The following is a 57,671-nucleotide window of genomic DNA, read 5'->3' as shown; positions in this document are numbered from 1 at the left end:
TAGCTAACGTACAAAATACCCAACGGGGCATAACTGCTTACCTCACCCAAAATTGCTGCGGTATTTAATCACAAACCAAGTAACTGCCATACGTACAAATGGTCGTATTTTGCCGAATACTCCAGCCTGCAAGGTTTTGATTCCACAAAAAAAGCTCCCAAGGGGAGCTTCGACACGCATATAGCAGAACCTATCCCATTTGCGACTGCAAATAATTCGGCAAACCTATCTTAGCGATCAAGCCAAGCTGCTGTTCAAGCCAGTAAGCGTGGTCATTTTCAGTATCATCAAGCAAGCCCTGCAGCATATCGCGGGTTTGATAATCTTGCACTTGCTCGCACAGTGCCATAACGTCTCGCAAATCAATAATGACCTTATATTCAAGATCCAAATCGCTTTGCAACATAGATGGCACATCGCTACCTACATTCAGCGGCACGCGAGTGACCATGTCGGGTTTACCACCCAAAAATAAAATACGTTCAATCAACTTTGAAGCATGTGCTTTTTCATCTTCAAACTCGTGATCTATGCGCTCATAGAGCTTTTTCAAACCCCAATCGTCGTACATACGGGAATGAATAAAATACTGGTCCATTGCACTCAATTCGCCAGCGAGTAACTCATTCAATTTTTCGATAACTTGCAGATTACCTTGCATACAAATAACTCCTTACATCATTGACTGCTGGTAATTTTCAATGCCGATCTGCGCGATCAAGCTTTGCTGGGTTTCCAGCCAGTCGAGGTATTCTTCTTCATACTCTTGAATATCTTCCAATAGCTCTCGAGTAACGAAATCTTTCACCGATTCGCAATACGCAATCGCATCTTTAACAACGTCTAATTGCTCGACTATTTGATCTAAATCGCACTGCAACATTTCCGCAGTGTGCTCACCAATACGTAAACGATTTAAACGCTGTAAATTTGGTAAACCTTCAAGAAATAGAATTCGTTCAATCAAAGCATCCGCTTGCTTCATATCCTTGATTGATTTCTTGTAGGCTTTTTCATTGAGCTCTGACAAGCCCCAATTTTTAAACATACGAGCATGCAGAAAATACTGGTTGATCGACGTTAATTCGATACTCAATACTTGATTGAGCCATTCGAGTACTTTGCTATCGCCTTTCATAAGGGGCCTCATTAACTGTCGCGTCGTGGCAGCGGCCAAACTTGGCCCTGCAGGAATGATAGATCAGTGTAAAAGTCACATCTTGATCTTGCAAGTTAAGCACCCAGCAGTATGACTAACGAATACCGGTTTCGTAAGTACCATTTGAATGAAAACGCGCCACTTGCATACGACGTTTAGCGAGCATGATTGGCTCATCATCGTAAAATAAGAAGTTCTTCCAGCTTTGCTTAAAGGTTCGCCATGTAGTCTGAACAACATTATTAATGTCATAGCAAAAGTACACGACCGTATTATCGTTCCAGTCAGAGAAGGCCTGCAGCAGCTCAGGCAGCGCCATATCGTCACTTTCCCAAGCAGCTTGCCACTCCCCTTTTTCTAGCCAGATCCCGTTATGCGAAGGCCAATCATCACCAAGAAAATGAGAGGCATGTGTCGCCTCCGCACTGATATTTTGACGCCAATATTGATTAGCGAATCGCGTTGATAGTGGCTTGATATCGGCTAAGCATTCTTCCGATAACACCAACTCACGATGACGAAATATCCAACCCTGTGAATATTCCTGCAAGGTCTGATAATCCATGAAAATTCCTAAAATCTGTATAATAAGCCAACGAATAAGCATCAGGATGCCACAAAAAAACCACCCGAGGGTGGCTTTTTTAGGCTGATGTGGCGATCAGTCTTTAAAAGTGTTGGTTGCGATAAATTTTTGCACCGTTGCCAAATCAGCCGGCAACACTTCTAAGCGCTCTTCACGCGTCATTAAATCCGACAAGTGATGCGGTAACTTCGGCATATCGAAACCGGCACGCAACACAGCATCTTCAAACTTCACTGGATGCGCGGTCCCCAAAGTGATCATAGGGATACGTGGGTTACGACGGCATTCGCGCGCCGCTTTCACACCAATAGCCGTGTGAGGATCAAGCAAGTAGCCTGTTTCTTTGTAAACTTCTTGCATGGTTTGTACAGTCATATCTTCACTTACGGCAAAGCTATCGAACAAGGCACGCGCCTTACCTAGCTTGTCTTCAGAGACTTCAACTGATTCAGTACGCTTGTTCATCTTGGCCATCAAATCAGCCAAAGCTGCGCCATCGCGATCGTATAGATCAAACAACAAACGCTCGAAGTTACTAGACACCGCGATATCCATAGACGGCGTAATCGTGTGCTGCAGCGGATGAACTTCGTACAAGTTTTGGCTCATCAAACGATGCAATACGTCGTTGCTGTTGGTCGCAATGATCAACTGCTCAATCGGCAAACCCATCTTCTTAGCCATATAGCCTGCGAAGATATCGCCAAAGTTACCGGTAGGGACTGAATACGCCATCGGACGTAAAGGACCACCCAAGTTCAGACTTGAATAGAAGTAGTAAACGATCTGGGCCATGATGCGCGCCCAGTTGATGCTATTTACTGCAACCAGTTTACGCTCACCGCGCAAGAACGACTGATCGCCAAAGCTGGCTTTAACCATGTCTTGGGCTTGATCGAAGTTACCTTTGATCGCGATATTGAAAATGTTATCGCCAACAACTGTAGTCATCTGACGGCGCTGTACTTCCGACACTTTGCCGTATGGATGCAAAATAAAGATATCCACATTACGGCAAGCTTTAGTGCCTTCAATCGCAGCTGAGCCGGTATCACCAGACGTGGCGCCCATGATTACAACTTTCTCGTTGCGACGCTCAAGCACGTAATCCAACAAGCGACCTAACAGCTGTAAGGCAAAGTCTTTAAACGCTAAGGTTGGGCCGTGAAACAACTCAAGTACGTATTCGTTGTTATCCAACTGCTGTAAAGGTGCTACCGCTTTATGACCAAATGCACCGTACACTTCGTTGATCATGGTTTGCAACGCGTCAGAATCAACACAACCTTCGACAAACGGATAAATCACTTTATGCGCTAAATCAGTGTATGGCAGGTCGCGCCATGATTCGATTTCAGCCAAAGAAAACTGTGGTACTTCTTTCGGCACATACAAACCACCATCGGTTGCAAGGCCAGTCAGCAGTACGTCTTCAAAGGTCAACTCAGGTGCGTTACCGCGGGTAGAAATGTATTTCATCATGGTCAGGAAGCCCTGCGAACATCAGTTAGCGTAAAAATGCGCGTAGTTTACAGGTTTTGAATTTATTGCGCACCCGCGATTAGTGAGCGACGACCCCTAACGCTTCTGCCGTTTCATCGAGTAAGGAACGGTCTGCACTGATGCATTGGTAGTAAACCTCTGACGATACCTTGCCGTCGTATTCAACTTCTAAGTAGAGATACTCTTCGTCGAACGGTGGTAGGTTTAACAAGGTCAGCATGGTATCAATGAGCGCAACGCGATTTTCATCACCGTCTTCGTAACCGCCTTGATAAAACACATCATCGACACAGGAAGCGATGGTTTGGATTTTTAAAATCTCCAAGTCCGATGGCTGGGCATGAGTAATCGCACCAGCAGATAGAAGCATTAAGAAAAATAAAGGCCGAATACGCATAGATACCAGTCATAAAAGTAAGGTTATGCGCAGATTAACAGCACTATTTCCTATCAGGCCAGTATTGGTGTGTTACAAGGTGTAAACACTTTGCTCAACTCCTTGCAGCTAAAGCTGGCTCAATAACTCCGGCGAATAATCTTCGATGCTTACGTTTAAGCCTAGACGCTCAATTCGCTGGTCTAATTCGGCAATCTGCTCATTCAGCTCTGGCATGGTCAAGGTATTATCCTCCAGCTGATATAAGTGCGCAGACGCATGCAAACTGAAATAGCGAATACGCACAGCAATAGGATTATCTAGCGCCAACGCCGCATCCACTTTTTTAGACGAGCGATAAATCTTATTTAAAGCCTGCTTTAAGCGCCAGGCATAAACAACTTCCGCCATATATGGATGATTGCGGTAGTGATACAGGGCAAAGGTCACGATAGCCGCAGCCGTCGCCACCCCCGCCGCATTAAGCATAAAGCTTGATTCGCCGCCGACCAGAAGATAACGGTATAACTCAGCTAGGGCTAACGATAGCCCGAATAATGCGACTACTAAGCTTGCCTGCACACGATTAAGGCGTTGCTTATATTGCTGCTTATCTATCTTTTGTAATTTCATAGTTCCACTCTTTAATGTTCCGCAGTGTCGCGGCTAAACTCTGCGCAGCATAACCAGCCCTAAGCCCTATGCCTACTACTGATAGGCGAAGCCGGTATTAACCTACGCTTTTGCTAGTTTTTAGAACAGTGTCTGCAAGAAACCCTATCAAAATGGCACATATCACTCCTAAAATGCATTAAACGCCGCGCTATGCTAACGGCCTACCTAACCAACCTAATTTCGCTACGTAATGGAGCTAACATGACGCAAGCCCTTTCCAACGCTGCTTTGTTTCAGCCTATCGAACTAGGCCCACTTTCTTTGCGCAATCGCATTGTAATGGCTCCGATGACTCGCACCTTTTCACCGGGCAACGTACCTAACGATCTCAACGTTGCTTACTATGAACGCCGCGCAGAAAATGAAGTGGGTTTAATCATTACCGAAGGCACCTGCATTGGTCATAAAGCGGCTAACGGATATGCACGAGTGCCCTTTATTTATGGCGAAGAAGCCCTCGCCGGCTGGAAAAAAGTCGTTGATGCCGTGCACGCCAAAGGCGGAAAAATAGCACCGCAACTCTGGCACGTAGGTTCCGTTCGCAAAGAAGGCGTAGAGCCTGATGTGTCGGTTCCTGGTTACAGCCCTTCTGGTTTAGTTCGCCCGGGCAAAGAAGGCGGCATCGCCATGACTAAGCAAGACATCGACGAAGTCGTCGAAGCCTTTGCACAAGCGGCAGCAGACTCGCAACGCATTGGCTTTGATGCAATTGAAGTTCACGGCGCACACGGTTATTTAGTCGATCAATTCTTCTGGGAAGGCACTAATCAGCGCGAAGATGAATACGGCGGCGATTTAGTTGCACGTACACGTTTCGCTTGCGAAATCGTATCAGCCATTCGCGAACGCGTAGGTCCAGACTTCCCCATCATCTTCCGTTTTTCACAATGGAAGCAGCAAGATTACTCTGCGCGCCTAGCGAATACGCCAGAAGAATTGGATGCCTTCTTAAAGCCATTGGTCAATGCCGGTGTTGATATCTTCCATTGCTCAACCCGTCGTTTTTGGGAACCTGAATTCGAAGGCTCAGATTTAAACCTCGCAGGCTGGACCAAAAAATTAACCGGTAAGCCAGTGATTACCGTTGGTAGCGTTGGCTTAACCGCCAGCTTTATCGATGAAGAAAAACACGACATGGTCGATGCATCAGGCGTTGCGACGGCATCATTTACTGAATTAGAACAACGCATGAATAACGATGAATTTGAACTCGTCGGAATTGGCCGTGCCTTGCTGCAAGACCCTGAGTGGGTTATTAAAATTCGCGAAGGTCGCTACGACGAGTTAGAAGATTACAGCAAGCAGTCGTTGATGCAGTTAGTGTAATTTTTAAATTACCCTAATTAAATTAAAACAGCTTTGTAAAATTCCATCTGCTATAGCGACACTCTGAAACAAGACGGTATTAAGACACAAAACAAAGGTAATCAAATCGTGATTACCCTGCCGAAAGTTTAACTCAACCCATTAGGCGACCGAGCTACGGTCGCCTAATACAAGACACGCCTAATACTTATAAGCTATTGCAGATCAACCACCCATTTTACCAATGCAGTAATTGAGATAATCCGATTCCTCTTTGTACCGAAACTTAATCATCCTTAAACATCTGCTCACCATTCGGCACCGCAAACATATCCTCATACCGTAACCCCGCTCGCGCGAACCTATCTCTGATAATGCAAACCATCGGTGCAACCAGTGCCGCATCTTTGCTGACCAGTTGATACTCGACAATTTCATATAACGAATCAAAAGACCGATAGATCAGATGCAATTCCTCATGCAAGGATAAAACGTCATCCAACGCTACCGGACGCTGTGGTAAATCGACATCTGTCATTTCCATGCTCCAGTAGTGGAAAGTAATAGCGAGCCACAAGGGCAACCATCACCGTATATTGATAAATACATCACTAGCCAAACACTCGCTTCAGTGCAAATTCTAGATTGCTTTTTTTGCATCAAAGACGATGAACCAACCATAACTTGACATCCAACCATAATCAAACGATTATTTCTGCATCATTAACTATGAACTGGAATAGGTTTGAAACTAAAACAGATCGCAACCATCAACGCAGGCTATCCGTTTCGGGGGAAAATCCCTGAAGTTAGCGATTCGTCCGTGGTTGTGGTGCAAATGAAAGATGTTTCGCTGGCAGAAGGCATTCGCTGGTCTGATTGCCAAAAAACCGAGTTAACCGGCAAACGAACCCCCGACTACCTCACCACCGGTGATATTTTAGTGGCCGCACGCGGTAACCATAACTACGCCATACCGATAGACTCAGCACTGGCCGCCACCAACAAACAAGCCGTCGCCGCCCCGCATTTCTTCGTCGTGCGCTTAAAAAGCCAAAATGAGAAGAAACAGGGCATACTGCCTGAATTCATTGCTTGGTTGCTGAATCAAATACCCGCTCAGCGCTATTTCGAACAAAATGCTGAGGGTACACTAACCAAAAGTATTCGCCGTAGCGTGCTAGAAGAGGCTCCCATCGTTGTTCCGCCACTAGCCAAACAACGCACCATTGTTGCGATGGCGAACACCCTCCGCGAAGAACAACGATTAATGCAGCAGCTGATCAACAACAACGAGCTGATGATGAGAACAATAGCCAGAGACCTACACCTGAATCGCCGCCACTAAGTCACCGATACAGGTAAACAAAACTTGGCCAACCAACGACTTGGCCCTAATAAAAGAACACACGGATAAACGACACCACCATGAGCGCTAACAGCAAAATCAACCAAGACGCCATCAACAAAGCCCTATGGAATGCCTGCGACACCTTCCGGGGCACCATCAGCGCCGACACCTACAAAGACTTCATCCTGACCATGCTATTCCTTAAATACATCTCCGATGTTTGGCAGGATCACTACGATGGCTACAAGGCAGAATACGGCGACGAGCCAGAACTCATCACCGAAATGCTTAAAAACGAACGCTTTGTACTGCCACCCCAAGCCAGCTTTTATGCCCTGCACGAGCACCGTCACGAGCCCGGCAACGGCGAACGTATCGACCAAGCCCTACACGCCATTGAAGAAGCCAACGGCACTAAACTCAAAGACGCCGGAAAAAGCGTGTTCCAAGACATCTCCTTCAACACCGACAAACTCGGCGAAGAAAAACAAAAAAACACCATTCTTCGTCATCTGATAGAAGACTTCGCTAAACCCGAACTTAACCTCAAGCCTAGCCGCGTAGGCACGTTGGATGTGATTGGCAACGCCTACGAATACCTGATTAAAAACTTTGCCGCTAGCGGCGGGCAAAAAGCCGGCGAGTTTTATACCCCGCCAGAAGTCTCGGATTTAATCGCCGAATTACTAGACCCGCGCCCCGGCGACAGCATTTGCGATCCGGCCTGTGGCTCCGCCTCGTTATTAATGAAATGCGGCAGCAAAGTTCGCAAAAATCACGACAGTAAAAACTATGCCCTCTACGGCCAAGAAGCCATTGGCTCTACATGGTCGCTGGCCAAAATGAACATGTTTTTGCACGGCGAAGACAACCATAAAATCGAATGGGGCGACACCATTCGTAACCCTAAATTGCTGGATAAAAACGGCGACTTAATGCTGTTCGACATCGTGACCGCCAACCCACCCTTTAGCCTAGATAAATGGGGTCATGACGACGCCGATAACGATAAATTCAGCCGCTTTCGCCGCGGTGTACCGCCTAAAACCAAAGGCGACTACGCCTTTATTTTGCACATGATCGAAACGTTAAAACCAAAAACAGGCAGGATGGGCGTAGTAGTGCCGCACGGCGTATTATTTCGTGGTTCCAGCGAAGGTAAAATTCGCCAACAACTCATCGACGAAAACCTGCTCGATGCCGTGATCGGCCTGCCCGAAAAACTGTTTTACGGCACCGGCATACCCGCCGCCATTTTAATTTTTAGCAAAGACAAATCGGACGATTCAGTGATATTTATTGATGCATCGCGTGATTTCAAAGCCGGTAAAAACCAAAACCTACTCAGCGAAGACAACATCAATAAAATTGTTGCCACCTATCGCAACGGTGCCGACGTCGATAAATACGCCTACGTCGCCAGCCTGAATGAAATAAAAGAAAACGACTACAACCTCAATATCCCGCGCTACGTTGATACCTTTGAAGAAGAGAAAGAAATCGACCTAATGGCCGTGCGCGCCGAGCGCGAGAAATTAAAAGCTCAATTGGCCAGCTTAGAAGATGAAATGGCAGGCTATCTGGCCGAACTCGGCTACCTAGATACCCCACAATAAGGAGCGCAGGTAATGGAGCAGCAAAGAATTCAATTACTGACCGCCTCCGGAGTCAGTCAACATGCCACCTCGGACCATATTCCCGACGTCGGGAATATGGTCGAACTGAGCTCAATCAGTGATCAGTGGTCTCGACTCAGTATCAGCGATAAGGAGCAAGTCTATGCTTAATATCCCTCTTACCAAGCTGGATGCGCTCAAAGCCAAGCTGGATGAATACCGCCCGCTCGATTTGCAGGTGGTTAACAACCTGCACGAAAACCTAGTGCTGCAATGGACGTATCATAGCAATGCCATTGAAGGTAATACCCTGACCCTAAAAGAAACCAAAGTGGCACTGGAAGGCATTACCATTGGCGGTAAAACCCTGCGCGAACACTTTGAAGCCATTAATCACCGCGACGCCATCCTGTTTGTTGACGAATTAGTGAGCCAACAGCAACCGCTTGACGAGAGGGCCATTAAATCCCTGCATCAATTAGTATTAAAAAATATCGATGCCGACAATGCTGGCCGCTACCGCGACATTAACGTACTGATTTCTGGCGCCACCCATAAACCACCGCAAGCGATCCAAGTGCCTGAACAAATGCAGGCCTTTATTGATTGGTACAACACCGAGGCCCACACCCTGCATCCGGTTGAACGCGCAGCACGAATACACGGTGAATTTGTCAAAATACACCCGTTTGTTGATGGCAACGGACGCACTTCAAGGTTGCTAATGAACCTTGAACTCATGAAGGCAGGCTTCCCCGCCACCGTAATAGAAGTTGAACAGCGTTTAGATTACTACCAAGCACTGGATAAAGCCCATTGCAGCGACGATTACACCGACTTTATTGCCTTGGTCGCACAATGCGTGGAAAAAAGCTTTGCGCCCTACTGGTGGGCATTGGGAGTAGAGGCAGAAGTGACTGAGTATTTGGAGGAACTGGGATATGTTGCCTGAGGGTTGGGAGTTAAAAGAACTTCAGTTTCTATGCAAAAAAATTGCAGTTGGCTTAGCGATTTCAGTTACACCATTTATGAGGGCTAGTGGTGCAAAACTGATCAGAAACCAAAATATTAAACGAAATTATTTCAATAGTAACTCCGTTGTCTATATTGACGAGGTTTTTGCCGATTCAAACAAGTCAAAGAGAGTAAGGCATGGAGACGTCGTTGCAGTAAGAACTGGATCAAACATTGGAGAAGCATGTGTAGTACCTGAAGAGTTTGATGGTGCTTTAACATTCACAACCCTCATCGCAAGGCCCAATCCTGATTTTTTGGATTCGTTCTACCTTTCAACACACATAAATTCAGATCGTGGGGTAGCTGAAGTAAATCGTTTGTGTGCAGGCGGCGGAAAGCCAAATTTAAACTCTGGAGAGTTAAAGCGATACCGGTTATTGACTCCACCACTCCCCGAACAAAAAAAAATCGCCCAAATCCTCTCCACTTGGGATAAGGCCATCACCACCACCGAACAACTGCTCGTCAACAGCCAGCAGCAGAAAAAAGCCCTGATGCAACAACTGCTCACCGGCAAGAAGCGCTTGCTGGATGAAAATGGGGTTAGGTTTAGTGGGGAGTGGAAAGAAATAAATCTTGGAAAATCAGTAAAAGTTATTGGAGGTAATGCCTTTAAAAGCGAGGAATTTAAAGAATGCGGCATTCCCGTCGTCCGAATATCTAATATCAAACCTGACTACTCCATCAATATGGACTCTTCAATATTTGTATCCGAAGACTCAAGATTTAATCGTTTCAAAATAATCAATGGAGACATACTGATAGCCATGTCTGGCGCCACGACTGGAAAAATTGGTATGTATAACCTCAACACCTTCTCTTATTTAAATCAACGCGTTGGTAAGTTCGAACCGATTAAAGGAAGGGCTTCAAAAAATTATCTATTTCAACTATTTAAACAGCCAAAAATACAATACAACGTACTTATTGATGCCGTTGGTGGAGCACAACCAAATATTAGCAATAAAGACATAGAAAGAATCAAAGTACTTATTCCTGCACTCTCAGAACAACAAAAAATCGCCGCAGTGCTTTCCACCGCCGATCAGGAAATCACCGTCCTGCAACAAAAACTCCATATCTTAAAACTAGAAAAAAAAGCCCTAATGCAGCAGTTGTTAACAGGCAAGCGCCGGGTAATAGTCGATAAGGAGGCAGTGGCCTGATGACTGAGCAAGAAGCACTGACGTTTGAGTCCAGAGATGAGTTTAACAGGGTTGGTATTGCGGAAAGCTTGATCAAGCTACTGACCGCCCCAGTTGATATCTCGCCTATGGTCGTCGATGGCGATTGGGGCACGGGAAAGACCGAGTTCTGCCAAAAGCTGATTCACAAGTTCGAAACCGAGCACCAAAACTACCAGTTGCTGCATGTCGATGCGTTTCAGGCAGATCACGCGGATGATCCGCTGATGACCATTCTGGCCGCTGTAGCCGGTTTGCTTCCCGAAGGCGACAAGAAGCAAGGCTTTTTGAAAACAGCCATTCCGGTTGTTCGTTATGGCCTGCAAACGGCTTTCAAGGCCGGTGTGAGCCATGTACTGAAAGAAAACGCCGATGACATCGCCGATGGTTTGGAACAGCATCTTCAGGACTCGGCAAACAAGGCCATCGACGCTTCTGTCGCTGCGGTTCTAAAAGACCATGAGAAAGCCAAACAAAATCTGAAAGCGCTGCAATCCACACTGGCGGAGTTGGCTAAAGACTCACCTATCGTGATCTTTATTGATGAGTTGGATCGCTGCCGCCCTGACTTTGCTGTTCAGATGCTCGAGGTGATTAAACATACCTTTGACGTAGAGAATGTGAAGTTTGTATTGGTTACCAACACCAAACAACTTCGTGCCGCTATCAACCACAGTTATGGCCCTATGGTGGACGCCCAACGTTACCTCGATAAGTTTTTAAAATTTCGATTCGAATTGCCTTCAGAAGTCAGCGGTCGTGCCGGTTACGGTGAAGATCGACTGTTGGCGTCAGTAGAGCACTTTGCCAACCTTCTGGCTTCCAGCGGGGTACTATCTAAGACTGATTTGAGTAATACCGATTGGTCAACCTTTGGCTTTGTCTGTCAGTTGATTCGAGTAAATCAGCTTTCGCTGAGAGAAGTTGAGACCTTCACTCGGCACCTTGAAATCTACCATTCACTATCTCAAGGGCTTGAGGCGGACATCCCTTGGGGATATATGTTGTTGAGGCTCTTTAGTGTGTTTTTGTTCTGCTTCAAACACGATGTGTACGATGATATTCAATCAGGATGTACTGACGCTAAAGTTATCACTCCATTGCTTGGAGTAACAAAACTGCCTGACTATGAAGAGCCCTATTACTCCCCAGAGCATGCTGTAACTTTAGGGGTACTGCTCGCTCAAAGATCGACTTCAAACGCAGAACTTTTTATACCGAATGAAGAAAATATTCGGGAATGTTGGAAAGCTGATTTTGATCGTTACTTTGTTCATGGAACGCCAGCTGATGTGTGGAAGCCTGTCAAAGAAGTTTTCTCTGTGCTCAGTCTTTCATCTGGATCGCGGTAAATAGAATGCTTGAACGAACGAGAGAAAACCGCTTATGACAGATCAGCTACCTTCACCACCGGTGGGTGAATTTGTGATGTTCACATCCGATGATGGCTGCGCTCGCGTTGAATGCCGGTTTGAATCAGACACTCTCTGGCTATCGCAGGCAGCGATGGCGGATTTGTATCAGGTTACCCCTCAGGCTATTACCCAGCATATTCGAGCGATTTACGAAGATAGAGAGCTTGATCAAAATTCAACCTGTAAGGATTACTTACAAGTTCAAACAGAAGGTGGTCGCAAGGTTAGCCGTAAACGTTTGCATTACAGTTTGCCCATGATCATCGCCGTTGGCTACCGGGTGCGCTCCACCCGTGGCACTCAGTTTCGCCAATGGGTGACCCGGACGTTAACTGAATATCTGAGCAAGGGCGATATTGCTACAGCAAAAAACTATATAACGGAACCTGAAATCAAAGAGCTTAAGCGCATTGTGACTATGTGGTTAGATTTTGCCGAAGATCAGGCTGAGCGACGCCAACAAGTGTTTTTACAATACTGGCAAATCAAGCTGGATCAGTTTCTACAATTTAATGACAGAGACGTGCTGACGGGATCAGGCAAAATCAGTAAAAAAGACGCGGATGAAAAAGCTTCCGCCGAGTATGAGCGCTTTGCTGAACAGCGTCGCCAGCTAAAAGAGCAAGCAGGAGAACAAGACATCGACGAACTGTTAAATTGGATACCGCCGAAGAAGGAAAGATAACGAATGGAACATTGCGTCCCAAAATTTCAGGAAGAATACAGTGCCAAGCTTCCTGCGCTGGCGTTATTGACTAATCTCGGTTGGTCGTTTCTTTCTCCTGAAGAGGCTCTGCGTAAGCGCGGCAATCAATACGATCAGGTTGTGTTGCGTGAAATTCTGCGCGATGAGCTCAAGAAGCGTACCTTCACCTATGCCGGTAATGTGCATTCGCTGTCTGATAAAGCCATTGATAATCTCATTGCCGAGGTGTGTAGCCCGGCCTTGAATGAGGGGCTATTAAATGCCAATGAGCGCCTTTATAACCACCTTTTATACGGTATTTCGGTCACTGAGTTTGTCGATGGCCGTAAAGCCAACCCGACCGTTGCATTAATTGATTGGCAAAACCCCAAAAATAATAGTTTCACCTTTACTGAGGAGTTCAGTATTACTCGCTCTGGTGGGGCCGGTTCATCATCGGCGGATCGTCGTCGCCCCGATATTGTGTGTTTTGTGAATGGTATTCCTTTGGTTGTTATTGAAGCCAAGCGCCCCGATGGCAATAGCAAAAAAGGCCCAACGATAGATGAGGGTATTTCGCAAAGCTTACGCAACCAACGCCATGATGAAATTCCACAGCTATTTGTTTATAGCCAATTATTATTATCGGTTAACGGTATTGATGGCCGCTATGGTACGTGCGAAACCAGTAAGAAATTTTGGGCCGCTTGGCGCGAAGAAGATACTTCTGATGCAGAAATGGTTGCGATAAAAAATAAAAAGCTCTTACCAGAACAGGTAACTGGCTTATTTTCTCACCGTTCCACGTCAGACTTAACTTGGTATGAAAATCTGATTGCCGGTGGTGAATTGGCTGTAACTGGGCAGGATAAATTATTAATTAGTTTATTAAGCCCCGCGCGCCTGTTAGAAATGACCCGTTACTTTATCTTGTTTGATAAAAAAGCTGGCAAGATTGCCGCCCGTTATCAGCAAGTGTTTGGCATTAAACGGCTGATTGAACGCATCAATACGCGTAATTCTGCCGGAGGGCGTGAAGGCGGTGTTATCTGGCACACCACGGGGTCTGGTAAGTCGTTCACTATGGTATTTTTGAGCAAGGCGTTGATTCTGCATGATACTTTGAAGCAATGCAGAATATTGGTGGTGACGGATCGGGTTGATTTAGAAACTCAGCTGAGTAGAACCTTTGCTAATGGTGGCGAACTGGCTACCTCGAAAGACAAAACCGCTGCTATGGCGACCTCAGGCACTCGGCTGGCCGAGCAAATAGGTTCAGGGACCGAGCGAATTATTTTTTCTCTTATTCAAAAATTTAATTCGGCCACCAAGCGTCCTGAATGCCATAACAACAGTGCCGATATGATTGTGTTAATTGACGAGGGTCACCGCAGCCAAGGTGGCGAGAATCATATTCGCATGAAGCTGGCATTGCCCAATGCGGCGTTTGTCGCGTTTACCGGTACGCCACTATTAAAAGATGATAAAACCACAAATAAATTCGGCCCTATTGTGCATGCCTACACTATGCAGCGCGCCGTAGAAGATCAAACCGTTACGCCTTTGCTATACGAGGAGCGAATCCCCGATTTAGATGTTAATGAGCGCGCGATTGATAGCTGGTTTGAGCGTATTACAGAAGGTTTAACGGCCAATCAAAAAGCCGACTTAAAGCGAAAATTTGCTAAAAAAGGTCAGGTATATGAAGCCGACGATCGTATCCGTTTGATCGCATTGGATATTGCCAATCACTTTGTTAAAAACATTAACGAAGGCCTAAAAGGTCAGTTGGCCTGCGAGAACAAGGCCTCTGCCATTAAGTACAAGAAGTTCCTAGATGAAGCAGGCCTGTTTGAATCGGCCGTGGTGATGAGTGCTCCCGATACGCGAGAAGGCAATACCGCAGTTGATGAAGCGACAACGCCGGAAGTCACCCAATGGTGGAAAGACAATGTCGGTAAAGAGGATGAAAAAGCTTACACCAAACATTTGATTGAGCGGTTTGAGAACGATGATGCGTTAAAAATTCTTATTGTAGTCGATAAACTGCTAACGGGATTCGACGAGCCAAAAAACACCGTGCTTTATATCGATAAACCTCTAAAAGAACACAACTTAATTCAGGCCATCGCACGAGTAAACCGCCTACATCCAGTGAAGAAGTTTGGCTACCTGATTGATTATCGCGGCATTTTATCTGAGCTGGATACAACAATTCAAAAGTATCAAGATTTGGCTTCTCGTACTCAAGGTGGTTACGACATTAATGATATCGCGGGTTTGTACAACCAAATGAGTACAGAGTACAAACGCTTACCGCAGCTTTATAAACAGCTATGGGCGATTTTTGATGGCGTAAAAAATAAGAACGACATTGAGCAGTTACGTCAGGTTTTAGTGCCCCGAATTGAAGAGATTGGCGGGGAGCCTCTGGCCGGTATTTCTAGCGAACTGGTTGATGTAAACCTGAAGAAACGAGAAGATTTTTATGAGGCGCTAACAGCCTTTGCAAGCTGTTTAAAGATTGCTCTGCAATCCGCTACATTTTATGAAGATAAGAGTTTTAGCGATGATGATCGCCATCGCTATAAACAGACGGTCAAAGAGCTTTCTAACTTACGCCAAACGATTCAGCAAGATACTGGCGAGCGAGTTGATTACGACGAATATGCTGAGCAAGTGAAAAAGCTGCTGGATAAACATGTGGTTGGTGTCGAAGTAAAAGAACCTGGCGGTGTTTATGAAGTGGGAAAAATGGGCCAGAAACAAGAGCCGAAAGATTGGGGCGAGGAAAAAACTCGCAACGAAACCGACATCATTAAAACCCGTGTCGCTAAAATGATCGAGCAAGGCTTGCAAGACGATCCTTATGCTCAAGAGGCTTTTTCCAAACTGCTGCGTCAGGCCATTGAAGAAGCCGAAAAACTGTTCGATCACCCGTTAAAACAGTACATGCTGTTCCGTGAGTTTGAAGAGCAAGTACAAGACAGACGCTTAAACGATATTCCGAATGTGTTTGCTGGAAATCGTCATGCACAGGCCTACTTTGGTGTATTCAAAAAAGTATTACCAGACGCTTTAGCCTCTCCCGAAATGACCACGGATCAGCAAGTGCAGGATAAATGGATAAAGCTGGCGTTTGAAATTGACCAAGCGGTAGAAACTTCGGTGACGGAAAACTCTATTAATCCACAAAATATCGAAGCGGATATCCGTAAGCAATTACTGCCACGACTGTTTAAGGAGTGCAAATCCATTGGCGGTGGTATGGATCAAGCCAAGAAACTGGTGGAGATGATTGTGCAAATTACTCGTGTTGGCTTAAGTGATCTCTAACGACCTATGAACGTACCGATTAAACCCAACCGCCAGCTTATGAGCTTTCATTACGCTGACCAGCAGATTGCGTTTGAGCGTGTTAAACGCCCCCAAGCCACGAGCAAAGTGCTGATTAAAGTTCACCCAGATTGCCGTGTTATTGTCTCTGCTCCTGAAGATGCCGACAACGACATGGTACTCAGTGCAGTAAAAAAACGTAGCCGCTGGATCTATGAAAAACTACGTGATTTTCGCAAACAACTTGAGCACATTACGCCGCGCCAATACATCAGTGGCGAAAGCCATTATTACTTAGGCAAACAGTACCTACTAAAAGTAATAGAAGCGCCGGAGCAAGCTCAGGGCGTCAAACTGCTTCGAGGAAAGCTGGAAGTATCAGTAAGAATTAAAAACGCCGAAAAAGTAAAAGCGCTACTGGCAGATTGGTATAAAGCACGCGCAAAAGAAATCTTCGCTAAACGCTTAGATGCAATGCTAGAACAAGCACTTTGGGTAACTGATTGCCCTCCCCTACGCATTTTAACGATGCAAACTCAGTGGGGCAGTTGTTCCCCTAATGGCCGAATTACATTAAACCCACATCTGGTTAAATCACCTCGTGAGTGTATTGATTACGTGATTTTGCATGAGCTTTGCCATATAGCTGAACATAACCACAGCGAACGGTTTTATCGGCTGATGAATCAGGTCATGCCAAAGTGGGAAAAGACAAAAGAAAGGCTCGATGGGATGGCATCAAGTATCACAGGTTGAATCATTGATCAGCTGTATAAATCCATATTAAAGATAGCCATCACTCACCATTCAACGTCAGCACCAATCTCCTACTGCCGCCACAATCGCGGTGTTCGCACAAATAAACACCCTGCCATGTGCCCATATTTAATTGCCCATTGGTAATCGGAATGGTGACCGATGGTCCTAATAAGCTGGTTTTAATATGCGCAGGCAAATCATCCGAGCCTTCATCATTGTGTTGATAGTAAGGCTGATTCTCGGGTACTAAGCGATTAAATACCCGCTCGAAATCACCGCGCACTGTTGGGTCGGCGTTTTCATTAATGGTAAGCGAAGCGGAGGTGTGTTGAATAAATACGTGCAGCAGACCGACTTGAATTTGGCTTAATTCAGGAAGTTGCTGTTCTATTGCGGAGGTAATTAAATGAAAACCGCGAGCATACGGCTCTAATGTTATCGTGCGTTGAATCCACATAATCTACCCCTCTGAGCCCTACACTGAACTTAGGAGGTAGATTACCAGAAAACGACGTCTTAGAAGCGGTAGCCTACAGAGCCAATATACTCATCGAAGTAAAAGGTTTGGTCGGCCTTGTCGCCTTTGTTACTGGTGAGTACGTCGCTCATATCGGCATAGCCGAATTTACCTAAAAAGCGCACAAATACGTGTTTCCAAATGGTGGCTTCGATACCCAATTTCACCACCGAGGCGTAACCGGCTACGTGCCATTCGTCGTTACGCTCACCACTTAATAGCTTTACGTTACTTTTTGGAAATAGCACACCGCCGCCGCCACCAGCGAATAGCGCGACATCGAACTTGTCTTGCCACTGCCATACTGGCAAATACCCTTCGGTCTCTAACGAAATCATGTTAAAGCCATCGGTATGTTCGTAGGTTAGGAAATCGCCGGTGAGTTGCTGTTGGCCCAGCGCTGGGTCGGTACGTTCAAATCCGGGCTTAGAAATGGTGCCGCTAATATCGACGGTTTGATCTTGCACCATGACGTATTTCATATGATCGAAGCCCAAAGACACAGACCAGTTATTAGTAACAAAATAACCAAAGCGCCAATTGTATTGGGGGATCGTCATACGAAATGGATTAAGGTACGAGTGAAATAACTCATTATCGCTCACTTCGGTCTGATGATCATGTGCGCTAACGTTATAAAGAGTGAAGTCGTGATCATCGCCTTTAAAATGGATATCACTATCGGAGTAAGTAGCGTTATTCCAACCCCAGTAGCCATACCATTGGCCTTGCTGGCGCATCGCGGCGGCTTGGGTAATCGACGAAAGACATAGAATGATAAGTAATGACAAGTAAGCGATAGTTCGCTTCATTCTAGTTGCTCCTCCAGTAGGTGATTGAGTTCGCGCCATCATAGCATTCCATCCAAACAAACAATGGGGGATATAATGAGATTATTAGATTCATATACGAAACAATATCGCTATTTGGCAAAAAAAACGGCTAACCCGATGGGCTAGCCGTTTTTTGGATCATGAATACAGTTATCGCATCATAGGCGGCATGCCGCCGGGAGGCATTCCACCACCACCGCCCATAGCGCGCATCATTTTTGCCATACCGCCCTTGGCCGATACTTTCTTCATCATCTTTTGCATTTGCTTATGTTGCTTGAGCAAACGGTTAAGATCCTGAATTTCGGTACCCGAACCTAAGGTAATACGCTTTTTGCGTGAACCATTAATTTTATCGGGGAAGCGACGTTCATCAGGGGTCATCGAGAAAATAATCGACTCCATTTGCTTGAACTGTTTTTCAGCGGCGTCAGTTTGTTTGGACATCGCGCCCATATTACCCATACCCGGTAACTTATCGAGCATGCCTGTTAAACCGCCCATATTTTTCATTTGCTGAATTTGATCAAGGAAGTCTTCAAGATCAAAGCCCTTACCCGACTTCATCTTCTTAGCGAGTTTATCCGCCTTCGACTTGTCGATCTTGCGTTCAGCCTCTTCGATCAGGGTAAGAATATCGCCCAAATCCAAAATACGAGAAGCAACACGATCAGGGTGGAATGGCTCTAAAGCATCAACCTTTTCGCCCATACCCATAAACTTAATTGGCTTACCAGTAATATGGCGCACCGACAAAGCAGCACCGCCACGGGCATCACCATCCGCCTTCGTCAAAATCACGCCGGTTAGCGGTAAAGCATCATTAAACGCTTTCGCTGTGTTCGCGGCGTCTTGACCTGTCATGGCATCGACCACGAACAAGGTTTCAATCGGTTTGATACCTGCGTGCAGCGCTTGAATCTCTGCCATCATGGCTTCGTCAACCGCTAGACGACCGGCGGTATCCACCAATAATACATCGACATGCGCGCGTTTAGCGGCATCAATAGCGTTACGGGCAATATCTAATGGCTTTTGATCAGCCGAAGATGGGAAGAATTGAGCACCCACTTCTTTAGCTAAGGTTTCTAACTGCTTAATCGCCGCAGGGCGATACACATCAGCAGAAACTACCATGACCTTTTTCTTCTCGCGCTCAGCAAGATACTTAGCCAGTTTGGCAACAGTGGTCGTTTTACCCGCCCCCTGCAAACCGGCCATTTCGATAACGGCAGGCGGTTGCGTGGCGAGGTTTAATTTTTCGTTGGCTTCCCCCATCACCGCTTGAAGTTCGTCATGGACGATTTTCAAAAACGCTTGGCCTGGGTTTAGGCTCTTCATTACATCAGTGCCGATAGCGCGCTCTTTCACCTGATCGGTGAAGGCTTTTACTACCGGTAATGCAACGTCGGCTTCCAATAAGGCCATACGCACTTCGCGTACGGTGCCTTTAATGTTGTCTTCAGTTAACTTCGCTTGGCCAGTAATCCCTTTAAGGGCACTGCCAAGGCGGTCCGTGAGGCTCTCAAACATCTCGATGACTCTGCCAAATACAAAACAGCCGGCAGTATAGCGCGTTGCGGTTCTACTCCCAAACTCCGCTAATGCATCTTTTACCGAGTGTCGCCATGTGCGACACTGCGGCTATCTTTTTGAGGAATCACAATGTCTGGATTCGCATTGGCAGCCCCTGCTGCTGGTTTCTATATTGTTGCAGCCTTTGTGCAATGGTTAGTGGCTACTGGCCGCCGCCAAAATTCTCGTGGATTAGTGCGCAGCAGCACTGCAATCGCTGCACTTCTGCACATCGGCTACGTAGCGACCACTATGTTCAAAGGCGATGAAATCAACTTGGCCTTTTTACAAGTGGGCTCTTTGATTTCCTTGGTCATTACCTTACTGCTACTATTTTCTAGCTGGCGCAAACCAGTCGACAACTTATTGATTGGCTTGTTACCGATGGCTGCCCTGGTTTTATTAACAGCCTCTATTTTTCATAAAGTTGTTATTTTCACCGACCTTAATTACGGCCTAACGTGGCATATTTTGCTGTCGATTCTGGCATACAGCACCTTCACCATAGCTTCCATGCAAGCCGTACTGGTGATGTTGCAAGATCAACACTTACGCAAACATCAAACCCGCGGTCTAGTGCAGGCGCTACCGTCGCTGCAAACTATGGATGTATTGTTATTCGAAATGATCTGGTTAGGCATGATTTTATTAACCGCAGCCTTTGCTATTGGTTGGCCACACGTGATCGACATTAAAGGCCAGCACCTTATTCACAAGGTAGCCTTTGGTTGCATCGGCTGGCTAGTCTTCGCGGGATTATTGTTTGGCCGTTATCGCTTTGGCTGGCGCGGCGTGATCGCTAGCCGTTGGACGCTTGTTGGCACAGGATTCTTGGTCATGTCGTATTTCGGTTCGCGCTTTGTTCTCGAAGTTATTTTGCATGTATCGCCGCTATAGACAGAGCTGAAGCGATTTAGCACTGACTAACCTCTCTGTCTGTTGACAGTTGAGACCTACACCCTATGATGGCGGGATCGAAATTATGAAAGGATACCGTCTTGAATGACGTCCCCTTAAGTATGCTATTCGGCATACTTGCTCTCCTGATCGTTATGTCAGGATTCTTCTCCAGTTCTGAAACCGGAATGATGTCGCTCAACCGCTATCGCTTGCGCCATATGGCCAAGAGCAAGCACAAAGGTGCCATGCGTGCTTCTAAGTTGTTGGAAAAGCCCGATCGTTTAATCGGCACCATTCTTACTGGTAACAACCTAGTTAACTTTGCCGCAGCCGCGCTAGCCACCATCATTAGCCAACGTTTGTGGCCGGACAATCCCGATCTTGCGGTATTTGTGAACACCATTTTATTTACTTTGGTGGTCCTTATTTTTGCCGAATTAACGCCGAAAACATTAGCCGCAATCATGCCGGAACGAATTGCCTTTCCTGCTGCGCGGTTATTGATTCCATTGCAGTGGGCTCTGCACCCTTTTGTATGGTTCGTGAACACCATTGCCAATGCGCTGTTAAAAATCATCCGCATTGATGTGAATAACACCACCCCAGATAACCTTAGCACTGAAGAATTGCGCACTGTCGTACGTGAAGCCGGTACTATGATCCCGAAGCGCCACCAGCATATGCTGATCAGTATTCTCGATTTAGAGAAGATGACGGTTAACGACATTATGGTGCCGCGTAACGAGGTAATGGGCATTGATTTAGATGATTCGCTCAGCGAAGTGATTCAGCAACTGCGTACCACACAACATACGCGCTTGCCGGTATTCCGTGGTGATATCAATAACGTGGTGGGTATTTTGCACACCCGCAATATCAGTCGCTTTTTGTCATCGGGTGAGTATCTCAAAGCCGATATCGAAGAAATCTGCCGCGAACCATATTTCATTCCTGAAAGTACGCCGCTGCACACTCAGCTATTCAACTTCCAGAAAAACCAGCGTCGTATTGCACTGGTGGTTGATGAGTATGGCGATGTTCAGGGTATTTGTACCTTGGAAGATATCTTAGAAGAGATCGTGGGCGAATTTACCACCGACGTTGCCTCCAGCAGTTCTCCTGATGTACATCCGCAAGACGATGGCAGCTTTATCGTCGATGGCACTGCGTACGTGCGTGACGTTAATCGCGCGCTGAAGTGGGATTTGCCGACCGATGGTCCAAAATCCATCAGTGGATTAATTGTAGAAATGCTCGAGCACATTCCCGAGGCGCCAGTCTGCTTACTCATTGGCCGCTATCGTATCGAGATCATGCAAATTAAAGACAATACTATCCGCACCGCCAAGGTGACTCTCGACCCTAGGGTCGCTGATCACCACGAATAACATGCCTTAATAACTTCACGCCCGAAGAGATGTATCTTGGGCGTGAAGCCGAACGCAATACCCGCTACAATGGCGCCCTTTCTTTGAGCAACCCGTAGCGAATTGTCATGACCGCACAGAACTCTCGTAACATCCTAGTCACCAGCGCCCTTCCTTATGCCAACGGTTCTATCCACCTTGGGCATCTGTTGGAGTACATTCAAACTGATATTTGGGTTCGCTTTCAAAAATCGCGTGGTCATCAGTGCACTTACGTTTGTGCTGATGATGCACATGGCACTGCGATTATGTTACGCGCAGAAAAAGAAGGCATTTCGCCAGAAGAACAAATTGCACGAGTAAAAGCCGAGCACGAAAAAGACTTCGCCGATTTCCAAATTGCGTTCGACAACTTTCATAGCACGCACAGTGAAGAAAACCGTGTGCTATCGGCCGAGATTTACAAAGCCTGTCGCGATAAAGGCTATATCGCCACGCGCAGTATCAAACAGCTATTCGACCCGGTAAAAGAGATTTTCTTAGCCGACCGTTACATCAAAGGCGAATGCCCTAAGTGTGGCGCTGGTGATCAGTACGGCGATAACTGCGAAGTCTGTGGTGCAACCTATACCCCTGCAGAATTAAAAAACCCATTTTCGGTTATTTCGGGTGCCACCCCAGTTGAAAAAGAATCCGAGCATTTCTTTTTTAAATTGCCTGAATTCCAGAGCTTTTTACAAGAGTGGACACGCTCTGGCACGCTACAAGACGAAGTGGCTAACAAGTTGGCTGAATGGCTAGATAGCGGCCTGCAAGAGTGGGACATATCACGCGATGCACCGTATTTTGGTTTTGAAATTCCAGATGCGCCGGGCAAGTATTTTTACGTTTGGCTCGACGCGCCGATTGGTTACATGGCCAGCTTTAAAAATTTATGCGACCGTCGTGACGATTTAAACTTCGACGATTACTGGAAGGTCGGTTCAGAAGCCGAGGTGTATCACTTTATCGGCAAAGATATTATTAACTTCCATGCGCTGTTTTGGCCATCGATGCTCACGGCAGCAGAATACCGCACACCGACAGCAGTAAACGCGCACGGTTTTGTCACCGTTAACGGCGCAAAGATGTCGAAATCGCGCGGCACTTTTATTACCGCCCGTACTTATTTGGATCATTTAAATCCAACCTATTTGCGCTACTACTTTGCGGCAAAATTAAGCTCTAGCATCGATGATTTCGATTTAAACCTAGAAGACTTCGTACAGCGCGTAAACTCCGACCTCGTCAATAAACTGGTCAACATCGCCAGCCGTAGCGCTAGCTTTATTATGAAAGCCGGTGGTCAGTTAAGCAGCCAATGTGCCGAGCCAGAAATGCTGCAAAGCTTTATTGATCGTGGTGATGTGATTGCTGATTTCTACGAAAAACGCGAGTTTGGTCGTGCCATGAAAGAAGTCATGACACTGGCCGATCGCGCTAACGAATACATCCAAGAAAAAGCGCCTTGGGCGATGGCCAAAGAAGAAGGCCGTGAACAAGAAGTTTTAGATGTATGCTCGGTAGCACTCAACTTGTTCCGTCAATTGATGACCTACCTTGCTCCAGTATTACCAGAATTAGCGCAAAAAACTTGTGAGTTTATGAACCTTGATAATTTGCAGTGGGATAACCGCGCCATTCTCTTGGGTCATAGCATTAACAAGTTTAAGCCAATGTTAAATCGTGCCGAAATGGACAAGGTCAACGCCATCCTGTTCGATACCCAAGAACTTTTGGCAAAAGAAGCCGGTACTTCAGCACAAAAAGACGACAAAACGGCTGCAAAGAAAGACGCAAAAAAAGACGGTAGTAAAAAGGACGAGAAAAAAGCCAAAGGCCCAGCCACTCGCGAAGACGGTTCTGAAGCCATTGCTGAAGCCATCGAATTTCCAGATTTTGCTAAAGTCGATTTACGTATTGCTCGTATCGTTAAAGCCAATCACGTGGAAGGCGCGGACAAACTGCTGCAACTGACCTTGGATATCGGCAATGGCGAACTGCGTAACGTGTTCTCGGGGATTAAATCGGCTTATAAGCCAGAAGACCTCGAAGGCAAGTTAACGGTGATGGTCGCTAACTTAGCACCACGCAAAATGAAGTTCGGCATGTCCGAAGGCATGGTACTGGCTGCTGGTCCGGGTGGATCAGACATCTGGTTGCTAGAACCACATGACGGTGCGCAGCCGGGTATGCGGGTAATGTAAGCTCTATTGCTAATCAGGTAGCCACACGGCTACCTGATTAACAGTCCTCGAATAGCGATACCTGAATCGCAATTATCTTCTTTCGTTCAGCATTAATTTGCGCCTTAAAATCTGATAGAAACCTTCTAATTTTCAATAACTTACATAAAATCATCCAGTTTTTTTTAATTGGCAACTTTGCGCCCAGTTTTAAATCATCTATGGGTTTGCCTCCCCCCTGAGACAGTTGTAAAGTGATTGCAATATAACGGCGCACGTTCCTACCTAAGGTTCAAACCGCTGCTCAGCCGCACAGGAGAAACGGCTTGAATCTGCCTGTTCCGCCACCGAATTTAAATATTACCAATGCCTCGAGCTGGCGTGCTTCGCTCAGTCTCGGTTTTCGTCGCACCGAACGCGGCTCGCGTTTAGTTCGCAGTGAGCACAACGGTCCACTGTACGTGCAAAAACCGTTTTATCCCGAAGGCCCAGATTGCGCCCATGTGTATTTGCTTCATCCTCCGGGTGGCATGGTGTCAGGCGACTTTCTTGCCATCAGCGCTCATGCCGAAGCACACAGTCATGCACTGATTACCACACCCGGTGCTGGTCGGGTCTATCGCGCACGCAGCGATGGCTTGCTGCAACAACAGCAAGTAGAGCTAACAATAGACGACGATGCCGTACTGGAATGGATGCCTCTGGAGACGATTCTCTTCCCCTCTTCGCGCGCGCGCCTGCAAACCAATGTGCGCCTAGGCAAAAACAGCCGCTTTATCGGTTGGGATATTGTCAGTCTGGGCTTGCCCGCCAATGAAGCGCGGCTCGACGACCTAGGGCAAACGACGCATTTAAAACAAGGGCTACGTCTTTATAATCAAGGGCGGTTAATTTTTAACGAACGCCTGAATTTATCGCCTGAGCAAAATAGCCACCTCAATGCGGCAGCCGGTTTTCGCGGCCATCCAGTACACGGGCTGTTAGTCGCTGGGCCATTTTCCGCACCGTTACCCGACGATCTGATGGGCGCATTGCAGGCTTTGTGCGACAACGAACTCGCCGGTGTGACGTTGAATGGTGAAATATTAACTGTGCGTTATCTGGGCACCTGTAGCGAAAAAGCACGCCAGTTATTGGTCGCCGCTTGGTCACTCGTCCGACCACATTTATTACAGCGACCTGCCTGTGCACCACGCATTTGGGCGACTTAAATTCATTTAATTTGGCGCTCATGCGCTAGTTATTAACACCGAGGTGAATGATGGAATTACTACCACGCGAAAAGGATAAGCTGCTGATTTTTACCGCAGCTTTATTAGCCGAACGTCGGCTTAATCGCGGCTTAAAATTAAATTATCCAGAAGCCATGGCCTATCTTTCGATGGAAATCATTGAAGGCGCACGCGATGGTAAAACCGTGGCCGAATTAATGAGCTACGGCAAAACCCTGCTGACGGCTGATCAAGTTATGCCCGGCGTGCCTGAGTTAATCCACGAAGTACAAGTGGAAGCGACCTTTCCCGATGGGACTAAGTTAGTCACTGTTCACGAACCCATTGTTTAAAAGCGCCTGTACTCATTTCGCACACAAGGCTTTTACTGAAAAACGGAGATAAGAAGCATGATTCCAGGTGAAATTATCGTCGGTGAAGGCGATATCCTTCTTAATGAAGGCCGCCCGACCATTACGCTACGGGTCGAGAATACTGGCGACCGTCCGGTGCAAGTGGGTTCGCATTATCACTTTTATGAAACCAACATGGCGCTGTCGTTCGAGCGTGAAAAAACCAAAGGATTTCGGCTAAATATTGCCTCTGGTACGGCGGTGCGTTTTGAACCGGGCCAAGGCCGCGAAGTGGAATTAGTGGCGTATGTGGGCGACCGTAAAGTTTACGGTTTCCGTGGCGATGTGATGGGCAGTTTGGATGGAGAATCAGCATGAGCCAAGATACCAGCAAGAAAACCATGGATCGCACCTCATACGCGCAAATGTTTGGCCCGACCAAGGGCGACCGCGTACGTTTAGGCGACACCGAACTCTTTATTCAAATTGAAAAAGACTTCACCACCTACGGCGACGAAGTAAAATTCGGCGGCGGCAAAGTCATTCGTGATGGCATGGGCCAAAGCCAATACACCAACGACGTCGCGGTGGATTTAGTCATTACCAATGCCGTGGTGCTGGATCACTGGGGTATTGTGAAAGGTGATGTCGGCATTAAAGATGGCCGCATCTTTGCCATCGGTAAAGCCGGCAATCCCGACATCCAAGATAATATCGACATTATTATCGGCCCAGGTACTGAAGTGATTGCCGGTGAGGGTTCAATTTTAACCGCCGGTGGTATCGACGCCCATATTCACTTTATTTGCCCACAGCAAGTCGAAGAAGCCTTAATGAGCGGCGTCACTACTATGATAGGTGGTGGTACTGGCCCAGCCACTGGCACCAACGCAACGACCTGTACACCTGGCCCGTGGTATATCGGCAAAATGCTGCAAGCCACCGACGACCTACCGATGAACTTTGGTTTCCTCGGCAAAGGTAACGCCAGCCTACCCGCCGCTCTAGAAGAACAACTCGAAGCCGGTGCCTGTGGTTTAAAACTGCACGAAGATTGGGGCACCACCCCAGCATCGATTGATTGTTGTTTAAGCGTGGCAGAAAAATACGATGTGCAGGTGGCGATCCATACCGACACCTTGAACGAATCGGGTTTTGTTGACGACACCATTGGCGCATTTAAAGATCGCGTTATTCACACCTATCACACCGAAGGTGCTGGCGGTGGTCATGCTCCGGATATTATTCGCGCGTGTGGCTACCCGAACGTATTGCCGTCTTCAACCAACCCAACACGCCCTTACACCGCTAATACGGTAGACGAACATCTCGATATGCTAATGGTGTGTCACCACCTTGATAGCAGCATTCCTGAAGACGTTGCCTTTGCAGATTCGCGCATTCGCAAAGAAACCATCGCTGCCGAAGATTTATTCCACGACCGTGGTGCCTTCAGCATGATTTCGTCCGATTCCCAAGCCATGGGAAGGGTCGGTGAAGTCATTACGCGCACATGGCAAACCGCGCATAAAATGAAAACCCAATTCGGTTTATTGCCTGAGGACGAAACACTCGGCGCTGATAACTTCCGCGCCCGTCGTTATATTTCTAAGTACACCATTAACCCGGCCATTGCCCATGGTATGTCGCACGAAATTGGCTCTATCGAAAAAGGTAAATTAGCGGATCTAGTCTTGTGGAAACCGGCCTTCTTCGCGGTTAAACCATCGATGATTATCAAAGGCGGCATGATTGCAGCCGCGCCGATGGGCGATCCCAATGCCTCGATTCCAACGCCACAACCCGTGCACTATCGCATGATGTTTGGAGCGCTTGGACGTGCCGCCGCCGCCACCAGTTTAACCTTTGTTTCGGGCGCGGCATTAAAGAACGATGTGGGTACTAAGCTCGGATTACACCGTACTCTGGCTGAGTGCAAAAATACGCGCAATATTCGTAAATCCGACATGGTATTAAACAATTGGATGCCAACCATTACGGTTGATCCTCAAACCTATGAAGTACGTGCCGATGGCGAGTTGCTGACGTGTGAGCCAGCAACCGAACTACCACTGGCACAGCTATACAACTTATTTTAAAAAGGACAGCCTTCATGCTGGAAGTCTACGAGCGCCTCGGTACTCATTGTCATGATCCGGTTAGTGCAACGGTCGTATTAACTTACGAACAGCGCGACCGTGGTCGGTTAAAATTAACCAGTACCGATGGTGAAGAAGTACGCCTATTTTTAGAGCGCGGCAAATCCTTATTGGTGGGCGAATATTTAAAAGCCACCTGTGGCAAAATCATAAAAATCGAAGGTGCCGTAGAAGCCATTGCCCACGCCAGTTGCGATGATTGGCAAGCGTTCGCCAAAGCCTGCTACCACCTTGGCAACCGTCATGTAAAAGTTGAAGTCGGCGACCGGTGGTTACGCATTCAACCGGATCATGTACTGGAAGATATGCTGCATTTATTGGGCTTAATTGTTAGCCATGAAGAAGCGGTATTTGTGCCGGAATCGGGTGCTTATGCGCCGGGCTATTCGCACAATCATGGTGGCCACGACGATGATAGTCATGGCGGTCATGATCACGGGGGCCACCACCACCATGACCACTAATTCCATTAACCTGCCTACTGAAGAATTAAGCACACCGGCTTTACTGCGTTTATTGCAGCTGTCGAGTGTGAGCCTGCCAGTGGGTGGTTATGCGTTTTCTCAAGGTCTGGAATATGCGGTGGAATGTGGCTGGGTCACAAACATGCAAGCGACGCGCGATTGGTTATCGATTCAATTGCAAGAAACCATCGCTCTTATTGATTTGCCGATATTGCACGGTGCGATGCACGCCATTGCCGCTGGCGATGAAAATGAGTGGTTAAAATGGAATGATTTAATTTTGGCCAGCCGTGAAACCCGCGAGCTGCGCCTTACCGATACCGCCATGGGCGAAGCCTTAGTGCGAGTATTAAAGTCCATTGAAGTACCTTTACCCGCCGCCGTAGCAGAATGCGAAAGCGGCATTAGTTATGTCGCTCTCTATGCCCTACCCGCGGTGCAATGGGGTATTCCATTTAATGCCGCGGCAACCGGATTAGCATGGAGCTGGTTAGAAAATCAAATCGCCGCGGCTACTAAATTAGTGCCGCTTGGGCAAACCCAAGCGCAGCAATTATTAAGTGATTTACAGCGCCTAATACCCGCAACGATAGCAACGGCTATGCAGGTAGATGAAGATGATATCGGCGGCTCGTTACCGGCACTGGCGATTGCCAGTGCACGACATGAAACCCAATACACACGCTTGTTCCGCTCGTGAACGGGCGTAAGATTCAACGGAGAGTTATTTAATGAAAAAACAAACATTACGCATTGGTGTTGGCGGCCCAGTTGGCTCGGGGAAAACAGCCTTGTTACGCTCACTTTGTACCGCGTTGCGCGATCACTACAATATTGCTGTCGTCACCAATGACATTTACACCAAAGAAGATGCCGAGTTTTTAACCCGCAACGAAGCGCTGTCGGCTGATCGTATCATGGGGGTTGAAACCGGTGGCTGCCCGCATACCGCCATTCGTGAAGATGCCTCGATGAACTTGGCCGCCATTGATGAATTAATGAAGCGCCATGAAAACTTGGATTTAGTTTTCGTCGAAAGCGGTGGCGATAACCTCAGTGCGACCTTCAGCCCAGAATTATCCGATCTGACCATTTACGTTATTGACGTATCCGCTGGCGATAAAATCCCACGTAAAGGTGGCCCAGGTATTACCCGTTCGGATTTATTGGTGATTAATAAAACTGATTTAGCGCCGCTGGTTGGTGCCTCACTCGACGTAATGGATCGTGATGCCAAAAAGATGCGCGGCGAGCGTCCATTTGTTTTCTCTAATTTGAAAAAGGCAGAAGGATTGGATGACATTATCCAATTTATTATTACCGAAGGCATGTTAGAGCAAAAAACATTACCACCTGCAAAAGCCGTGGTTTAAACGCCAAGCTGATTTTAACAAGTTTGAATTTACTAAAAATTCTAATGGAGAAATGTATGAAAAAAATCATCATCACTGCGGCTGCACTGTTACTACCCGCCGCCGCTTTCGCCCACACGGGTCATGGCACTAGCGGCTTTAGTGCCGGTATTGCTCATCCATTTATGGGCTTGGATCACCTACTGGCTATGCTCGCTGTTGGCCTTTGGTCGGCACGACAAGTCGGTGCTGCTCGTTGGGCCACGCCGGTTACCTTCGTTGCCGTGATGGCCGTAGGTGCCATTGTTGGTGTGAGTACTAGCTTGGCGATTACCGAATTTATGATTATTGCTTCAGTCGTAGCATTCGGTGCAATGATCGCATTCAAAGTACGCAGCTCGGCTGTTATTGCTGGAGCAGTCGCAGGAACATTCGCGCTATTTCATGGCTTAGCACACGGTGCAGAAATGCCGATGATGAGCACACTATTCACCTATGGTGCTGGCTTCATTCTGGCGACAGCCCTACTCCATGCCATTGGTTTTGGTTTAGCTATGTTAGGCCACAATAAAGCCGCGGATGTGAGCCGTCGCATCGCCGGTGCTGGAATTGCAGTTGCTGGTTTAGCGATGGGTGTTGCCTGAATTTACTGAAATCGCGTTTTACCTAAGCGTTAAAACGACAAGTAAGCTCACATAAAACACGCCAGCATCGGCTGGCGTTTTTTTATGGCAAAACAAAAGCGAGCTTATTTTTTAGCACGGCCTTTGAATTCACCCGTACGAGTGTCGATTTCGATGTCTTCATCAATCTCAATGAATGATGCGACTTGAATTTCAGTACCGTTTTCTAGTGTTGCCAATTTCATGACCTTGCCGCTGGTGTCGCCACGAGCTGAAGGTTCAGTGTAAGAAACCTTACGCACGATAGTGGTTGGCAATTCAATGCTGATTGCTTTGCCTTCGTAGAAGGTCACTTCACACACTTCGGTCATACCATCGATGATGTATGGTAAAGCTTCGCCTAGATTTTCTTTTTCCATTTCGACTTGGTTGTACTCTTCGTCCATAAAGACGTAAAGAGGATCAGCGAAATACGAGTAAGTCACCTTGCTGCGTTCTAGGATGATAGGCTCTAACTTATCATCTGCCTTGAAAACAGGTTCTTGAGAAGCGCCAGTAATCAAGTTCTTCAATTTCATTTTTACAACAGCTGAGTTACGACCCGACTTGTTGAATTCAGTTTTCAAGATCACCCAAGCTTGGCCATTCAGGCTCAGAACTTGTCCGATGCGAAAATCGTGAGCAGTTTTCATAGCGGTTACCGATTAAAGAAAAATCGCCAGCACTATACTCTGTTTTTAACGTACGTCACCAGATTTGATGCAAGGTCACCGTTAGACATAAGGTGTTGTCGCCAGCCCTCGGCATGTTGCTGCCAAATTGGCAGGTGTTGCAACACGGCTGGCCAATCACCATTAGCGCTATGCACCTGATTCCAATGCAAACTCAAGGCTGAAATATGGCCTCCTAAATCTGCGTCAACATTACCCAAATACACCTCTAAAAACGCTTCTAGCTTGTCGATATGAGCATTGTCATCTTGAGGGTAAATGTGCCACAGCGTTGGCTTTCCGAGCACCTGAGAGCGCACAAAGGATTCTTCGCCACGAACACAGTTAAAGTCACAGATCGCCAATAGGCCGTCGTACTCTAATTGCGACATAAAAGGCAAAGCGGTAATGGTTAGCGATCCGCGCTGCAGCGAAACGCCCTCTATCAATGCCCTGCCCAACCAACGTTCTACATCGGCAGTCACTCGACCCGTTGGCACCAATAAGTGACTGGTAGTTAGATCGTTAGCCAACGCCGTCAACAGTGTTTCGACCGCTGGATTTTCGTAGGCAAAGAGAGAAATACGGCGCTCAAATAAACCTTCTTCAATGACACCCAGCGAGGCGAGGAAGGTTTGCTGAGTCGTTGCAGATTTTAATTTCTCTGCTGTCGCGAGTAATTCATTGTCGATTAAAACGCCGCCACTTCCGGCCGCAAAGCCAGGAAAGAAAAACACCCGCTGCATACCCGCTAATGGCGAACACCCTAGATGACAATCTAAGGTCCAAGCTTCAGCGCTTAAGTACTCAAGATTAAGCCATTGCGGCTGCGGTTCGCGTTGCGCCATGCTCGCCAACCAAGCTTCGGGCAAATCACATGCAAACGCTTCAACAACCACATCTGCATGCGTAGCTAAGCTAACATCTATAATTTCTTGCCAATGCCTAACGAGCACTCCGTTGACGATTTGCTCTGCCGCTATGGTGGAGGCATTAGGGCAGATCGCGTTGAAGCTATTGAGATCGTCAACCCATAAGGTCAGCACTTGCTGGTGCTCGCGTACGAGCTGCTGAGCTAAGCGCCAACACACACCGATATCGCCGAAATTATCAACAACTCGACAGAATATGTGCCACTGCAAGCGCATAAGAAACCCTAAATATAAAACCGCTAGTATACGTCGAGGTTATTGATAAACCGACTGATTAAAAATCAAAAGGTATAGAGAAATGGCAGCTCGACATAACAAGCTCAGACGATCAATAACGGAGGGAAACTAAAGCGTCTATTTAACACTCGAACACATTAACAAGTGCACACTCATTCTTTTTTTGCGTTAACATCAAAGCACTGACATGCGGCAAAACCGCAGCAACGAATTTATCCATACAAGAACTAGGGTTATCTCCCTGCTCAATGATGAGGCTAATATGAAGACCTTTTTGACCATTTTTTCTGCATTTATATTTTTAATCAGCGTCAGTGGGGAGGCTCAAGCTAAGCGCTTTGGCGGTGGCGGCTTTGGCAAAACATTCAGCACACCTTACAAGAACGCTCAACCAGCAAAGCCCTCTTCGCAGCCTGCATCTAATCAGCCAGCTCGTAAAGGCGGACTTATGGGTGGCATGCTGGGTGGTTTACTTGCCGGTGGCATATTCGCTTACCTGTTGGGCAGTGGTGCATTTGAAGGCATTCAATTGATGGATATCTTACTGTTGGCAGGTGCCTTCTTCGTCATAATGCGTTTGTTAAAAGGTATGCGCGGGCCGCAACCAGCACATGCCGGACATGCAAGACAGAACTTTGATCAAACACCAGACACGAACAGCGCGTCTTCTTTTCAAGGCAATAACCATCAAGATGATAGCCACCAAGCTCCGATCGATCTGCCAGAGAACTTCGATATTCGTGGCTTTATTGATGGTTCGCTAGAGCACTACCGCTTAGTGCAGCAAGCATGGAATGACGGCAACCTTGATTTGATCCGTGAATATGTGGCCACTGACCTTTATTCCGCGTTAGCTGCGCAGCGTAATCGTTTGATGGTGCCACCGAAGACCGAAGTACTTGATCTTGAAGCTGAGATTGTGCGCGCTGAAGAAAGCGATGGCATTCGTCATATCAGTATCTTATTTAAGGGACGCTGCCGCGACGAGTTAGAAAAATCAGAAGATGGTATTTTCGATGTTTGGCATTTAGAGCGAGATCTGAACAGCGACGACTCACCTTGGTTGGTGGTCGGCATCGAAGCGCAGTAATCGCAATTTCAGCGAACAGAAAAGGTGGCTGCATCTGTGGCCACCCAAAAACACAGCAGCTGTGTCACAAATAAAAAACCCAGCTGACGCTGGGCAAAGTGGAGATAAGGATCCTATGTCAGAACCTATTCTCACATTCTACCCAACTCAATACCGTAAAACAGGCCCTTAATGGCCATAAAAGTAACATCCTGCGCCAAGAGTTACTTTTGTCAGGACATTGTAACGTTATGTTGGCCTGCTAAATCCTAGAAGCCAGTATCCCAACGCGCGGCAGGTAAAGTAACAAACGTAGCCTGCAAATATCGTATCACTCAAGAAATGCCCTCCCTGAACAATGCGCGTCGCGCTAACAACCGCCCCAACGGCTATCCCAAACCAGAACCAACTGCGGCGACGCAGCACCCACGCAAAGGCAATAAACCAAAAGCCCATAGCCGAATGGCCGCTAACGAATGAGTTGCAGCCCTTTGAACAATGATTGGAAATAACAAATGCGGGGGTGAAGGTATTTGGGCCATCAAATTGTTCAATATTTTTAGGGCGACTGCGGTCAAAACCCTCTTTGAACACACCATGAACAATAATACCTGGGCCAATAAGTAGAACCAGTAACAGAAAAAGCCACGGCTGACGCTGCCTAACATCCACTCCCCTTTTAACAAACGTAAGGCCAATCACGATCAAAAGTGTTGGTACGATTACATGGGGTGCATAACGAAATAAGGCGTAAATAGAATCCGTAACAGGATGATGAGCGTATGGCCAAGAATGGCTAACAGGATCATAGAAAGTAGCGCTAATAGCTAAGTCTATCTGCGGGAAAGCAACAAAGATGGCGGCTAAAAAAAGCATGCTTAGCCAATCAGCGTTCTGTCGTAAAAAACTCATTACACTGCCCCATAATAATTCGAGAGGCAGGATACCGTTTTATGCTTAATTGGTCATTGAAGAATACGTTTCATGACTACTCAAACTAAAAACGGCGGCTAAAGCGGCGACGATACTCTGTGGGTGTAAGACCAGTTTTCTTGCGAAACAAACGCCTGAATGAACTCGCATCATCGTAGCCTACATCATTCATGACCACATCAACGGTGCGTTCAGTTTCTTCTAATAGCTTTTGCGCAGCCTCGATACGGATCGACTGCACGTAGGTATTTGGCGGCATATCAAGGGCAGAGTTAAAGCGACGAATGATCGTACGTTTGGACACATTAAACCGGTCGGCAAGCGCCTCGACGGTCACGGTTTCAGAATAGTGCTCATCCAACCATGCCTGCACGTCTTTCACTAGATCGTCTTTATGCGGTTTCGCTAAGCGCATCAATGAATAGGTTAATTGGCTGTCACGGCGATAATCAATAACGAAGGCCTTTGCAGTTTGGATAGCGACCTCAAAACCTTCCGTGCGCTCAATAATATGCAAACCTAAATCGAACCAAGCTAAGCCACCACCCGCACAATAAATATGAGCATCGCGCGTGATTAGCTGATCCGCTTTTAAATCAACCTTAGGATAGCGTTGTTCGAATTGTTCTTTAAAGCCCCAGTGTGTCGTCGCACTGCGACCATCGAGAATTCCGGCTTCGGCCAACAGAAAGTTACCCGTGCAATTGCCCGCTATAACCCAGCCATTGCGGTCTGCGCGGCGTAGTAATTCCAACGTAGGGGCTGCATTCGCTAACACTTCTTCAAATACACCACCAATGGAGGGCACGATCAAAGCGTCCGCGGAGGTAATCTGGTCGTAGCTCATGTGTGCACCAAGCATCAAGCCATTGATACAACGAATAGGCTCGCCATCAGGACTGGCAATACGCACATTAAATAAACGCTCGGGTTCTTCACCTTGAATTCGATTCCAAGAAACACCGGCCAAGCCCAATAAGTCAGCGACACCGGTAATAGCCGATGCCAATGCTTTATGAAATCCTACAACGACGATGTTTTGCATAATCTGTCACTAATGGCTTTATCTGTGGCTATATTGACAATTACCAGTCGGCATGACAAGCCCGATACTGGTAAAAAGAGACAAGACGCCAGACTTTTTGGCTTTACGCTTATCGGGAGCAACACGCATGCCGCAACTTATTAGCTCGAAGGATATGGATTTTTTACTGAATACCGTATTCAACGCCGAAGAACTTTGCCAGTTACCTGCTTATCAAGAACACGACCGCACCACTTTTGATAGCGTGCTGACCACTGCCGAACGTATTGCTACCGATTACTTTTTACCGCATAACGCGAAGGCGGATGCCAACGAGCCACAGTTTGATGGTGAACGCGTTACCACCATTCCAGAAGTAAAAACTGCATGGCAACATTTTGCTGATTCAGGATTATTGTCTGCCCGTCATTGTTATGACGATGGCGGCATGCAGCTGCCAGCCTTGGTTCATAGCGCGTGTATGGCATACTTCACTGCCGCGAACCCATCAACCGCTGGCTACCCTTTTTTAACCATGGCGGCCGCCAACTTAATCAATGCCTTTGGCAGTGACGAACAAAAAAGTCGCTACCTACCAGCAATGTTCGACGGCCGCAGTGCCGGTACAATGGCGTTAACTGAGCCAGACGTCGGCTCATCACTCGGCGATTTAACCACTAAAGCCATTCCTCACGAGGACGGTAGCTATCGTATTAAAGGCCAGAAGATGTATATCTCTGGCGGCGACCAAGACATCACCAACAACATTATACATTTGGTTATTGCGCGTATTCAGGGAGCGCCACAAGGCGTTAAAGGCATTTCGCTATTTTTGGTGCCTAAATTCATCACCAATGAGGCCGGAGAACCCATCCAACGCAACGATGTGCAATTGGCCGGTTTACTGCACAAAATGGGCTATCGTGGCACCACGTCAACGGTACTGTCGTTTGGCGAAAAAGATGACTGTCACGGCTATCTAATCGGTGAAGCTGGGCGAGGACTGAGCTACATGTTCAAAATGATGAACGCAGCTCGCATAGGGGTTGGTTTAGGCGCTGCGGCTATTGGTTATCGCGGTTATATGGAATCACTCGATTACGCCCGAAATCGTCCTCAAGGCCGTCGTCCTGACGAGAAAGACCCACAAAGTAAACAGATCAATATTATCGAGCACGCTGACGTACGACGTATGCTGCTAGCGCAAAAATCCTATGTAGAAGGCTCTCTGGCGTTATGTATGCTTGCAGCACGTTTAGTCGATGAGCAAGAAGCTGGGAGCGATGAGGATGCCGGACGCTTGCTAGATCTACTTACTCCGGTAGTGAAATCCTTTCCATCGTTTTATGGCCCACGTGCCAATGATCTTGCGATTCAAGTCTTAGGTGGTGCGGGTTATACCCGTGAGTACCCTGTTGAACAGTGTTATCGCGATAACCGGTTAAATCCAATACATGAAGGCACACACGGTATTCAATCGTTGGATCTATTAGGTCGCAAACTGTGGCAAGAAAACGGCGCAGGACAAAAGCTATTGCTAAAACGTATTCAAAAAACGATGCATGCTGCCGGTAAACACAGCGAGCTAAGCGAACTAGTCGGGGTCTATCAAAAACACATCAACACCCTAATGCAAACCACACTGGCATTAGGCTCTGCACTGCAAAGCGGAAAAGTAAAAGAAGGCTTGGCCAACTCTGCGCTATATCTCGACATGATGGGTAAGTGCATTATCGCCTGGCTGTGGTTAGAAATGGCTGAAAAGGCTGTATCAGCCTTTGGCAATTCTGAATCAAAAGAAGATACCGATTTCATGGCCGGAAAAATCCAAGCCGCGCGCTATTTTATTTTGTGGGAGTTGCCAGAAGTGGAACATCAAGCGCATTTATTAACGAGCTTTGATCGCACTTGTTTAGATATGCAAGACAACTGGTTTTAAAGGATAAACACCATGAGTAGCTTACTGATTAATGCCAGCGAACATATTTTAACCATGACGTTTAATCGTCCTGAAAAATACAATGCTCTCGACGTTGATACGTTTAAACGTTTAGCCAAAGCTCTTTATCAGCTCGAACATGATCCTGAATTGCGGGTGGGTATTTTGCTCGCCAACGGTAAACATTTTACCTCGGGGCTAGAACTCGATAAATGGGCACCAATATTCGCCAAGGGTGTCATGCCAGCGCTAGCAGACGATGAACTCGACCCTTATGGCATTAGCGGTCAACATCTAAGCAAGCCGCTGATTATTGCCGCTCAAGGTCTGTGCTACACCAGTGGTCTAGAGCTGTTACTCAATACCGATATTCGTATAGCCACACCCGAAACTCGTTTTGCCCAACTTGAAGTTAAACGTGGCATCTACCCTTGCGGTGGCGGCACCGTGCGCTTGCCCGAAGAAATTGGCTGGGGACGAGCGCAGCGGTATCTATTAACCGGCGATGAATTTACCGGACAGCAAGCCTATGACTGGGGCATGGTACAAGAACTTTGTAGCGCCGATGAACTGGCAAATAAAGCACACGAAATCGCAGCAAAAATAGCGGCAGCAGCACCGTTAGGTGTGCAGGCAGCATTGCGTTCATCCAAACTGGCGCGCATTGAAGGCGATGCCATGGCGCTATCTCATGTATTTGATGACATGCCAGACATCATTGCCAGCGCCGATGCACGTGAAGGCGTGATGTCGTTTATGCAGCGCCGTGAAGCAAAGTTTACTGGCAAGTAAACGAACACGACCCCTGAATTAAAAAACCCGCATTTAAGCGGGTTTTTTAATTCAATCCGAAGCGGCGTTACTTCAACCTTTCGGTTTTTGGTAGGTCTTTTTCAACTGCTTACGCGCTTTCTCAATCTTGTTCTTACGCACGTTTGCCGTTCGTTCAACAGCTTCGGCACGACGACGACTACTGTGTTTAACTTCCTTAGTTTTGTCCGCAAATGGGTTTTCACCTTGGCGGAATTCAAAACGGATCGGCGTACCTTTAATTTCTAATACGCGACGGAAAGTATTGGCTAAGTAACGACGATAATCTTCGGGTAAGTCATTAGCTAAGTTACCGTGTACCACGATAATTGGTGGGTTTGATCCACCTTGGTGAGCATAACGTAACTTAGGTCGACGCCCACGAACCACCGGTGGCTGATGGCTACCAACGGCATCTTCCAAAATGCGAGTCAGCATATTGGTTTGCCATTTCGCCATCGCTGATGCATAAGCCTGATCAACAGAGTCATACAAATGGCCGACACCCGTGCCGTGCAAGGCAGAAATAAAGTGCATTTCGGCAAAGGTTAAAAAGCCAAAACGACGATCAATTTCATCTTTTACACGCTGCTTATCATCGGCATCCATACCGTCCCATTTATTGATGGCGATAACCAATGCACGACCTGAGTTCAAAACAAAGCTCAGCATGTGTAAATCTTGTTCAACAATACCTTGGCGTGCATCCAAAACTAAAATACACACATGGCAATCTTGAATGGCTTGCAGTGTTTTAATAATCGAGAATTTTTCGGCCGCTTCGGTAATGTTTTTACGACGACGAATACCCGCCGTATCAATCAGGGTGTAATCCTGACCATGACGTTCATACGGAATATAAATACTGTCACGAGTTGTACCTGCTTCGTCGTATACCACAACACGATCTTCACCTAGGAAGCGGTTAATCAGTGTCGATTTACCAACGTTCGGACGGCCTACTACGGCAATTTTGGTGCCTTTAATATTCAGCTGTTCGTGTTCAATGGCACGCTCAGCTTCATCCGGTAGATAACCGGTTTCTTCTTCTGGCTCGACTTTAGGATGAAGTTTCTCCATCACGTAATCGATTAATGTGGTGATACCACGGTTATGCGCAGCAGCAATCGGAATCGCTTCACCCATACCTAATTCGAAGAATTCGGCAAGCACAACATCTGGGTTTTTACCGTCGATTTTATTCGCAATTAAATACGCAGACTTACCGCTACGACGTAAATAATCGGCGATCATGCGATCACCCACAGTAATACCAGCACCCACATCGACCATAAAAAATATGATGTCGGCTTCTTTTATCGCTTGAAAACTCTGCGAGGCCATTGCCTCGTCGATACCCTCTTCTTGCCCACTAATACCACCGGTATCAATCACAATAAAAGGATACTCACCCACTTTGCCTTCACCGTATTTACGATCGCGTGTTAATCCAGCAATCTCAGCAACCAGTGCATCACGGGTTTTAGTTAAGCGGTTAAATAATGTCGATTTACCAACGTTCGGACGCCCGACCAGCGCTATGACAGGAACCATCTTCAGGAACCCTCAGAAAAATATCACGAATTGCGGGCAGCCCTAGCTGCCCATATATAAAGTCTCATTCTCATCCGCGCGTTAAGCGCGAATCAAGACTCAACGTTCAATAACAATAGCTCACCGGTATTGGTGTATACCAATAAGCCAACATCCGTCGCGACTAGCGTGCTACGGATACCAAAATTTTTACCGCGTAGTACGCGCCAGTTAGTGGCTTCGCCCTGATTTGGAAAGCTCATATGAATGGGACGAGGACGTAACAAAATACGGCCCGTTATATGGCCATCAACTTGACTCATGGTATGAACATAGCCTTCACCATCAGCGACCGCTAATTGCGTACCGATGGCAGTCACCTGTCCGACTTCGCGACCCATTAAACCAGTTTGCTTCCAAGACTTAGCACCATTCATCATGTCGTATGACTGAATGCTGTCGTCGTCTAAGGTCAGATACAAGCTACCAAGCGCCAACTCTGGGCTGGTATAGCTAGAACCGTCTTCTTCCCAAATGGTTTCGCCCATTTGAGAAATCGCCGCAATTTTACCGTGATACGCGGCAGCGTAGAGAATACCGTTGTCCCATACAGGTGCGCCATCAACATCGACCAAGCGCTCTAATTCAGAACGACCATCCGGGGATGCTAAGCGTACATTCCAACGAGGAATACCCAGAGCTTTATCTAGACCCACCACCTTACCAGTAGCAAAACCGGTAACGACTAATTGCTCTAGCACGACGGGCGCGCCCGTACCTCGCACGGTTAACACCGGCGCAGCGGTTTGATACGACCAAGCTTGCTTACCATCAATACGTTCAAACGCCGAGGTACGGCCATCGACCGTTTGCACAAACACGCGGGCGTCGTCAGTCGATGCAGGTGACACGGCTTCACTGCTCAATTGCGTGGTCCAAACGACCTCGCCCGTCGCGGTATCCAGGCACGCTAGGCTGCCGTCATTCGTGCTTACAAATAACTGCTGACCAGCAACACTGACGCCACCTAAAATGGCGAAATCCAATTGTGTGCTCCAGCGCTCGCGACCGTTCTCTAAGTTCAAAGCAGACACAACACCCGATGTATCTGCTGCGTAGACGGTGTCGTCTTGCACAACGGCTTTCAAACGCGTGTAGCTGCTTCCTGGCCCGTTACCTAAGGTGGCGCGCCAGCTCACAGATAAATCAACACTGCCATCCGTATCCGGTAGCGTAGGTGATTTAACCGACTGGCTTGAACATGCCCCCACAAGGGCAGACATCATCAGGACAAGAAGCAAACGCATTAGGCGTCTCCAGCGATAGCCAAGCTATCAGCCTTACGTTGCAACGCTGGATTATTAATACCCAGTTCTTGAGCAGCTCCTAAAGCGCGCAAATAAGCTTCGCGGGCCGCCGCTTTGTCACCCTTCAGGAACAGAGCATCACCACGGGTTTCTTCAAATTGCGGCGCGTAAGCTGGATCAGGGATATTAGTAACAATCGCTAATGCTTCATCCAGTTTCTCTTGCTGCACTAAAATAGCGGCTAAGCGTGCTTGGGCAATGTATTTTATTGGCCCTTTGTCAGCGCTAGCGATCAGTGCAGTCAGTTCGGCAACGGCACTGTCGTAATCGCCAGCGTCAGCAGCAAAACGAGCAATAAACAAGCTACCGAAGTCAGCGTAAGAAGTACTGCTGTACTCGCCTTTTAGTTGTTCAGCCAGTGCTTGCATTTCTGCTTTGGCAGCAGCATCTTGGCTTTCTGCCGGTTGCGCAGATAGCTCAACCAATTGGCTATAAACGGCAGAAGCAGCTTCACCAGTTTGCTGTTGATTATTTTGCCAAGCACCCCAACCAAACCAGCCGGCAGCAACTACAGCAATCGTAGTTACGACGCCCGCGCCGTTGTCTGACCACCATTTTTTTAACGCTTCTGCTTGTTCTTCATCCGTACGCAATTCAGTCATGCTTATTTATCCCCAACACGAGTCCGTTGTTGTTCTATTAATATGTTAGTTGTTCAGTTTACGTGTTCAGCCAGCCAAGCCGAAACGTCGGCTTGAGCCAGTGTCTGCTGGTCAGCACCGCCACGCATATCTTTAACCGTTACATTGCCATCAGCGATTTCGCTTTCGCCTAACAGCAACGCAAAATGGGCGCCGCTTTTATCGGCTTTTTTCATCTGACTCTTGAAGCTGCCGCCGCCGCAGTGGGTTTGGACACGCAGCCAAGGTTGTTCACCACGAATACGATCAGACAACAGAAGTGCCGCTTTATCTGCTCCAACACCTACGCCGCAAACATACACGTCGATCGTTTGTAACACTTCAGGTGGAATCAATTCTAGCGTTTCAAGCAATAAGATAAGACGCTCAACGCCCATGGCAAAGCCGACCGCAGGGGTTGGCTTACCACCTAGTTGCTCGACCAAGCCGTCATAACGACCGCCAGCACACACAGTACCTTGCGCACCAAGCTTATCAGTGACCCACTCAAATACGGTTTTACAGTAGTAATCAAGGCCGCGAACTAAACGCTGGTTGATTTCATACTGGACGCCAGCGCTATCGAGAATATCGCGCAACGTGGCAAAGTGCTCGCGACTTTCGTCATCGAGATAGTCGTGAAGTTCCGGCGCACCAACTAATACCGCCTGAGTTTGCGGATCTTTACTATCTAACACCCGTAATGGGTTGGTTTCTAGGCGACGTAAACTATCTTCGTCGAGCTGATCTTTGCGCTCGCTTAAAAATTCAACCAAGGCATCACGGTAGCGTGCACGCGCTTCGTTGCTCCCTAAGGTATTTAACTGCAAAGTGACTGAGTCGCTTAAACCTAAGAACTGCCAAAGACGTGCGGTCATTAGAATAACTTCAGCGTCGATATCCGGTGTCGCCATACCAAAGGTTTCAACACCAATTTGGAAGAACTGACGATAACGGCCTTTTTGCGGACGCTCGTGGCGGAACCTCGGGCCGGTGTACCACAAACGCTGAGTTTGGTTGTACAGCAAACCATGCTCTTCACAAGCGCGAACACAGCTAGCAGTCCCTTCTGGGCGCAACGTCAGGCTATCGCCATTGCGATCTTCAAACGTGTACATTTCTTTTTCAACGATATCGGTGACTTCACCAATAGAGCGTTTGAAAAGCGCCGTCTGCTCTAAAATCGGCATACGAATTTCATCGTAACCGTAACCAGCAAGAACGTCTTTTACAGTACCTTCTAAGTACTGCCACACAGGGCTTTGCGCAGGTAGAACGTCGTTCATACCGCGAATTGCTTGAATATTTTTAGCCATAAACTCGATCTAAATTCCTAGTGCAACCCAAATTAAACGTCGGTTGCGATAATGTCTTTGCGCTCTTCAGCGAGCTTTGCCGCACGCGCACGAATCAAACGCTCGAGGTCGTCGACTAAATTGTCGTTGGTGAGTTTTTCCGCTGGCTTACCATCAATATAAACCAAATTAGGCTGCCCACCGGTTAACCCTAAATCGACTTCTTTGGCTTCGCCTGGGCCGTTAACAACACAGCCAATCACTGCGACATCCATGCTAGTACGAATATCTTCGGTACGCATTTCTAGCTCGTTCATTGTCTTAATCACATCAAAGTTTTGACGTGAACAACTCGGACAGGCGATAAAGTTAATACCGCGCGAACGCAGTTTTAACGATTTCAGCATATCCCAGCCGACTTTAACTTCTTCAATCGGATCCGCTGCTAGCGATACGCGAATAGTGTCGCCAATACCGTCCCACAACAATAAACCTAAACCAATAGACGACTTCACTGTGCCGCCACGTAAACCACCCGCTTCGGTAATACCCAAATGCAATGGTTGCTCAATTTGGCCTGCGATCTGACGATAAGCCGCTACCGTCATAAAAATATCGGATGCTTTTAAGCTCAGTTTGAAATCAGGGAAATTCAAACGATCTAAAATATCGATATGACGCATAGCTGACTCAACCAAAGCTTCGGGAGTCGGCTCACCGTATTTCTTTTGCAGGTCTTTTTCTAACGAACCAGCATTGACCCCGATACGAATCGGAATACCGTTGTGACGTGCCGCTTCAACCACTTCCCGCACTCGATCTTCACGACCAATGTTACCAGGGTTAATACGCAAACAATCGACACCTAACTCCGCGACTCGTAGGGCAATACGGTAATCAAAATGGATATCAGCAATTAATGGTACGTCGACCAACTTACGAATCTTACCAAAGGCTTCAGCGGCATCCATAGACGGCACGGATACGCGCACAATATCGACACCGGCATCTTGCGCACGTTTAATTTGCGCAACCGTTGCAGCCACATCAGTGGTCTCGGTATTTGTCATGGTTTGCACTGCAATCGGTGCATCACCGCCTACAGGCACATTACCTACCCAGATTTTACGACTGACGCGACGTTTGATTGGATTTGGCTGATTCTTATTCATGCACCGTGCCCTGACAATGATTCTTGGTACAAACGATATTCGGTCGAAGTTGTAAAGTTTTGCTTCAACTCTGTAGCAAACTCAATCACACGCGCCGTATTTTGCTGGATGGTTACCAACTTAATTCCTAGCCACAAACTATGGGCCGTATGACGGGTTTGATTACGCTGTACTAAACGATCGAAACGGTCGAAATACTTTAGTGACTCTTCGTAATTTTGTGCTTCGAACAATAATGTAGAGACGTTAACTAAAGCATCCACGTTGTAAGGAGCCAAACGCAAGGTTTGCAAATACGCATCAATAGCTAGCTGACTCTTATCCATACGATAAAAATTCAACGCTAAATCATTGTAAGCGCCCGGACGATTATCGTAATAACGATCGTCGGCTGCTTTTTGCAAATTCTCTTGGGCTTTTTCGGATTGCTTTAATTGCGAATACAAACGGCCAATATGATGACGCGCTAAGGTAAAGGTTTTATCTTCGTTGATTGCCTTCAGAAAATATTCTTCGGCTAAATCCAACTCACCTTCGGTTTGCCAAACCATACCCATAGCATCATTCGCTGGAGCATAATTTGGATTAACCGCTAACGCTTTTTGCAAACGCTGACGGGCCCAATCAGGACGCCCTTTTTGTAAATACCCTATGCCCAGCTGGGTATAGTTCTCGACTGATTTTTCAGGAGATTCTTTTTTAGTAAAACGACTTTCCGTTACAGTCACACACCCTGCAAGAAAGAAAATCGGTAGGCAAATTAATAGACAACGAGCTAACACACGTCCTGTCATAGCGATGGGCCTTCTTGGGTTTGTTCTGAATCTACATTGTCTAATTGAATGGCATTGATGTAGCGTTCGCTGCGGCGAGTACGGTCTTCAACACGACCTACCAACTGACCACAAGCGGCGTCGATATCGTCACCACGAGTGGAGCGAATAGTAACAATATGACCTTGGTTTACTAAATAATCGCGAAAACGATAGAGGCGATTATTACTTGGGCGTTTGTAGCCCGAATTAGGGAACGGATTAAACGGAATAAGGTTAATCTTACACGGCACTTGTTTCATTAATTCTGACAATTCAACCGCGTGTTCCATTTCATCGTTAACGCCTTCCATCATAGTGTATTCAATGGTTGCTTTACGACGGTCCGGCAGCTTACTCAAATAACGATTCGTAGCGGCAATCAATTCTTTTAGCGGATATTTTTTATTGATTGGTACGAGTTGATTACGCAATTCGTCATTTGGCGCATGTAACGATACCGCCAAAGATACGTCGGTAACGTCACCGAGTTTATCCATCATAGGAACAACGCCAGAGGTACTTAACGTCACTCGACGTTTAGACAAACCATAAGCGTTATCGTCCATCATTAGGTTCATAGAATCGACCACGTTATCGAAGTTCAACAGTGGTTCACCCATGCCCATCATGACGACGTTAGTAATTTTGCGTTCGCGACGCTCCCCCGGCTTGTCGAAACTCATGGCTGCAACAAATACTTGGCCAATGATTTCAGCAACGGAAAGATCACGGTTAAAACCTTGTTTGCCCGTGGAGCAAAAACTGCAATCCAACGCACAACCAATCTGCGAGCTAACACACAGGGTGCCACGCTCTTTTTCGGGGATGTAGACGGTTTCAATCGAGCTGCCACCCGGCATGCGCATCACCCACTTTTGGGTGCCGTCTTTCGAAACATCATGGTACACAACTTCCGGCAGTCGGATTTCGCTGACCTCAGCAAGCTTGGCGCGCAAGCCCTTGCCCATATTGGTCATTTTTTCGAAATCAGCCTCACCTAACTGATGAATCCATTTCAGCATTTGCTGAGCACGAAAACGCTTTTCACCTAAATCAGCAAAGAAGGCTTCCATTTTGGCGGGCGACAAGCCCAACAGATTAATTTTTTCGGGGGTATCGGTCATCAGTGTTTACCTGGTGTGGCGCATCCTGAACGGAAGAAACGGAAGGAGCTCCTGCCCCCTCCGTAAACTGCCACTTAGCGTGGGCAGATTTCGTCAGCAGCGAAGAAGTATGCAATTTAGCGTGCAGCAGATTCAGCAGAATCAGAACCGTGTGCAGCGTTTGCATCGATGCTTTCTGCGAAGTCAGCGCGGATAGTGCCTGGTGCTGCTTCTTTAGGGTTAGTAGCGCCCATTAGATCGCGGTTTTTAGCGATTGCGCCTTCGCCTTCAAGAACCTGTACAACAACAGGACCTGAAGTCATAAAACCAACCAAATCTTTGAAAAAGCCGCGCTCAGAGTGTTCAGCGTAGAAACCGCCAGCTTTTTCGTCGTCCAGCTTGATCATCTTAGCAGCAACGATCTGTAGACCAGCTTTTTCGAAACGAGATTGGATTTCGCCGATTACGTTTTTTGCAACAGCGTCTGGTTTGATGATCGACAGAGTACGTTCAACAGCCATTTTTTAGCTCCATTTGTGTGTTTAAGAGAAGTTATAGGGTTAAAACCCGCGGATTATACGCAGATTTTCATGAAAGTTGTACGCATGACGCTCACCTAGTAACAATTGACGACTGCTTGTTTCAATGACTACGCAGCAAGGTCACTACTCGAGTGATCTCATGTATGGCGTTATCAATATCGTCAGCAGTGGTAAAACGCCCCACACTCATGCGTAAACCGGCGTGGGCAAGTACATCGCTGCGACCGATGGCTTTCAAAACATATGACGGTTCGACGCTGGCCGAGGTACAGGCAGAACCCGATGACACCGCTACTTTCGCCAAAGACGCCAGTAAAATTTCACCATCTAAACCACCGAAACTCACGTTCAAATGGTTAGCAACACGCTGATCAATATGACCATTAATATAGACGTCATCTAGCGCCTGAATGCCCCGCCATAAACGATCACGCAATGCACGAATGCGGTTTTCATCTGTCTCTAGTTGCGCTTGGCAAAGACGCGCAGCTTCACCGATACCGACCAGTTGATGCGTTGGCAAAGTGCCCGAGCGCATACCACGTTCATGGCCACCTCCATGCATTTGAGCAACCAACTTCACTTGCGGATCACGGCGCACATACAAAGCACCAATACCTTTAGGACCGTAAAACTTATGTGCCGATATCGACAGCAGATCAACCTGCCAGTCGTTAACATTCACTGCCATTTTGCCCACAGCTTGAGCAGCATCGACGTGCAATAACGCGCGATGATTTTTCAGTAACTGCGCAATCGCAGCCACATCAGTAATAGTGCCTAATTCGTTATTCACCGCCATTAAAGTCACTAAGCAAGTATCGTCACGCAATGCGTCTGCGATTTGCTGTGGATCTATTAAGCCATCGGCGTCAGGGCTCAACCAAGTAACATCAACGTCATGGTATTGCTGCAAATAAGCGCAGGTATCGAGGACGGCCTTGTGTTCAATAACCGAGGTCACGATATGCAACAGCCGACTAGGCTGCTCTCGACGCAACCATTCAACGACGCCCTTGATGGCCAAGTTATTACTTTCTGTTGCACCAGACGTCCAAACAATTTCGCGCGGATCGGCGCTTATTAAATCCGCCACTTGACGACGAGCAACCTCTACCGCCTGCTCCGCTTGCCAGCCAAATCGATGCGAACGAGACGCCGGATTAGCAAAATTACCGTCAAGTGTGAGGCACTGCCCCATACGTTCGGCAACAGTAGGATCAACAGGAGTAGTAGCAGCGTAATCGAGATAGAGAGATATCATGGTCGACCTGTTCGGCAAGGCAATTGCGTGGTTTAGGGCGCCATTTTGCTTATGACGCCTGTAAGGTCAAGTGCTGATTCGAACTGCGCCATCACTAAGCTAACCGCTTGAACAAAACTTAGTTAGAACCTTCGGAGCTCAGCAATAGATCAATGCGGCTGTTGGCGCGCTCGTCTTGACGGGCTGCGGTGGCTTGGATTTCACGACGCTCTATCAAATCATTTAGAGTGATATCACTTAAAAAATTGTGGATCTGATCGCTCAGGTCCAACCAAAGATGATGCGTTAAGCACTCTAGGCCTTCTTGGCAATCACCCTTGCGATTACAACGGGTGGCATCCATTGATTCATTAACGGCATCAACAATTTCAGCAACGTTGATGCTTGTGTCTTCGCGACTTAAACGATAACCACCGCCCGGACCACGCACGCTAGCAACTAAACCACTGCGGCGTAATTTAGCGAACAACTGCTCTAGATAAGACAGCGAAATACCCTGACGACCAGAAATATCATTCAGGCTTACCGGGCCGCGACTGGCATGCAACGCCAAGTCTAACATCGCGGTGACCGCATAACGGCCTTTGGTCGTCAAACGCATAAGGGACTCCTAAAAACAGTAATTGAGAAGCATTATGCGGATGCCCTACTATTTCAGTCAACTATAACCGACCTGAAATGCATCTTGCTTACTTGGAGATTACCGACAACCTAAACGCTTGGCTTTTCATCCCCAACGTCCGCCCTATCAGGCAATACCGGATCCTCATCACGCTTTAGGCGCTCGTGCAGGCAAACGAAAGTCTCCTTCTCAAGCTCAGGCAGCGCTTCATCACAAGTATGGTCACCGAGGCGATTCAACGCTCGGCACATACTGTCGATCTTGCCATCAACAGCGTGCATGTGGTCCATAAGATTATGAATCGAACGAGCAATCGGATCAGGCATTTCGTCGGCCATACCGTAGGCATCAAAGCCAATTTTCGCAGCAATCGCGCGACGACGATCTTCCACTTCAGACGATGCTTTTGCCGCAGCCTTACGTACGATACGACCAGGAATACCCACCACAGTGACGCCTTCCGGTACATCTTTAGTGACCACAGCATTAGAGCCGATGCGAGCATCTTTGCCCACGGTAATCGGCCCAAGAACTTTGGCACCCGCACCAACAACCACACCATCTAGCAAAGTGGGATGACGCTTGCCTTTCTTCCAACTGGTACCGCCCAGTGTTACTCCGTGATAGAGCGTGCAGTCATCGCCAATTTCTGCCGTCTCACCGATGACTACGCCCATGCCGTGATCAATGAAAAAGCGACGACCAATGGTGGCTCCGGGATGAATCTCGATGCCGGTCATCCAACGGCTAAACGTCGACAGCATACGCGCCAACCACTTAAGGCCTTTATGCCATAACCAGTTAGCAATTCGATGATGTAAAATAGCGTGAACACCCGGGTAGGTTGTCAGCACCTCAAACGTATTTCTTGCCGCAGGATCACGTTCAAAAACGCAGGCAATGTCTTCACGAAATTGTTTAAAACTCACAACGAATCCTCTTGTTGATCCTGAGCCTCCGGCTTATCCGCAGCCGAGGTATCTTGAACGGGTACTAGCGCAGTTTGTTTACTAACGGCCGCTAACATGCCGCGCAATATATTAATTTCTAATTTGTCCGGCGCAGCACGCTGGAACAATCGCTGAATACGAGGCATCAGCTGCTTAGGAGTATTGGGGTCGAGGAAGCCAATCTCAATGAGAGTTTTCTCCATATGCTGCAACATACCGTTCAACTCCCCGTGGGTCGCCAAAGGATAATCCCAACTAACACCCCACTGCGCATCCTCGTGTACGTCGCCAATGGCCGCCAGCCGCAGCTCATAGGCCATCACCTGAATGGCTTGGGCAACATTCAGCGACGAGAATTCCTCGTCGGTTGGAATGTGTACATGTGCGTTGCACTTATGCAGTTCTTCATTCGTTAACCCACGCGATTCTCGACCAAAGACCAAGGCCACCTGATTATTTACGGCTACTTCTGCCGCCTTCGCTGCACATTGACGAGGATTCATTAGCGGCCAGGGAATATGACGGCTACGAGCGCTCGTGCCTACCACCAAGCCGCAATCAGCGATGGCATCGTCTAAGGTTGGGCAAATAACAGCGTTGCGCAGGATGTCGTCGGCACGAGATGAACGCTGGATTGCGTCTTCATCTATGCTGGCAATAGGATCAACTAAGTATAAACGGCTCAGCCCCATGTTCTTCATGGCTCGTGCTGCCGCGCCTATGTTGCCAGAGTGCGTTGTGTTTACCATCACTATGCGAATTTGGTCGAGCATCTAAACCTGCCTTTTGCGGACCTTCAGCGGACCTTTTCGAGATTCAAAGACGACAAGCAAGTGCTTGCTAATCGAGGGTCGGCAAGTGTAACGCAAAATTGGCTTCGCCAACCACTCACAGGCTGCTATAATCCGCGGCCGAATTTGTTTCAACTGTTCTTTAAGAGATAGCAACCCCTATGCAGCCCATGGTTAACTTGGCGTTGCGCGCTGCGCGCAACGCAGGTCTGGACCTTGTCCGCCGTCTTGACCGCTTCGATTCGTCCCAAAGTACGGATCAAGAAAAAGCAAAATTTGTCGCCGATTGCACCATCGGTTTGGAAAAAGGCATCATCTTCGAATTGAAGAAGGCGCTACCAGACAACAACTTTGAAGGTCGCGAAACCGGCCTCAATGCTGGCGACACTAAGCAACCAACGTGGCAGGTATGCGTCATCGACGACGTTGCCAACTTCCGCGTAGGGATTCCTGCATTTGCTATCATCATAGCTTGTGTGAATAACGGTAAAACGGATCACGCTGTTATTCTGAACCCTATGAACGGTGACGAATTCACAGCCTCCCGTGGACGCGGTGCACAGCTAAACAATCGCCGCATCCGCTGCGGTGGCCTCAACACATTGACCGACGCCATGATTGGCTTCACTCAGCCACTAGGTTTGAGCGAGTCGGGCTATGAGCAACGCGCGAAAATCCAGCAGCTTCTAATGAAGAACTACGATTTACGCAGCATTGGCTCCAACGCGTTATCAATGGCATATGTTGCTGCTGATCGCTTCCAAGCCGCTTTATTGTCAGATGTTGATGCCTTCTCATTAACAGCAGGCAGCTTATTAGCTTCTGAAGCCGGTTGTTTGTTGGCCGATGTAACAGGCCAACCACGTATCGTTGCTCCGGCAAACATCGTGATCACCAACCCTCGCCTATTAAAGACATTACTAACCCTCGACTAATTCGACGCGTTACTTGTCTATTAGCCAGTACCGGACAATCATGCCTAATGATTACCGGATACTGGCTGAACTCCGATGCCTACCTATACTGACGAAAGACACCTTTGGAGGAGTCCTTCATGATCTGGCATCAAATTACCCTATTACTAGGCTGGCTTGCTGAACCCCAGTGCTGCGACGAACTTGAGCTACACACCATCGAGCATCACGAGTAACCAGGCATAAAAAAAGCGACTCTATGAGTCGCTTTTTTTACTTACGCTTTAGCGCTTAACGAACAGCAGAAACATCTTCTGCTTGCGGACCTTTTTGGCCACGCACAACGCTAAACTTAACGCGCTGACCTTCGGTCAAAGAACGATGACCTTGACCACGGATTGAGCGGAAGTGAACAAATACATCTTCACCTTCGTCCCAAGTAATAAAACCGAAGCCTTTTTTCACGTTGAACCATTTAACAACACCGCGCTCACGACCATCTTCAACATCGCTTTCTACAATCGTGCCACTACTGCGCTGGCGACGACGACGCGAAGGCACTAAAAAGGCTGAGCCCAAGCTAATTAGAAACGTAAGAACACCGATCACAATCAAAAGATCAGTCATACCAACAACCGTTGCCAGGTTGTCTGAGTTAAGAAGTTCACCATTCGCCAAGGTGAGCCCCTCCGTCATGCCACTTAACAATGCGGCGACTACAAACGGAGAAACAATGGCGAACACCAATGCCACAATTATTTTACGTACTAGCAATTTACCCATGCGTTATCTCGTATCACTCGTTATTATCACAGATGTCACAAATATGTCGGCAACAAAGCCATTGCCAAGTGGGCTATGAAAGCCCAATTCATTAAAAAAATCAACACGATAGCTAGAGTGTCTGAACCATGAGCAGTGATAACGCACAAATAAGTGCAGAAAAGCAGCAATTACGCATCGAAGAGCTTGAAACGCGCATGGCGTTTTTAGAAGAAATCGTCGATACCCTCAACAATCAACTATCGACCGTCACCCAAGATTTTCTTATGGCGCGCCAAGCAATGCAGATGATGAACCAACGCCTAGAACAGATGCAGAATCAAGATTCTGGTCTGCGAGATTTTGCTGATGAACCGCCTCCACCACATTATTGATCGTCTTGGCGCGGGATATAACACCTGCGCCCTCTTCTCTCGCTTCCCCCTATATAAGAAGATAATCGGTACATAAGGTAAATATCGGCCTAATTTCACTGCTGAATGCCTCATACCGACATTTCAACTGCAACTGCCAAGGGGTACACTAGCGCCGCGAATTAGTGACACCAGAGAATTTTATGAGTTTGTTTAAAAGTATCCGTTCAAGCATATTTCGCTGGCAGCAAAAATTGCTCTACAGCATTATCAAAACCAAAATCATTGGGCCAGATGTCAGTGAATTCGACATTGATCCCAATAAGCCGATTATCTACGCGACGCTCTACCCGTCTTACGGTGAGCAACTCGTTATTGATCGCGAAGTAAATGAGTTCAGCTGGCCTAGTCCTCGCCGTCAGGCACAAAGTGCCGATTTATCTGCTAAACCCTATTTCAGCATTTACCGTCGCTCGTCGGTTCCATTCCGTAAACAAGGGGTGCCGATTGTCGCACGCCAATTAATTAAGCATGCCGAATGGTTATCAGAAGACGAGCAACGCGAAATTCAAATTGTTCCGGTTCGGGTGTTCTGGGGCCGTGCACCAGAAAAAGAGCGCTCATTTTTGCGTATTTGGTTGCAAAGTAGTGGAGCGCTGGGTGGCCGAGTTTTAACGCTAATGGCTATTTTGCTCAATGGTCGTAATACCTTTGTTCATTTTAGTCGCCCTATCTCTTTACGCGACCTGTACGACAGTGAAAAGTCACCGGAATTATTGGCGCGTAAGGTCGCCCGTGTCCTACGTGTGCACAACCGCCAAGTATCTGCGTCGGTTTTAGGGCCAGACTTGTCACACCGTCGCACCCTAGTACATCAACTACCTAATCGTCCTATGGTGCGCAAAGCCATCGAAGATGAAATAGAAAAACAAGGAAAATCCAGAGCAAAGCTTCAGGCACAAGCACTCAAGTATGCTGACGAAATTGCTTCCAATATTTCCTATACCAATATTCGCTTCCTAGATGTCATGCTGACTTGGGTATGGAACAAAATATATAACGGTATAGAACTGCATAATATTGGTCATCTGCGCGATATCAGCAAAGACAACAGCATCATTTATGTTCCTTGCCACCGTAGCCACATAGATTACTTACTACTTTCCTATGTGCTTTACCACAAAGGCTTACAAATGCCGCAGATTGCTGCTGGCATCAATTTAAACATGCCAGTTGTCGGTTCCATTTTAAGACGCGGCGGCGCATTCTTCATGCGTCGTACCTTCCGTGACAATAAATTGTACGCAGCAGTATTTGATGAATACCTGCACTCAATTTTCACCCACGGCTATTCTGCAGAATATTTTGTTGAAGGTGGGCGCAGTCGCACCGGTCGCACCCTGACACCCAAAGCAGGCATGCTAGCCATGACGCTGCGCAGCTATTTACGCGATTCGCGTAAGCCTATTATTTTCATGCCGATTTATACTGGCTACGAAAAAGTATTTGAAGCCAACAGTTATCTAGGCGAGTTACGTGGCCAGAAAAAGAAAAAAGAGAGCTTACTGGGTGTGCTCGGCACTTTACGCTCTTTCAAAAACTCATTCGGCAAAGTAAACGTAACCTTTGGTGATCCAATTTACTTCACAGAATTTTTAAATGAACGTCGCCCTCAATGGCGTGAAGAAGATTACACAGAGTGTAATTATCGCCCAGAGTGGGCACCGAAAATGGTGGATGATTTAGCCTTACAAGTAGCGACTGAAATTAACCGCGCGACATCGGTTAACCCAGTTAACCTAATGGCCTTGAGTATATTGTCGGCTCCGCGCCAAGCAATGGACGAACAGCAACTGGTTATTCAGATGGAAGCGTATCGCGACCTACTCAAGCAAGCACCATATAGCCACCTCACGGTATTACCGGAAGGCACTGGCGCTGAGTGGTTAAGCTACAACGAGAAGTTGGATATTGTTTCGCGCTCTCCTCACCCTATGGGCGATCTAATCCAAACTAACGATCGCCAAGCGGTAACTCTCACCTACTACCGCAACAACGTATTACACGTTTTAGCGCTACCATCTTTAATCGCTTGTTTGTTCGTGAATAACCGTCGTTACACCTCTGAAGAAGTCCTTAGCACGATTCGCTGCCTCTACCCGTACTTACAAGCGGAGCTATTTTTACAGTGGAAAGCTGAAGATTTAGAGAGTGATATTCATCGCTGGTTGAGCATTCTTACTGAATCCGGTTATTTAATCGAACATGAACAAGGCTTCCATGCGACACCATCAAGCAGCGATAAATTTGCACTGTTGGAAGGTTTAGCTGCACACGTAATGCAAACATTGGAGCGCTATTTTTTAACGCTATCGCGCTTAATAAACAAAGGCTCAAACGCCTTAACCGCAGCCGAGTTAGAAGATCAGTGTACCCAAGTAGCACAGCGTATCAGCATGCTCTATGGAATTAATGCACCGGAGTTTTTCGATAAAGCGTTATTCCGCACATTGATTCAAGAGCTGATTAGCAATGGCATGCTCCGCCGCCATGAAGATGGAACCTTAATTGTCGAGCCTGCTATTAACGTGCTATCCGAGGCATTAGAACAGGTACTTGATGGCGCGCTGCGTCAAAGCATCTTACGCAGCCTATAAAAAGCGTAGCCTACAAAAAAGGCGCAGCTCTTGATTAGAGCTGCGCCTTTTTTCAATTTTCATTTACCCAGATCGCCTGACATTTAGCTCGGTGGAAGCACCTTAGCCAAAGCATAGACATCAAAGCGGTTGGCTTTCCCCGTCAATGCATAACTTGGCGCACGCCCAGCTAAAGGAGCTGCCTTACGTCCGCGCTTTACCACCACGCGACAACGCGCACAGACCAGCGCACGCTCAAGTAAATCATCGGCATCCATATCTTGCCCCACAACATCACGAAACGCCTGCATGTCCTTTTTCACTTGAGCAGTCGCTTTGGGATCGTGATCAAACATCGGATCGAGATAAATAACATCGGCTAAATACCCTGCACTTGGTGCTTGTAGCAATTGATGACTACTGCCAAACGAGAGCGCTATCCGTTCGATAATGTCGGCAATTTCTGGATCATGTCCGGCGCGCTGCAGACCATCTTCCAGCAAGGCCGCTACCACGGGCTGACGCTCAAAGGCTTGCACTCGACACCCAAGGGTAGCCAACACAAAACTATCGCGCCCAAGACCGGCTGTGGCGTCGACAACCGTCGGTTGATACGCACCGGTAATACCAATGGCCTTGGCGATATCTTGTCCTTTACCACCGCCAAACCGACGGCGATGTGCTGCTGCCCCACCACTAAAATCGACCTGAACCGCAGTACGGGTTTGCTCACCCTGACGCAAACTTAAGCCTGTTTGATCAAGACACAAATGAAACCCTGGTGACTCCAACAAGGTAGGCTCTGCTAGCGTTAATCCATAACGAGTAGCGATAACCTGAGCTCGCTGCGCTAACTCAGGTACAAGACAAATCAAACTCGGCATAAATCGCTAAACAAAAAACAGAAGCAAGATACCACCCAGCAATAGGCGATAAACAACGAATGGCAACATACCAATGCGACTAATAAACGCGAGGAAGTAGTAAATACATACCCAAGCACTGATCGCGGAAATTAGCACACCTAAGCCTAATGCTTGCCAATCGACAGGTGCAACTGACTGCAACAGCTCCAGCGTTTTAAGACCGCCAGCGGCAAGAATTAACGGTATGGATAATAAAAATGAAAAACGAGCAGCATCAACACGATGTAATCCGAGCAATAAAGCAGCTGTCATCGTAATCCCTGAACGCGAAGTACCTGGAATTAAGGCAATCATTTGCGCCAAGCCAATGACTAGCGCAATAATCAAGGTCATATTAGCTAAGGTTAAACGTTCTTTACGGACAATATCCGAATAACCCAGCAATAAACCAAAACCTATTGTGGTGATTGCAATAACTAACGTAGAGCGCAAGTTTTCTTCAATCCAACTCTCTAACAACAAGCCTGCCAGCCCTGCAGGAATAGTTGCCAATATGACATACCAAGCTAAGCGCGCGTCGGTATCGGGATTGCGGGTCCAGCCGGTAACACACCAACGCGTAACGAGTTGCTGTATGTCTTTACGAAAATAAATAATAACCGCTGCTAACGTACCAAGGTGGACAGCAACGTCGAAAGCGAGTCCTTGGTCATCCCAGCCAAATACCCTCGACGGTAAAATCAGATGCGCCGAACTAGAAATGGGTAAAAATTCAGTTAAGCCCTGCAGAATAGCTAATACAACAATTTCTAATGTATCCACACAAAGTCCTTACAGAGAGAATAAGTTAGATGCGTTTAAGGAGACTGGGCTGTTCGTCCAGTTTTTTCCAAGCAACAGAATTACGCAAATAAACCGGCTGTTGGTTCTCTGCATCGGTAAATAATCCTTTATCCCAAGCATCAATAGCCAAGGGCACCATCATGCGTGCTTCAGGACGTAACATCGCTAACTCGGCATCCAACTCAGCGAATACTGGAAGCTGTAATCCATCTCCGGCAAGAATACCGTTAAAATTAGTCGTTTCACTGATACAAGCGTCAGGACTTCCAACTTGCTCCGCAGCAAGCGCACGACTTAACTTTCCATCGCGCTGAAAATGTCCCCAGAAAACTTCACCCATATGAGCATCCATAATCGCCATGACTTCATTGGCCGAGCTCGCACTGAACGCCGCCTGCGCAATAGCTTGTAGGGACGAAATACCTTTAACAGGTAAATCCAAAGCCAAAGCAATACCTTGAGTAACCGAAGCGGCAATACGAATACCCGTAAAAGAACCAGGCCCACAACCATAGGCAATGCCATCAAGCTGCGCGGCTGTTAAGCCACAATCACTAAGGGCTTCATCAATCATAGGCAGCAAACGCTGCGCATGACGACGGGGCTGCTCTTCGGTTAACGCAAATAATTTTTCTTCATGCCAAACCGCAACAGAACATAACGACGACGAAGCATCGATAACTAACAAACTGGCCATGATTAGATACCACTGAAAATGCGCACGAAGTATACCAAGGAATTTTACCCAACGTCGCCCGTAATAATCACCACGGTTCAACATAAAAGCCAAATCACAGACAATAAAAAACCCGGCAAGCCGGGTTTTTTATTAGCACATCAAATAAAACCTAAAGGTTTTATTCTGCTGCTGGAGTTTCAACTACTGGTGCTTCTGCTGGTGCATCAAATACTGATGCAACAACTGGCTCTGCGGCTTTGTCAGCAACTGGCGCGGCAGCGGCTTTCGCTGGACGGCCACGCTTTGCTGCAGGCTTAGCTGGG

General features: G+C 47.3%; 58 protein-coding genes (1 of these 58 running past the window's edge). 26 read left to right on the top strand and 32 right to left on the bottom strand.

Going from position 1 to position 57,671, the window contains the following annotated elements:
* The 7 genes from UXZ23_RS13755 to UXZ23_RS13725 all read right to left on the bottom strand — a co-directional run.
* Positions 1–31: the 5' end (the start) of a RimK/LysX family protein gene (locus UXZ23_RS13755; RefSeq protein WP_320821130.1), read on the bottom strand. It extends 746 nt beyond the left edge of the window; the window shows 31 of its 777 coding nt (coding positions 1–31); it begins with the start codon at positions 29–31; its stop codon lies beyond the left edge, outside the window.
* A 159-nt stretch (positions 32–190) separates the two neighbouring features.
* The gene (gene bfr, locus UXZ23_RS13750) at positions 191–661 is read right to left on the bottom strand and encodes a bacterioferritin (RefSeq protein WP_320821129.1); all 471 of its coding nucleotides are present in this window, start codon (positions 659–661) and stop codon (positions 191–193) included.
* A gap of 12 nt (positions 662–673) precedes the next feature.
* Positions 674–1,138 carry a bacterioferritin gene (bfr, locus tag UXZ23_RS13745; RefSeq protein WP_015486165.1) on the bottom strand — a complete coding sequence of 155 codons (465 nt, stop codon included), beginning with the start codon at positions 1,136–1,138 and terminating at the stop codon, positions 674–676.
* A gap of 115 nt (positions 1,139–1,253) precedes the next feature.
* The gene (locus tag UXZ23_RS13740; protein ID WP_320821128.1) at positions 1,254–1,724 is read right to left on the bottom strand and encodes a DUF2947 domain-containing protein; all 471 of its coding nucleotides are present in this window, start codon (positions 1,722–1,724) and stop codon (positions 1,254–1,256) included.
* 96 nt (positions 1,725–1,820) lie between these two features.
* Positions 1,821–3,224: a threonine synthase gene (thrC, locus tag UXZ23_RS13735; RefSeq protein ID WP_320821140.1), complete on the bottom strand. Its 1,404-nt coding sequence runs from the start codon at positions 3,222–3,224 to the stop codon at positions 1,821–1,823.
* Positions 3,225–3,306: 82 nt separating this feature from the next.
* Positions 3,307–3,645 carry a hypothetical protein gene (locus tag UXZ23_RS13730; protein WP_320821127.1) on the bottom strand — a complete coding sequence of 113 codons (339 nt, stop codon included), beginning with the start codon at positions 3,643–3,645 and terminating at the stop codon, positions 3,307–3,309.
* Positions 3,646–3,753: 108 nt separating this feature from the next.
* Entirely contained in the window at positions 3,754–4,257 is a 504-nt protein-coding gene (locus UXZ23_RS13725; RefSeq protein WP_320821126.1) for a DUF3087 family protein, read from the bottom strand.
* Between the two features lie 243 nt (positions 4,258–4,500).
* On the opposite strand from UXZ23_RS13725, the gene UXZ23_RS13720 reads away from it, so the two are divergent.
* A complete protein-coding gene (locus tag UXZ23_RS13720; protein WP_320821125.1) occupies positions 4,501–5,625 on the top strand; it encodes an NADH:flavin oxidoreductase in 1,125 nt (374 codons plus the stop codon).
* A gap of 265 nt (positions 5,626–5,890) precedes the next feature.
* Here the strand turns inward: UXZ23_RS13720 and UXZ23_RS13715 are convergent, their stop codons facing one another.
* On the bottom strand, positions 5,891–6,142 hold the full coding sequence (locus tag UXZ23_RS13715; RefSeq protein ID WP_320821124.1) for a hypothetical protein: 252 nt from the start codon (positions 6,140–6,142) through the stop codon (positions 5,891–5,893).
* Between the two features lie 207 nt (positions 6,143–6,349).
* Between UXZ23_RS13715 and UXZ23_RS13710 the strand changes: the two genes are divergently transcribed.
* The 8 genes from UXZ23_RS13710 to UXZ23_RS13675 all read left to right on the top strand — a co-directional run bounded on the left by UXZ23_RS13710 (position 6,350) and on the right by UXZ23_RS13675 (position 16,964).
* On the top strand, positions 6,350–6,952 hold the full coding sequence (locus tag UXZ23_RS13710) for a restriction endonuclease subunit S (RefSeq protein ID WP_320821123.1): 603 nt from the start codon (positions 6,350–6,352) through the stop codon (positions 6,950–6,952).
* Between the two features lie 80 nt (positions 6,953–7,032).
* Positions 7,033–8,571, top strand: a complete 1,539-nt coding sequence (locus UXZ23_RS13705) for a type I restriction-modification system subunit M (RefSeq protein WP_320821122.1) — start codon at positions 7,033–7,035, stop codon at positions 8,569–8,571.
* A 163-nt stretch (positions 8,572–8,734) separates the two neighbouring features.
* Complete coding sequence (locus UXZ23_RS13700; protein ID WP_320821121.1) at positions 8,735–9,523, top strand: Fic family protein; 789 nt, start codon at positions 8,735–8,737, stop codon at positions 9,521–9,523.
* Positions 9,513–10,754, top strand: coding sequence for a restriction endonuclease subunit S (locus UXZ23_RS13695; RefSeq protein ID WP_320821120.1), 1,242 nt, complete (start codon positions 9,513–9,515; stop codon positions 10,752–10,754). The genes UXZ23_RS13700 and UXZ23_RS13695 overlap by 11 nt, the downstream gene beginning before the upstream one ends.
* On the top strand, positions 10,754–12,124 hold the full coding sequence (locus tag UXZ23_RS13690) for a P-loop NTPase fold protein (RefSeq protein ID WP_320821119.1): 1,371 nt from the start codon (positions 10,754–10,756) through the stop codon (positions 12,122–12,124). The genes UXZ23_RS13695 and UXZ23_RS13690 overlap by 1 nt, the downstream gene beginning before the upstream one ends.
* Before the next feature lie 34 nt (positions 12,125–12,158).
* The gene (rhuM, locus tag UXZ23_RS13685) at positions 12,159–12,872 is read left to right on the top strand and encodes a RhuM family protein (protein ID WP_320821118.1); all 714 of its coding nucleotides are present in this window, start codon (positions 12,159–12,161) and stop codon (positions 12,870–12,872) included.
* Positions 12,873–12,875: 3 nt separating this feature from the next.
* Positions 12,876–16,208 carry a type I restriction endonuclease subunit R gene (locus tag UXZ23_RS13680; RefSeq protein WP_320821117.1) on the top strand — a complete coding sequence of 1,111 codons (3,333 nt, stop codon included), beginning with the start codon at positions 12,876–12,878 and terminating at the stop codon, positions 16,206–16,208.
* A gap of 6 nt (positions 16,209–16,214) precedes the next feature.
* Complete coding sequence (locus UXZ23_RS13675; RefSeq protein ID WP_320821116.1) at positions 16,215–16,964, top strand: SprT family zinc-dependent metalloprotease; 750 nt, start codon at positions 16,215–16,217, stop codon at positions 16,962–16,964.
* Between the two features lie 40 nt (positions 16,965–17,004).
* On the opposite strand, the gene UXZ23_RS13670 is transcribed toward UXZ23_RS13675, so the two are convergent.
* From UXZ23_RS13670 to ffh, 3 genes are all read right to left on the bottom strand, one after another.
* Entirely contained in the window at positions 17,005–17,424 is a 420-nt protein-coding gene (locus UXZ23_RS13670; protein WP_320821115.1) for a secondary thiamine-phosphate synthase enzyme YjbQ, read from the bottom strand.
* A 59-nt stretch (positions 17,425–17,483) separates the two neighbouring features.
* Positions 17,484–18,296: a hypothetical protein gene (locus UXZ23_RS13665; protein WP_320821114.1), complete on the bottom strand. Its 813-nt coding sequence runs from the start codon at positions 18,294–18,296 to the stop codon at positions 17,484–17,486.
* A gap of 171 nt (positions 18,297–18,467) precedes the next feature.
* Positions 18,468–19,850, bottom strand: a complete 1,383-nt coding sequence (gene ffh, locus UXZ23_RS13660) for a signal recognition particle protein (RefSeq protein WP_320821113.1) — start codon at positions 19,848–19,850, stop codon at positions 18,468–18,470.
* 132 nt (positions 19,851–19,982) lie between these two features.
* On the opposite strand from ffh, the gene UXZ23_RS13655 reads away from it, so the two are divergent.
* The 3 genes from UXZ23_RS13655 to metG all read left to right on the top strand — a co-directional run bounded on the left by UXZ23_RS13655 (position 19,983) and on the right by metG (position 24,405).
* Complete coding sequence (locus UXZ23_RS13655; protein WP_320821112.1) at positions 19,983–20,789, top strand: inner membrane protein YpjD; 807 nt, start codon at positions 19,983–19,985, stop codon at positions 20,787–20,789.
* Positions 20,790–20,890: 101 nt separating this feature from the next.
* The gene (locus tag UXZ23_RS13650; protein ID WP_276677581.1) at positions 20,891–22,180 is read left to right on the top strand and encodes an HlyC/CorC family transporter; all 1,290 of its coding nucleotides are present in this window, start codon (positions 20,891–20,893) and stop codon (positions 22,178–22,180) included.
* A gap of 107 nt (positions 22,181–22,287) precedes the next feature.
* Positions 22,288–24,405 (top strand): methionine--tRNA ligase, encoded by a 2,118-nt coding sequence (gene metG, locus UXZ23_RS13645; RefSeq protein ID WP_320821111.1) that lies wholly within the window; start codon positions 22,288–22,290, stop codon positions 24,403–24,405.
* Between the two features lie 37 nt (positions 24,406–24,442).
* Here the strand turns inward: metG and UXZ23_RS13640 are convergent, their stop codons facing one another.
* Entirely contained in the window at positions 24,443–24,661 is a 219-nt protein-coding gene (locus UXZ23_RS13640; RefSeq protein ID WP_320821110.1) for a hypothetical protein, read from the bottom strand.
* Between the two features lie 49 nt (positions 24,662–24,710).
* Here UXZ23_RS13640 and UXZ23_RS13635 point away from each other — a divergent pair, with 49 nt between their 5' ends.
* From UXZ23_RS13635 to UXZ23_RS13600, 8 genes are read left to right on the top strand one after another with little or no spacing between them, the layout of a single operon-like run.
* Positions 24,711–25,595, top strand: a complete 885-nt coding sequence (locus UXZ23_RS13635; protein WP_320821109.1) for an urease accessory protein UreD — start codon at positions 24,711–24,713, stop codon at positions 25,593–25,595.
* 50 nt (positions 25,596–25,645) lie between these two features.
* On the top strand, positions 25,646–25,948 hold the full coding sequence (locus UXZ23_RS13630; RefSeq protein WP_320821139.1) for an urease subunit gamma: 303 nt from the start codon (positions 25,646–25,648) through the stop codon (positions 25,946–25,948).
* A gap of 57 nt (positions 25,949–26,005) precedes the next feature.
* The gene (locus UXZ23_RS13625) at positions 26,006–26,326 is read left to right on the top strand and encodes an urease subunit beta (RefSeq protein ID WP_320821108.1); all 321 of its coding nucleotides are present in this window, start codon (positions 26,006–26,008) and stop codon (positions 26,324–26,326) included.
* Entirely contained in the window at positions 26,323–28,047 is a 1,725-nt protein-coding gene (gene ureC, locus UXZ23_RS13620; RefSeq protein ID WP_320821107.1) for an urease subunit alpha, read from the top strand. Before UXZ23_RS13625 ends, ureC begins: the two co-directional genes overlap by 4 nt.
* Before the next feature lie 14 nt (positions 28,048–28,061).
* On the top strand, positions 28,062–28,571 hold the full coding sequence (gene ureE, locus UXZ23_RS13615; protein WP_320821106.1) for an urease accessory protein UreE: 510 nt from the start codon (positions 28,062–28,064) through the stop codon (positions 28,569–28,571).
* Positions 28,528–29,271 (top strand): urease accessory protein UreF, encoded by a 744-nt coding sequence (locus tag UXZ23_RS13610; protein ID WP_320821105.1) that lies wholly within the window; start codon positions 28,528–28,530, stop codon positions 29,269–29,271. Before ureE ends, UXZ23_RS13610 begins: the two co-directional genes overlap by 44 nt.
* A 31-nt stretch (positions 29,272–29,302) precedes the next feature.
* Positions 29,303–29,944 (top strand): urease accessory protein UreG, encoded by a 642-nt coding sequence (gene ureG / locus UXZ23_RS13605; RefSeq protein WP_320821104.1) that lies wholly within the window; start codon positions 29,303–29,305, stop codon positions 29,942–29,944.
* A 56-nt stretch (positions 29,945–30,000) separates the two neighbouring features.
* Positions 30,001–30,567, top strand: coding sequence for a HupE/UreJ family protein (locus UXZ23_RS13600; protein WP_320821103.1), 567 nt, complete (start codon positions 30,001–30,003; stop codon positions 30,565–30,567).
* 104 nt (positions 30,568–30,671) lie between these two features.
* Here UXZ23_RS13600 and efp read toward each other — a convergent pair whose 3' ends face one another.
* A complete protein-coding gene (efp, locus tag UXZ23_RS13595) occupies positions 30,672–31,238 on the bottom strand; it encodes an elongation factor P (RefSeq protein ID WP_015486135.1) in 567 nt (188 codons plus the stop codon).
* Positions 31,239–31,270: 32 nt separating this feature from the next.
* Entirely contained in the window at positions 31,271–32,404 is a 1,134-nt protein-coding gene (gene earP, locus UXZ23_RS13590; protein WP_320821102.1) for an elongation factor P maturation arginine rhamnosyltransferase EarP, read from the bottom strand.
* Positions 32,405–32,687: 283 nt separating this feature from the next.
* Here earP and UXZ23_RS13585 point away from each other — a divergent pair, with 283 nt between their 5' ends.
* On the top strand, positions 32,688–33,515 hold the full coding sequence (locus tag UXZ23_RS13585; RefSeq protein WP_320821101.1) for a Tim44-like domain-containing protein: 828 nt from the start codon (positions 32,688–32,690) through the stop codon (positions 33,513–33,515).
* A gap of 228 nt (positions 33,516–33,743) precedes the next feature.
* Here UXZ23_RS13585 and UXZ23_RS13580 read toward each other — a convergent pair whose 3' ends face one another.
* On the bottom strand, positions 33,744–34,406 hold the full coding sequence (locus UXZ23_RS13580; RefSeq protein WP_320821100.1) for a phosphatase PAP2 family protein: 663 nt from the start codon (positions 34,404–34,406) through the stop codon (positions 33,744–33,746).
* Between the two features lie 85 nt (positions 34,407–34,491).
* The gene (locus tag UXZ23_RS13575) at positions 34,492–35,472 is read right to left on the bottom strand and encodes a GlxA family transcriptional regulator (protein ID WP_320821099.1); all 981 of its coding nucleotides are present in this window, start codon (positions 35,470–35,472) and stop codon (positions 34,492–34,494) included.
* 127 nt (positions 35,473–35,599) lie between these two features.
* Here UXZ23_RS13575 and UXZ23_RS13570 point away from each other — a divergent pair, with 127 nt between their 5' ends.
* Complete coding sequence (locus tag UXZ23_RS13570; protein WP_320821098.1) at positions 35,600–37,390, top strand: acyl-CoA dehydrogenase; 1,791 nt, start codon at positions 35,600–35,602, stop codon at positions 37,388–37,390.
* A 12-nt stretch (positions 37,391–37,402) separates the two neighbouring features.
* Positions 37,403–38,182, top strand: a complete 780-nt coding sequence (locus tag UXZ23_RS13565) for a crotonase/enoyl-CoA hydratase family protein (RefSeq protein WP_320821097.1) — start codon at positions 37,403–37,405, stop codon at positions 38,180–38,182.
* A gap of 72 nt (positions 38,183–38,254) precedes the next feature.
* Here the strand turns inward: UXZ23_RS13565 and der are convergent, their stop codons facing one another.
* The 12 genes from der to trmJ form a co-directional block, all read right to left on the bottom strand.
* Complete coding sequence (gene der / locus UXZ23_RS13560; RefSeq protein ID WP_320821096.1) at positions 38,255–39,754, bottom strand: ribosome biogenesis GTPase Der; 1,500 nt, start codon at positions 39,752–39,754, stop codon at positions 38,255–38,257.
* A 92-nt stretch (positions 39,755–39,846) separates the two neighbouring features.
* On the bottom strand, positions 39,847–41,040 hold the full coding sequence (bamB, locus tag UXZ23_RS13555) for an outer membrane protein assembly factor BamB (protein WP_320821095.1): 1,194 nt from the start codon (positions 41,038–41,040) through the stop codon (positions 39,847–39,849).
* Positions 41,040–41,702 carry a YfgM family protein gene (locus UXZ23_RS13550; RefSeq protein WP_320821094.1) on the bottom strand — a complete coding sequence of 221 codons (663 nt, stop codon included), beginning with the start codon at positions 41,700–41,702 and terminating at the stop codon, positions 41,040–41,042. The genes bamB and UXZ23_RS13550 overlap by 1 nt, the downstream gene beginning before the upstream one ends.
* Positions 41,703–41,755: 53 nt before the next feature.
* Positions 41,756–43,036 carry a histidine--tRNA ligase gene (gene hisS / locus UXZ23_RS13545; RefSeq protein WP_320821093.1) on the bottom strand — a complete coding sequence of 427 codons (1,281 nt, stop codon included), beginning with the start codon at positions 43,034–43,036 and terminating at the stop codon, positions 41,756–41,758.
* Positions 43,037–43,068: 32 nt separating this feature from the next.
* Positions 43,069–44,187, bottom strand: coding sequence for a flavodoxin-dependent (E)-4-hydroxy-3-methylbut-2-enyl-diphosphate synthase (gene ispG / locus UXZ23_RS13540; protein ID WP_320821092.1), 1,119 nt, complete (start codon positions 44,185–44,187; stop codon positions 43,069–43,071).
* A complete protein-coding gene (locus UXZ23_RS13535) occupies positions 44,184–44,981 on the bottom strand; it encodes a tetratricopeptide repeat protein (RefSeq protein ID WP_320821091.1) in 798 nt (265 codons plus the stop codon). The genes ispG and UXZ23_RS13535 overlap by 4 nt, the downstream gene beginning before the upstream one ends.
* Entirely contained in the window at positions 44,978–46,126 is a 1,149-nt protein-coding gene (rlmN, locus tag UXZ23_RS13530; RefSeq protein WP_320821090.1) for a 23S rRNA (adenine(2503)-C(2))-methyltransferase RlmN, read from the bottom strand. The genes UXZ23_RS13535 and rlmN overlap by 4 nt, the downstream gene beginning before the upstream one ends.
* Before the next feature lie 116 nt (positions 46,127–46,242).
* Entirely contained in the window at positions 46,243–46,626 is a 384-nt protein-coding gene (gene ndk, locus UXZ23_RS13525) for a nucleoside-diphosphate kinase (protein WP_320821089.1), read from the bottom strand.
* A gap of 121 nt (positions 46,627–46,747) precedes the next feature.
* On the bottom strand, positions 46,748–47,911 hold the full coding sequence (locus UXZ23_RS13520; protein ID WP_320821088.1) for an IscS subfamily cysteine desulfurase: 1,164 nt from the start codon (positions 47,909–47,911) through the stop codon (positions 46,748–46,750).
* 118 nt (positions 47,912–48,029) lie between these two features.
* Positions 48,030–48,512, bottom strand: coding sequence for a Fe-S cluster assembly transcriptional regulator IscR (iscR, locus tag UXZ23_RS13515; RefSeq protein ID WP_320821087.1), 483 nt, complete (start codon positions 48,510–48,512; stop codon positions 48,030–48,032).
* A gap of 110 nt (positions 48,513–48,622) precedes the next feature.
* Positions 48,623–49,462 carry a serine O-acetyltransferase gene (cysE, locus tag UXZ23_RS13510; protein WP_320821086.1) on the bottom strand — a complete coding sequence of 280 codons (840 nt, stop codon included), beginning with the start codon at positions 49,460–49,462 and terminating at the stop codon, positions 48,623–48,625.
* Positions 49,459–50,256, bottom strand: coding sequence for a tRNA (cytosine(32)/uridine(32)-2'-O)-methyltransferase TrmJ (trmJ, locus tag UXZ23_RS13505; RefSeq protein ID WP_320821085.1), 798 nt, complete (start codon positions 50,254–50,256; stop codon positions 49,459–49,461). The genes cysE and trmJ overlap by 4 nt, the downstream gene beginning before the upstream one ends.
* A gap of 179 nt (positions 50,257–50,435) precedes the next feature.
* Between trmJ and UXZ23_RS13500 the strand changes: the two genes are divergently transcribed.
* The gene (locus UXZ23_RS13500; protein ID WP_320821084.1) at positions 50,436–51,209 is read left to right on the top strand and encodes an inositol monophosphatase family protein; all 774 of its coding nucleotides are present in this window, start codon (positions 50,436–50,438) and stop codon (positions 51,207–51,209) included.
* Positions 51,210–51,479: 270 nt separating this feature from the next.
* Here UXZ23_RS13500 and UXZ23_RS13495 read toward each other — a convergent pair whose 3' ends face one another.
* Entirely contained in the window at positions 51,480–51,971 is a 492-nt protein-coding gene (locus UXZ23_RS13495) for a cold shock domain-containing protein (protein WP_320821083.1), read from the bottom strand.
* A 128-nt stretch (positions 51,972–52,099) separates the two neighbouring features.
* Here UXZ23_RS13495 and UXZ23_RS13490 point away from each other — a divergent pair, with 128 nt between their 5' ends.
* Positions 52,100–52,345 (top strand): SlyX family protein, encoded by a 246-nt coding sequence (locus tag UXZ23_RS13490; protein ID WP_320821082.1) that lies wholly within the window; start codon positions 52,100–52,102, stop codon positions 52,343–52,345.
* Positions 52,346–52,527: 182 nt separating this feature from the next.
* Positions 52,528–54,981: a glycerol-3-phosphate 1-O-acyltransferase PlsB gene (gene plsB, locus UXZ23_RS13485; protein WP_320821081.1), complete on the top strand. Its 2,454-nt coding sequence runs from the start codon at positions 52,528–52,530 to the stop codon at positions 54,979–54,981.
* A gap of 83 nt (positions 54,982–55,064) precedes the next feature.
* On the opposite strand, the gene UXZ23_RS13480 is transcribed toward plsB, so the two are convergent.
* The 3 genes from UXZ23_RS13480 to tsaB are packed head-to-tail and all read right to left on the bottom strand — an operon-like array spanning position 55,065 to position 57,366.
* Positions 55,065–55,844, bottom strand: a complete 780-nt coding sequence (locus tag UXZ23_RS13480) for a class I SAM-dependent methyltransferase (RefSeq protein WP_320821080.1) — start codon at positions 55,842–55,844, stop codon at positions 55,065–55,067.
* Between the two features lie 6 nt (positions 55,845–55,850).
* Positions 55,851–56,648 (bottom strand): undecaprenyl-diphosphate phosphatase, encoded by a 798-nt coding sequence (locus UXZ23_RS13475; protein WP_320821079.1) that lies wholly within the window; start codon positions 56,646–56,648, stop codon positions 55,851–55,853.
* Positions 56,649–56,673: 25 nt separating this feature from the next.
* Positions 56,674–57,366, bottom strand: coding sequence for a tRNA (adenosine(37)-N6)-threonylcarbamoyltransferase complex dimerization subunit type 1 TsaB (tsaB, locus tag UXZ23_RS13470; protein WP_320821078.1), 693 nt, complete (start codon positions 57,364–57,366; stop codon positions 56,674–56,676).
* Positions 57,367–57,671 lie beyond the last annotated feature (305 nt).

Origin of the sequence: Thalassolituus sp. (genome assembly GCF_034111725.1) — a bacterium.
Classification (GTDB): domain Bacteria; phylum Pseudomonadota; class Gammaproteobacteria; order Pseudomonadales; family Oceanobacteraceae; genus Thalassolituus.
The sequence above is the reverse complement of the archived record's forward strand: the minus strand, read 5'-3'. Positions and strand labels throughout refer to the sequence as shown.

Bases quoted from the DNA above. Each gene is read 5' to 3' on its own strand.
- bfr (WP_320821129.1), bottom strand. From the start codon at position 661: ATGCAAGGTAATCTGCAAGTTATCGAAAAATTGAATGAGTTACTCGCT.
- bfr (WP_015486165.1), bottom strand. From the start codon at position 1,138: ATGAAAGGCGATAGCAAAGTACTCGAATGGCTCAATCAAGTATTGAGT.
- UXZ23_RS13740 (WP_320821128.1), bottom strand. From the start codon at position 1,724: ATGGATTATCAGACCTTGCAGGAATATTCACAGGGTTGGATATTTCGT.
- thrC (WP_320821140.1), bottom strand. From the start codon at position 3,224: ATGAAATACATTTCTACCCGCGGTAACGCACCTGAGTTGACCTTTGAA.
- UXZ23_RS13730 (WP_320821127.1), bottom strand. From the start codon at position 3,645: ATGCGTATTCGGCCTTTATTTTTCTTAATGCTTCTATCTGCTGGTGCG.
- UXZ23_RS13725 (WP_320821126.1), bottom strand. From the start codon at position 4,257: ATGAAATTACAAAAGATAGATAAGCAGCAATATAAGCAACGCCTTAAT.
- UXZ23_RS13720 (WP_320821125.1), top strand. From the start codon at position 4,501: ATGACGCAAGCCCTTTCCAACGCTGCTTTGTTTCAGCCTATCGAACTA.
- UXZ23_RS13715 (WP_320821124.1), bottom strand. From the start codon at position 6,142: ATGACAGATGTCGATTTACCACAGCGTCCGGTAGCGTTGGATGACGTT.
- UXZ23_RS13705 (WP_320821122.1), top strand. From the start codon at position 7,033: ATGAGCGCTAACAGCAAAATCAACCAAGACGCCATCAACAAAGCCCTA.
- UXZ23_RS13700 (WP_320821121.1), top strand. From the start codon at position 8,735: ATGCTTAATATCCCTCTTACCAAGCTGGATGCGCTCAAAGCCAAGCTG.
- UXZ23_RS13695 (WP_320821120.1), top strand. From the start codon at position 9,513: ATGTTGCCTGAGGGTTGGGAGTTAAAAGAACTTCAGTTTCTATGCAAA.
- UXZ23_RS13690 (WP_320821119.1), top strand. From the start codon at position 10,754: ATGACTGAGCAAGAAGCACTGACGTTTGAGTCCAGAGATGAGTTTAAC.
- rhuM (WP_320821118.1), top strand. From the start codon at position 12,159: ATGACAGATCAGCTACCTTCACCACCGGTGGGTGAATTTGTGATGTTC.
- UXZ23_RS13680 (WP_320821117.1), top strand. From the start codon at position 12,876: ATGGAACATTGCGTCCCAAAATTTCAGGAAGAATACAGTGCCAAGCTT.
- UXZ23_RS13675 (WP_320821116.1), top strand. From the start codon at position 16,215: ATGAACGTACCGATTAAACCCAACCGCCAGCTTATGAGCTTTCATTAC.
- UXZ23_RS13670 (WP_320821115.1), bottom strand. From the start codon at position 17,424: ATGTGGATTCAACGCACGATAACATTAGAGCCGTATGCTCGCGGTTTT.
- UXZ23_RS13665 (WP_320821114.1), bottom strand. From the start codon at position 18,296: ATGAAGCGAACTATCGCTTACTTGTCATTACTTATCATTCTATGTCTT.
- ffh (WP_320821113.1), bottom strand. From the start codon at position 19,850: ATGTTTGAGAGCCTCACGGACCGCCTTGGCAGTGCCCTTAAAGGGATT.
- UXZ23_RS13655 (WP_320821112.1), top strand. From the start codon at position 19,983: ATGTCTGGATTCGCATTGGCAGCCCCTGCTGCTGGTTTCTATATTGTT.
- metG (WP_320821111.1), top strand. From the start codon at position 22,288: ATGACCGCACAGAACTCTCGTAACATCCTAGTCACCAGCGCCCTTCCT.
- UXZ23_RS13630 (WP_320821139.1), top strand. From the start codon at position 25,646: ATGGAATTACTACCACGCGAAAAGGATAAGCTGCTGATTTTTACCGCA.
- UXZ23_RS13625 (WP_320821108.1), top strand. From the start codon at position 26,006: ATGATTCCAGGTGAAATTATCGTCGGTGAAGGCGATATCCTTCTTAAT.
- ureC (WP_320821107.1), top strand. From the start codon at position 26,323: ATGAGCCAAGATACCAGCAAGAAAACCATGGATCGCACCTCATACGCG.
- ureE (WP_320821106.1), top strand. From the start codon at position 28,062: ATGCTGGAAGTCTACGAGCGCCTCGGTACTCATTGTCATGATCCGGTT.
- UXZ23_RS13610 (WP_320821105.1), top strand. From the start codon at position 28,528: ATGGCGGTCATGATCACGGGGGCCACCACCACCATGACCACTAATTCC.
- ureG (WP_320821104.1), top strand. From the start codon at position 29,303: ATGAAAAAACAAACATTACGCATTGGTGTTGGCGGCCCAGTTGGCTCG.
- UXZ23_RS13600 (WP_320821103.1), top strand. From the start codon at position 30,001: ATGAAAAAAATCATCATCACTGCGGCTGCACTGTTACTACCCGCCGCC.
- efp (WP_015486135.1), bottom strand. From the start codon at position 31,238: ATGAAAACTGCTCACGATTTTCGCATCGGACAAGTTCTGAGCCTGAAT.
- earP (WP_320821102.1), bottom strand. From the start codon at position 32,404: ATGCGCTTGCAGTGGCACATATTCTGTCGAGTTGTTGATAATTTCGGC.
- UXZ23_RS13585 (WP_320821101.1), top strand. From the start codon at position 32,688: ATGAAGACCTTTTTGACCATTTTTTCTGCATTTATATTTTTAATCAGC.
- UXZ23_RS13580 (WP_320821100.1), bottom strand. From the start codon at position 34,406: ATGAGTTTTTTACGACAGAACGCTGATTGGCTAAGCATGCTTTTTTTA.
- UXZ23_RS13575 (WP_320821099.1), bottom strand. From the start codon at position 35,472: ATGCAAAACATCGTCGTTGTAGGATTTCATAAAGCATTGGCATCGGCT.
- UXZ23_RS13570 (WP_320821098.1), top strand. From the start codon at position 35,600: ATGCCGCAACTTATTAGCTCGAAGGATATGGATTTTTTACTGAATACC.
- UXZ23_RS13565 (WP_320821097.1), top strand. From the start codon at position 37,403: ATGAGTAGCTTACTGATTAATGCCAGCGAACATATTTTAACCATGACG.
- der (WP_320821096.1), bottom strand. From the start codon at position 39,754: ATGGTTCCTGTCATAGCGCTGGTCGGGCGTCCGAACGTTGGTAAATCG.
- bamB (WP_320821095.1), bottom strand. From the start codon at position 41,040: ATGCGTTTGCTTCTTGTCCTGATGATGTCTGCCCTTGTGGGGGCATGT.
- UXZ23_RS13550 (WP_320821094.1), bottom strand. From the start codon at position 41,702: ATGACTGAATTGCGTACGGATGAAGAACAAGCAGAAGCGTTAAAAAAA.
- hisS (WP_320821093.1), bottom strand. From the start codon at position 43,036: ATGGCTAAAAATATTCAAGCAATTCGCGGTATGAACGACGTTCTACCT.
- ispG (WP_320821092.1), bottom strand. From the start codon at position 44,187: ATGAATAAGAATCAGCCAAATCCAATCAAACGTCGCGTCAGTCGTAAA.
- UXZ23_RS13535 (WP_320821091.1), bottom strand. From the start codon at position 44,981: ATGACAGGACGTGTGTTAGCTCGTTGTCTATTAATTTGCCTACCGATT.
- rlmN (WP_320821090.1), bottom strand. From the start codon at position 46,126: ATGACCGATACCCCCGAAAAAATTAATCTGTTGGGCTTGTCGCCCGCC.
- ndk (WP_320821089.1), bottom strand. From the start codon at position 46,626: ATGGCTGTTGAACGTACTCTGTCGATCATCAAACCAGACGCTGTTGCA.
- UXZ23_RS13520 (WP_320821088.1), bottom strand. From the start codon at position 47,911: ATGATATCTCTCTATCTCGATTACGCTGCTACTACTCCTGTTGATCCT.
- iscR (WP_320821087.1), bottom strand. From the start codon at position 48,512: ATGCGTTTGACGACCAAAGGCCGTTATGCGGTCACCGCGATGTTAGAC.
- trmJ (WP_320821085.1), bottom strand. From the start codon at position 50,256: ATGCTCGACCAAATTCGCATAGTGATGGTAAACACAACGCACTCTGGC.
- UXZ23_RS13500 (WP_320821084.1), top strand. From the start codon at position 50,436: ATGCAGCCCATGGTTAACTTGGCGTTGCGCGCTGCGCGCAACGCAGGT.
- UXZ23_RS13495 (WP_320821083.1), bottom strand. From the start codon at position 51,971: ATGGGTAAATTGCTAGTACGTAAAATAATTGTGGCATTGGTGTTCGCC.
- UXZ23_RS13490 (WP_320821082.1), top strand. From the start codon at position 52,100: ATGAGCAGTGATAACGCACAAATAAGTGCAGAAAAGCAGCAATTACGC.
- plsB (WP_320821081.1), top strand. From the start codon at position 52,528: ATGAGTTTGTTTAAAAGTATCCGTTCAAGCATATTTCGCTGGCAGCAA.
- UXZ23_RS13480 (WP_320821080.1), bottom strand. From the start codon at position 55,844: ATGCCGAGTTTGATTTGTCTTGTACCTGAGTTAGCGCAGCGAGCTCAG.
- tsaB (WP_320821078.1), bottom strand. From the start codon at position 57,366: ATGGCCAGTTTGTTAGTTATCGATGCTTCGTCGTCGTTATGTTCTGTT.